Below are 57,128 nucleotides of genomic sequence, written 5' to 3' on the forward strand. Positions count from 1 at the left end.
GAGGAGGTCGGCGGCGTCGATCGCGACGTGACCCGGGGCGCGGACGACCTCGGTGATCGTGCCGTCCTCGGCCCACTCGCCCTCGACCGCCGCCAACGCCGCGATCGCGCCGTCCTGCACCGCGGCCGCGGCGTTGGCCACCGCCTGCGCGGCCGCGACGACGCAGGCCAGCTCCTCACGGGTCGCGGCGGTTCGCAGGGTCAGCTCGGCCAGTTCGGTGGACATCGACGCAAGGACGGCGGCCACGTCATGGTCGACGGCTGCGCCCATGACGTCGGCGCTCTGCCCGTGCTGGCTGTTCATGGCTCCCCCTTCCCCTGTGGGATCGAGCCTACCCGTTCAATACAGTTCGCACAAGTGTTCGAGTCTGCGAATGTCGCTGCATCACAGGCAAATTGGTGCGGTCCGTGCCTCGCGAGCACCGCGGTGAGGCACCTTCGGAGCGCAACCCCCTGCACTCCCATCCGCAGCGTCTAAGACGGGATCCCCCGAGAAGCCGGGCAGCCCGCGACACCGGCGCCGCGTCCTCGACCACGCATGAGCGCCGAACGGAGACGACCGGAGGAGGGTCAGCCCTTGAGGACGACCACCGTGTCGGCGACCTTGTCGTGCAGGGTCTGCCGCTTGGGGTCCCACAGCAGCCACGCGGGGTCGATGACGTTCAGCACCGTCGCCGCGACCCCGAGCAGCGGCACGAACGACATCGCGGACGCGAGCAGCGAGACGACCTGGCGCCGTAGCGCCGTGACGAGGCCGACCGGCTCGCCGTCACCCACCCGGCGCACCACCGTCCCGAGCAGCATCTTGCCCGGGGTCGCCGACTTCCAGGTGAGGAAGGCGACCTCGTAGACCAGGGTCACGACGAGGCTGACGACCGCCAGCGGGAGGATGGCCTCGGTGAAGTCGGTGACGAACGCACCCGCATCCGGCTGGGCGCCACCGCGAGCCGCGTTCGCGGCCTCGTCGACGTAGCGGTCGAGGACGCCCAGGGCGTCGCCCAGCCACGGGATCGCGACGATGACGCCGAGCGCACTGGCGATGACGGAGTCGAGGATCCGGGCGAGCAGCCGGCGCCACCACTCGGCGAGGACGGCGCCGTCGGGGAGGACGTCGGTGCGCGCGCCCATCGGACCCCCGTAGGGCGAGGCGCTGCCCCAGCCCTGCGGTGCGTTGCCGCCGGCCGGGGCGCGGCCACCCGGGGGCGTCCACCCGGACGAGCCGCCGGAACCGGCAGCCGGACCACCGGCGGCCCCACCACCGGTGACCGGCGGCTGGGGCTGGACGGCACGACCGATCGTCGACTGCTCCGCGGTCGGCGACCGTCGCGGGTTGGTGTGCGAGGTCCACACGATCCCGTCGAAGTACCGGAGCAGCTGGGGGTCGTCGGGGTCGTCGTACCAGCCCGGTCCGGTGGGGGTCTCGCTCATGGGGTCAGGGTCTCACGCACACCTGACCGCTCCGTGGCGCACCCCGTCTCCCGGTGTCGTGCCCGCTCGACGGACCCCTCGATGCCGCGGCCGCCGGGCCGTGGACGGCAGCGGCCGTTGACCCGTGCCCGGACGGGGCGGACGATCGACGGATGGCGCTGCGGCTCGGTCCCCACCTCATGTCCCTCACCGGCGAGCTGCGCTGGGAACCGGTGTCGCGTCGGGTCCGCGCCGACCTCGGCGGACTCCCTGTCCTCGACACCACCGACGCGGTGCTCGTGTGGGAGCCGCGCCGCGTCGTGCCGATGTACGCCGTCCCGCCGGAGGACGTCGCCGCCACCCTCGTCCCCCGTGACGCGACACCGCTGCCCGACCGCGCCCCGCCGGTCCTCGGGCCGGTCAACTTCGGCTGGCACACGACGCCCGGGCAGGCGTACGACGTCGTCGCCGGCGACCGGACCCTCGAGGACGCGGCGTTCGCCCCCGACGACCCGGACCTCGGGGGCCGCGTCGTCGTCGAGTGGGCGCCCTTCTCGTGGGTCGAGGAGGCCCACCCGGTGACCGGCCACCCGCACGACCCCTTCAAGCGGATCGACCTCCTGCCCAGCGACCGGCACGTCGTCATCCGGTTCGACGGGCGCGTCCTCGCCGACACGCGGCGTGCGGTCGCCCTCTGCGAGACCCACATCCCCACGCGGTGGTACCTCCACCACGACGACGTCGTCACCGACCTGCTCGTCGGGAGCGGTTCCACCTCCACGTGCGCCTACAAGGGCCACGCGTCGTACGTGTCCCTGGACCCCGCCGCGTTCCCCGACGCGGGCCCCGCGGGCGAGGACATCGCCTGGACCTACCGCCACCCTCTCGACGAGGTCGCCGCGATCCGCGGGATGCTCGCGTTCTGGAACGAGCGGGTCGACCTCGAGCTCGACGGCGTCGTCGTCCCGCGGCCGGTCACGCCGTGGTCGTCCCTGCGCGACGCACAACGCTTCTAGGAGGCCGCGCACGTCGCCGCGAGGGCGACCACCTCGTCGGCCACCTCCCCCGGCTCGAGCAGCAGGTGGAGGTGCAGCGCACCGGCCAGCACGTGGACCGGCCAGCCCCACGACCGTGCACGCCCGACCTCCTCGGCATAGGTCCCGCCGAACGCGAGGTAGCCACTGCGGCGCCCACGCCATCCCTCCGGGGCCCCGAGCCGGGAGCGCGCGTACGAGAGGGGGACCCGGGGCTCATCGGCACGGATCCGCTCCAGCAGAACGGGATCCGGCACGACGGGGGCGATGTCCTCCTCGTCCCACCAGCGCGTCCACGGTGGAAGGAAGGCATCGTCGTCGGCCATCGCGGCGAGGGCGTCGAGCAGGGCCGCGGGCGCGAGCGTGGCGTCGCCGGAGTCGGGAGGCAGCGCCGCATCGGCATAGAGGACGACGGCCCCGGGCGGCGCGACGGCCGCCGCGTACCGCCCGGCGTTGCTGTGGGCGACGACGACGTCGGGCGAGGCCCGGGCGGCGTCGGCACCGAACGCGTCCAGCACCGCCGCGGCATCCAGGGGCGCGGCGGGAGGTGACGAGACGGCGACGCCCCACCCGCGGCGCCCGAGGGCGTCCGCGAGCGGGGCGTACACGTGGGTCGGCAGGAACGGGCTGGGGAGGACGAGGGCGGACGTCACCGCCCCATCATCCGTCGCCGCGCGGCCCCCCGCCCGCGACGGGCGAGCTCAGAGGTTGCCGCGCTTGTCCTGCTCGCGCTCGATGGACTCGAAGAGCGCCTTGAAGTTGCCCTTGCCGAAGCCGAGCGAGCCGTGTCGCTCGATGACCTCGAAGAAGACGGTCGGGCGGTCGCCGAGCGGCTTGGTGAAGATCTGGAGCAGGTAGCCGTCCTCGTCGCGGTCGACGAGGATCCTGCGCGACTTCAGCTCCTCGATCGGCACGCGCACCTCACCGATGCGCGCGCGCAGCTCGGGGTCGTCGTAGTAGGCGTCGGGGGTGTCGAGGAACTCCACACCCTCCTTCCGCAGCTCGTCGACGGTGCGCAGGATGTCGTTGGTCGCCAGCGCGAGGTGCTGGGCGCCCGGGCCGCCGTAGAACTCGAGGTACTCGTCGATCTGGCTCTTGCGGGCCGCGATCGCCGGCTCGTTGAGGGGGAACTTCACGCGGTGGTTCCCGTTGGCGACGACCTTGCTCATCAGCGCCGAGTAGTCGGTGGCGATGTCGTCGCCGATGAACTCGGCCATGTTCACGAAGCCCATGACCCGGTTGTAGAACGAGACCCACTCGTCCATCTTCCCGAGCTCGACGTTGCCGACGATGTGGTCGAGCGCCTGGAACAGTCGCTTGGGGGCGCCCTCGCGCTTGGCGTAGGTCGAGGACGCGGCGACGTAGCCGGGGAGGTACGGACCGTCGTAGGTGACACCGTCGACCTGACGCTGCACCAGCGTGTGGCGGGTCTCGCCGTACGTGGCGATGGCCGCCACGCGAACCGTGCCGTGCTCGTCGGTGAGGTCCTCCGGCTCCTGGAGGACGCGGGCGCCGGCACGGCGGGCCTGCTCGATGCAGCGGTCGACGTCGGGGACCTCGAGGGAGATGTCGACGACGCCGTCACCGTGCTTGGCGTGGTGGGCGACGAGCGGGCTGTCGGCCGTGACCGCGCCCTTGACGACGAAGCGGATGGAGCCGGACTTGAGGACGAACGCCTTGTGGTCGCGCACGCCGTGCTCGGGTCCGGTGTAGCCGACGAGCTCCATGCCCCACGCGGACTGGTAGTAGTGCGCGGTCTGGGTGGCGTTGCCGACGACGAAGACGATGGCGTCCCAGCCGGTGACCGGGAACGGGTCCCGGGTCTCGTCGTAGTCGACGAGGCCGACGAGCTGCTTGAGCTGCTGGAGGTCCAGGCCCGCCTGGCGCTCCTGCTCGGTGAGGTCGAGGTGGCTGGGAGACGTCGTCGTCGTGTCGGTCATGCCGACACTGTGGGCGAGGCGGGCAGCCTGTGCAACGGGAGCGGTTTCGGTTGGTCAGGATGCCCAGACACTTGTCGGGCGGGGTGGGCATGACGAACAATGTGACCATGGCTCGCCAGACCGGCGTCGACGACCTCGACGCCCGCCTCATCGCCCTGTTCACCGCCGACCCGCACGTCGGCGTCCTCGGGGCGTCCCGCACGCTCGGCGTGGCGCGGGGCACCGTCCAGGCCCGGCTGGACCGACTCCAGGAGCGCGGCGTCATCAAGAGCTTCGCACCGCAGGTCGACACCGGCGCCCTCGGCTACCCGGTCACCGCCTTCTGCACGCTCGAGATCCGGCAGCGGCAGGGCCATGCGCCCGTCGTCGCCCACCTCTCGGCGATCCCCGAGGTGCTCGAGATCCACTCGATCACCGGCGTCGGCGACCTCGTCGTGCGGATCGTCGCCCGCGACAACGCCGACCTGGGCCGCGTCATCGACGAGATCATCGACGACACGCACGTCCTGCGGGCGAACACCGCGATCTGCCTCGTCACCCACCTCGACCACCGCACCGGACCCCTCGTCGACGCGGCGGCGAGGAGTGCGCCCGACACCCCCTGACCCCGACCGCGCGGCGTCAGGACTCGAGGGCCTGCATGAGGGCGAACGGCAGGTAGATCCCCGCGATGAGCAGCACCCACGCGAGGACGAGCACGCCGTAGCCCTTCGCCACGCTCGGGTCGCGCTCGCGGATGGCACGCAGCCGGCGACGGTGGCCGTGGACGGTGAGGGCGAACGAGGCGCCGAAGAACAGCAGCGCCAGCAGCGGCTCCCACCGCTCGCTGAGCACCGACACCCCGACGAACACCGCGGAGAAGCTCACCGCGGCGGCGTAGAGCAGCAGCGTGGGACGCAGCAGGGCCCACTTCTCGAGGTCGCGGGCGTCCTCGCGGGCCGCCGGCGCCGAGGCACCCTCGGGACGCACCGGATCGCTCACCAGGTGCCCCCGGTCGGCGGGGCGGGCCGCGTGGGCGGCGGCGGAGGGGGCGGCGCGGCACCCGGGCCGTCGACGTCGCTCCAGTCGCCGGGATCACCGTCGGCGTCGCGCAGGGTCGCGACCGAGCGGTAGGCCTCGCGGAACTCGGGGTCCTCCCGCTCGAGCCGGTCGACGGTCTCGCGCAGGGTGCCGGTGACCTCGGCGCGCACCGCCACGGCGCTCGGGTGCGAGTCGCGGCCGGAGACGACGTCACGCCAGGTCGTCTCGCCCCGGTCGAGGCGACGCTGCAGCTCCTGGCGCTCCGGCCCGAGCTCGCCGGAGCGCGCGGCCCGGTCGTACTCCTCGCGCGAGTTCTCGCTCTCGGCGGCGCGCACCTCGGTGCGGATGGTCTCGAGCGCGGCGTTCACCTCGTCGACCTGCTGCTCGATGCCGGCGAGGAGGTCCTCGAGCTCGCGCGCGCTCTGCTGCATCTCGATGAGGAGCTCGTCGGCCTCGCGCTCGACGCTGCCGCGGTGGCTGTCGGTCATCGGTCCCGTCCTGTCAGAAGCCCGCGTCTGCGGTGTCGTCGGCGTGGTTGCCCGCGGAGGCCTGCCGGGCCGCCACGACCGGCAGCATGAAGAAGGTGTTCATCACCTTCCACAAGGTGGCCATGACCGCGCACGCCTTGAAGATGGGTGGGAGGACGTCGCTGAGGCTGTCGATGAGCCGCACGGCGTGACGGATCGTCTCGACCGCCTTGCGCAGGCCACCGCCGAGGGTGATGAGCTCCTTGAGGAACTTGGCGACCGTCATCGACAGCAGGATCTCCTCGACGATCGACAGTGCCGACGCCACGGCCGCGACGATCGACTTGGTCGCCGCGAGCATGTTGCCGAGCTGGCGCTCCATGAGCCGCAGCGCCTGCGCCTGCTTGGCGTGACCGCGGGCCATCTCGCCGAGCTTGTCCTCGGCGCGGGTGGCGGCCGGGGCGACCCACGTCGAGGCGACCGAGCCCTTGAGCGTGCGGTAGTTCTCGGCGATGACGTCGATGCCGCTGGCGAGCCGGCCCCACGTGTTCTTCATGTCGTCGATCGAGTTGAAGTCGCCGGCGATGGGTTTCATGATCAGCTCGAGGAGGGAGAAGCCGAGCTTCTCGCACATCCACTCGATGCCCTGGAGGATCAGGCCGCAGTTGCCCTTGATCTCGTCGATCATCCGCCCGTAGGCGTCGCTGCCCTCCGACGCCCTGAGGAACGCGCTGGGGTCCTGGATCGCGATGGCGCTCACTTGCCGTACCGCCTCTCGAACTCCTCGTAGTCGTCGATGTCCTCGCTCGCGTCGGACGCGTCCTGGCCGGCCTGGTAGGTGTCCTGGAACTCACCGGCGAGCGCGACCGGCGCCGTGGGGTTCGCGGTGAGCCCGTGCATGTGGCCGGGGGTGGAGCCGGGGAGGTCGACGTCGGCCTGGTCGGCGATGTCGTCGGCCAGCCCGGCGAGGCCGGCGACGTTCTTGTCCTCGGTGGTGATGGGCGGGCCGCCGGGGGTCTGCAGCCCACCGCCCGGGCCCATCGAGGCCGTCGGGGCCATGTTGACGGTGACGTCGATGCCCGACAGGCGCGTGGAGGCCTCGAGGTCGCGGTCGCGGTAGGTGTCGCGGTTGGCGCGGATCGTCTCGGCGACCGACGCGGCACACAGGCGCGCGTCCTCGAGGCCGGCGAGGACGTGCCCGTGGGCCTCCTCGTACGTGCCCTGGAAGACCTCCATGAAGCCGCAGAAGGCGCCGAAGTCGCCACAGCCCTCGGCGACGAGCGAGCGGGCGCTGCTGACGAACTCCTCCTGCCGGTCGACGGCGCGCGCGAGCGCGCCCATGCCGGCGTAGTTGACCTCGATGTCGGTCATCGTTCTCCCCTCGTGTGTCGTCCGATCCTGCCGACTCCCCCGGCCACCGCGCGATGGGGAGCGCTCCCCGCCGCGGACGGCCAGCCTATCCGGGGAGGGGCCTGCCGATCAGCGACGCCCCACGAACCACTGCCGGATCTTCGCGACGCGCTCGGTGACCTGGTCGCTCGTCGCGGTCGCGAGCTCGGGTCCGCCGCAGGCGCGGCGGAGGTCGAGGTGGATGCTCGCGTGCGGGCTGCCGGTCTTGGCCGAGTAGGCCGCGACGAGCTTGTTCAGCTCCTTGCGCTGGGCGGCGAGCGCGCGGTGGGCGGCGACCGGGGTCGGTCCCGACGTCGCGGGCGCCGGGCGCCCTCCGGACCTCGCCTGCCTGGCCTGCCGCTCGCGCAGCAGCGTGGCGACCTGGTCGGGCTCGAGCAGGCCGGGGAGGCCCAGGTAGTCCTGCTCCTCCTCGGACCCGACCTCGGCGTGGAGCCCGAACTGGGTCTTGTCGAACAGCACGTGGTCGAAGTGCGCGTCCGACTCCAGCGCCTCGAAGCCCGTCTCCTCCAGCCCCACCGTCGGGTCGGCGCGGTTGGCGGCGGCGATCATCCCCTCCTCCTCGGCCCACAGCGAGGCCTCGGACTCGTCGGAGGTCGGGCGGTTCAGCGCGTGGTCGCGCTCCTCCTCCATCGTCGCGGCGTGGGTGAGGATGACGGGAACCGACGGGAGGAAGACCGACGCCGTCTCGCCGCGCCTGCGGGCCCGCACGAACCGTCCGACGGCCTGTGCGAAGAACAGCGGCGTCGAGGTGGAGGTCGCGTAGACGCCGACGCACAGGCGCGGCACGTCGACGCCCTCGGAGACCATCCGGACCGCGACCATCCAGCGCTGGGTCCCGGTCGCGAACTCCTCGATGCGCTCGCTGGCCCCGGCGTCGTCGGAGAGGACGACCGTCGTCGCCTCGCCGGTGATCTCGCGCAGGATCCTCGCGTACGCGCGGGCGCTGTTCTGGTTCGACGCGATGACGAGGCCGCCGGCGTCCGGCACGTGCCGGCGCACCTCGGTGAGGCGCACGTCGGCGGCCGCGAGCACCGAGGGCACCCACTCGCCCCTGGGGTCCAGTGCGGTGCGCCAGGCGTGGGCGGTCTGGTCCTTCGTCATCGGCTCGCCGAGGCGGGCGGCGATCTCGTCACCGGCCTTGGTGCGCCAGCGCATCGCACCGCCGTAGGCGAGGAAGATGACGGGCCGCACCACCCCGTCACGCAGGGCGGGTGCGTACCCGTAGGAGTAGTCGGAGGCCGAGCGCAGGATGCCGTCGTGGCCCATCTCGTAGCGGACGAACGGGATGGGGTTGGCGTCGGAGCGGAAGGGCGTCCCGGTCAGGGACAGGCGGCGCGTCGCGGGCTCGAAGGCCTCGCGGATGCCGTCGCCCCAGGACTTCGCGTCACCGCCGTGGTGGATCTCGTCGAGGATGACGAGCGTCGGTTCGCCCTCGGTGCGACGGCGGTGCAGCCCGGGGTTGACGCCGACCTGGGCGTAGGTGAGGGCCACGCCGTCGTACTCGGAGGACTGCACGCCGACCGAGTTCGAGAACGAGGGGTTGAGGTGGATGCCGACCCGTGCGGCGGCATCGGCCCACTGGGTCTTGAGGTGCTCGGTGGGCGCCACGACCGTGACGGCGCGGACCACGCCGCGGTCGAGCAGCTCGGTGGCGATGCGCAGGGCGTAGGTCGTCTTGCCGGCGCCCGGGGTCGCCACGGCGAGGAAGTCCTTGGCGTCCTTGTGCAGGTACAGCGCCAGGGCCTGCTCCTGCCACGCACGGAGCTTCCCGGCGGTGCCCCAGGCGGCGCGCTCGGGGAAGGCGGGAGAGAGGTGCTCGGCTGCAGAGGTACTCATGGGCGACGGCCACCCTAACCTCCGCCGGAGGCGACACACCGAAGGCCCCGGCGTTTCCGCGCCGGGGCCCTCGGTGTGCTATCCGGGACAGTGATCCTGCTGCCCCGCAACGGAACTGGTCAGGCGCGGTACGCCGTCCAGGCGGTCTGCATGCGGGCGTTCTGTCCGGCGGTGAAGTGGTCCATGCAGGAGTCGTAGGTGTAGTCCATGAAGTTGCGGATCGGGTCGAGCCCACCGCCCGCGCAGCTGTCGCGCCCGACGGGGCACTGGTAGGCGGGCGAGGCCTCGGGCGCGGTGTCGGCCACCTCGTCACCGGAGCCGGTGCAGCCGCCCTGGAACGTGTGGTAGAGGTTCAGCCAGTGCCCGACCTCGTGGGTCCCCGTGTCGCCCTGGTTGTAGTTCGTCGCCGAGCCGCCGGGCAGGGAGGCGTCGAGGAGCACGACGCCGTCGTAGCTGTCGTAGCTGGCCTTGGGGAAGGTCGCCCAGCCGAGCAGGCTGTTCGACAGCTTGGCCGTGTAGATGTTCAGGGCGCCCATGTCGCCCTGGCGCAGCGCCCTCTTCATGTCGCGCTCGTTCTTCGAGCCCGAGCGCAGGTTGGTGTACCAGCGCGAGTTGACCGTGGTCTCGGTGCCGGCGAGGTAGAAGTCGAAGCCGGCCGGGGCGAAGGCGGCGTCGAGCACGGCGATCTGCTGGTTGATCTGCGTCGCCGAGACCTTGCCGTTCGTGCCGTCGGTGATGACGTGGAAGTACACCGGCACCTGGACGGCGAAGGCCGTGGCCGCGGCGGCCCCGGTCGTCGCGTCGACGGCCTGGCCCTTCGCGTTCCTCGTCAGGCCCTTGGCGGCGAGCGCGCGGGTCAGCGCGGCCTCGTTGGCCTTGACCTGCTCGGCGGTGAGGTCGTTGGTGTCCTTGGCCTGACCGGTCCCGCGGGCTCCCTCGTGGGAGACGCACTCGGCCTCGACCGACGCCTCCCCGGCCATCGGCCGGGCCGAGGCGGAGGTGGCGGGAATCGTCGCGGCGCCGAGGACGAGTGCGGCGACGGCGGCCAGTGTTCGTGCAGTCATGGTGACCCTCCGGTGGGCCGCATCCCCTGTGGTGCGGGCTTCCGGCACCCTAGGCCCGCGGCGGTCGGGCGCGGGTCTGGTTCGGGTAAAAGGTCGGTCAGCGCGCCCGGCTCAGGCCCGGTAGGCCAGCCAGGCCAGCCTCATCCGCGAGCCCTGACCGCGCGTGAAGTGGTCCATGCACGTGTCGTACGTGTAGTCCATGAAGTTCCTGATGGGGTCCAGCCCTGCGGCAGCGCAGCTGTCCCGGCCCGTGGGGCACTGGTACGCGGGCGAGGCCTCGGCCGGGGTGTCGTCGACGTAGTCGCCGGGGGCGGAGCACCCGCCCTGGAACGTGTGATAGAGGTTCAGCCAGTGCCCGACCTCGTGCGTGCCGGTGTCGCCCTTGTTGTAGTTCGCCAGGCTGCCGCCGGGCACCGAGGTGTCGCGCAGGACGACGCCGTCGTTGACGTTGTAGCTCGAGGTCGGGAAGGTCGCCCAGCCGAGCAGCCCGGCCGAGAGGTCGGCGCTGTAGATGTTGAGGTCGCCCATGTCGCCCTGGCGCAGCGCGACCTTCATGTCCTGCTCCTCCTGCGAACCGCGGGCGAGGGCGGTGTACCAGGCGGAGCTGGTCGTGCGGGTCACGGCCTTGAGCGTGAACCGGAACCCGCTCGAGGCGAACGCGTCGTCGAGGACGTCGACCTGGTCGACCACCTGCTGCTGGGTCAGCTGGCCGTTGGTGCCGTCGGAGATGACGTGGAAGTAGACGTCGATCGTGGCGACCGGGAGCCGGCCGACCCCGATCTTGCGCTGGTGCGGCCCGGCGACCCAGGCCCGCTCCGCGGCGGTGAGGTCGGCACGGGCCACCGCCTGGGTGAGCTGGGTCTCGCGCAGGCGGGCCTGCCGGGCCGTGAGGGTGCTCGGGTCCTTGTGCCAGCCCCGACCGCGCGTGGTGCGGGCACCGACCTCGGGGTCCTCGCACTCCTGCTCCCCCGCGGAGTGCTCGGCGTGGTCGGCGTCCAGGGACACCGCTGCCGCGGTCGGCGCGAGGGCCGACACCGGTGCCGCGAACGGCACGGCGAGCGTGCCGACGACGAGTGCGGCGAACGACGCCGACAGACGCACGGACATGAGAGAACCCCCTGAACCCTTGGCCCCCGGCGAGGGCTCGCATCGGACGAGACGTGCAGGAGCCAACTCTACGGCCCCCCACGGCCCACGGTCAGCCGTTCGGGGGCAACCGGACCGACCTCACTCGCCGCCGTCCTCCGGCGGGCGCAGGCCCTCGTAGATCTCCTTGCAGGTCGGGCACACCGGGAAGCGGTTCGGGTCGCGCCCGGGGACCCAGACCTTTCCGCAGAGCGCCGTCACCGGCTCGCCGGAGAGTGCGCTCTCGAGGATCTTCTCCTTGCGCACGTAGTGGGCGAACCGCTCGTGGTCGCCCGGCTCGGCGACCTGGGGCACCGTCTCGGTGCGCTCGAGGACGGCCGTCTGCGTCTGCGGCTGCCCGCCGGGGGCGTTGGGGTCGTCCAGCGGGGGCATCGGCTCGCTCATCCCCCGAGTCTAGGCGCGCCGCGCCGGGGGTCGGCGGGGAGTGCCGTCGGGGTGATGGCACGGGCCGGGCTCCCCACGACGGACCGTGGCCCGTCGGGGTCAGTTCATCGCGGGGTCGCTGGGGAACCACGCGACCCAGCGCAGCGGGTCGCCCTGGCGCCGGAGCACCGAGCGCCACAGGTCGTCCGGCGCGCCGGTGAACGCGTCGGCGCTCTCGGAGTCGACGACGTACCAGGAGCCGGTGCGCACCTCGTCCTCGAGCTGGCCCGGCGACCACCCCGCGTACCCGGCGAAGATCCGCAGACCCGCGACCTCGGGGACGACGAGCAGCGGCGGGGTGTCGAGGTCGACGAGGGCGACCGACCCGAAGAGCCGGCGCACCCCCGTCGGCTCCGGCGAGTCACCGGGCACCGCGACGAGGCCGAGGGCGGAGTCGAGCTGGACGGGGCCGCCCTGGAAGACCTTCGCCGGCGCGGTGGCGTGCTCCTCCCATCCGGGCAGGACGGAGTCGACGTCGGCGTCGATGGGACGGTTGAGGACGAGACCCTGGGCGCCGTCGTCGTCGTGGTGCAGCACGAGGACGACCGAGCGCCGGAAGACGCCCTCCTCGATCTGCGGCGTCGCGACGAGGAGGCGACCGGTGTGGGTCTCGCTCACCCCTCCATTCTGCCCCGGCGGTCACCGGCGCGTCCGGCACCTGAGTCACGTCCCTCGCGGCGCGCAGCGCCCGCCGGGCGGCCGAACCTGCCACCGGGACGACCCCCGCGCGGACCACCCGGACGACCGCCACCGCGGCGCTTCGGGTTGCCCTCGAGGATCGGGCGCCAGACCTCGTCGGCGACCGGGATGCCGCTCGGTGCACGGCCACCCATGGCCTGCACCGTGGCGTCGCCCGGCGTGACCTTGGCGGTCTGCGCCTCGGCGCCGGCGCCCTCGATGATGCGGGTCACCATCTTGCGCTGGTGCGGCAGCGCGAGCATGACGACCGCACCCTCCTCACCGGCGCGCGCGGTGCGCCCGGCTCGATGGAGGTAGTCCTTGTGGTCGGTCGGCGGGTCGACCTGGACGACCATGCCGACGTCGTCGACGTGGATGCCGCGGGCCGCGACGTCGGTGGCGACGAGGACGTTCATCGACCCGTCGCGGAACGCGCCGAGCACGCGGTTGCGCACGGCCTGCGAGAGCCCACCGTGCAGCGACGCGGCGAGGACGCCGCGGTCACGCAGCTCCCCGGCGATGCGGTCCGAGCCGAGCTGGGTCCGCGCGAAGACGATGACGCGGCCGCCGCGGCCGGCGAGCTCGGCCGTCATGGCCTTCTTGTCCTGCGGGTCGATGAGGAGCACGTGGTGGCTCATCGTCGTGACGGCGGCCTGGGCCTCGTCGGTGGAGTGGGTGACCGGGTCGACGAGGTAGCGCTCGACGAGGGTGTCGATGCCCTTGTCGAGGGTCGCCGAGAACAGCAGGCGCTGGCCGCCGGCGGGGACCTCGTCGAGGATCGCGGTGACCTCGGGGAGGAAGCCCATGTCGGCCATGTGGTCGGCCTCGTCGAGGACGGCGATCTCCACGCCGCCGAGCTCGACCGCGCCGCGCTCCATGAGGTCCGCGAGGCGGCCCGGGGTCGCGACGAGGATGTCGAGGCCCTTGGCGAGCGCCTTGATCTGCGGTTCGTAGGACAGGCCGCCGGCGACGAGCTTGTGGCGCAGGCCGGAGACGTGGACGAACGGCTCGAGGGCGTCGCTCACCTGCATCGCGAGCTCACGGGTCGGCACGAGGACGAGCGAGCGCGGGCGCTTGCTCTCCGGGCGCGGGCCACCGCTGAGGTTGGCGATCATCGACAGGCCGAAGGCGAGGGTCTTGCCCGAGCCGGTACGGCCCCGGCCCAGGACGTCGCGCCCGGCGAGGGCGTCGGGGATCGTCGCGGCCTGGATCGGGAACGGGTCGGCGATGCCGTCGCGGGCGAGCCGCTCGACGAGGACCTGGGGCAGGCCCAGGGCGGCGAAGCCGTTGTCCGCGGTGACCTCCTTGGCGTCACCGGCGGTCGAGGTGTACGTGGTCCAGGTGTCGGCCTCGGCACGCTGCGCCTCGGCCTCCTCGAAGGTCAGGGGTCGCTCGTCGTCGGCGGGACGCGAGAAGCGGTCGTCGCGGCGGTCGAACCCGCGGTCGTCGCGACGCTGGTAGCCGCCACGGTCGTCGCGACGCTGGTAACCGCCACGGTCCGAGCCACGGTCGTCGCGACGCTGGTAGCCGCCACGGTCCGAGCCACGGTCGTCACGACGCTGGTACCCACCACGGTCCTCACGGGGCGGGAACCCGCCACGGTCGTCGCGACGCTGGTAGCCGCCACGGTCCGAGCCACGGTCGTCGCGACGCTGGTAGCCGCCACGGTCCGAGCCACGGTCGTCACGACGCTGGTACCCACCACGGTCCTCACGGGGCGGGAACCCGCCACGGTCGTCGCGCTGCTGGTAGCCGCCGCGGTCGAACCCGCGGTCGGTGTGCCGGCCCTCGTGACGGTCGCGGCGGACCGGGTCGGCCACGCGCGGTGCACGGTCGCGGACGGGGCGCTCGCCTCGCTCGCGGCGCGGGCGCTCGTCGTGGGGGCGGTGGACGTGGCGGTCGTCGCGGTCGGAGACCCAGCGCTTCGGGCGCTCCGTGCGGGAGTCGTCGCGGCGTGCGTCCTCGCGGCGGTCCTCGCGTGCGGGGCGGTCGCCGCGGCGCGGGTCCTCGCGGTCCCAGCGCGGCGAGCGCTCGGCACGGGGGCGCTTGGCGTAGCCCTCGCCGTCGCGGGAGTCGCCGCGGGCGGCGCGCTTCGGGGCGCTGCGGGGGCCGTCGGGCTGGCCGCGGTGGGTCTTCTTGGGACCCTTGCGGGCGTCCGACTTCTGGGCAGCGGTCCAACGGGCCTTCGGCCCGGATGCCTTCTTGGGCATGGGGAGGTTCACCTTACGTTTCGTCATCGATCGGTCGAGAGACAGACACGTCTCCGGCCGGTGGCGAAACAGCGAGCAAGACGAGCCTCGGACCCTGATGGTCCGTGTGGGCCGGTTCGACGGGTGTGTCACCGGCGCGACGAGGTGGGAGGTCGATCGGGGCCGCGCTCTGCGGCCGGATGGGGCGCGGCCATGCACCCGCCACCTCGTGGGATCCCGAGTCTACCAGCGGGCCGACCTCCTCCCGACCACGCCCCTTCCCTCGGTCGAGGTGTTCCGGCGGCTTCAGGGACCGGTCGAATACCTCGACCGCGGCGGGCTCCGGCGCAGGATCCCGGTCGCGACGAGGACGCCGAGCGCCACCCCGAGCGCGTCGGCCGCGGCGTCGAACGGGTCACCGGACCGCAGGGGCAGCAGCGTCCCCTGGACGACCTCGCTGAGGCCCGCGTGGGCGAGGAAGGCCCCGGCGACGAGCGACGGGCGGCCCGTGACGAGCACCGCGAGCGCGACGGGCACGAGAAAGACGAGGACGTGGGCAGCCTTGTCCGAGTGCGGGAACGGTGCCGCGCCCGCCCCCGCGGGGGCGTAGAGGACGACGAGCTGGACGAGGACCGCGACCGCGAGCGCGACCCGGGTCCCTCGAGTCGCCCGCGTCGTGCGGGGCGACCCCGACCCGGCCTCGGTCACGCCTCCACGCGCTGGGCGACCGCTGCCTTGACCGCCTCCGAGACGACGGTCGTGACGTCGGGGTGGAACACGCTCGGGATGATGTAGGTCGCGTTGCGCTCGTCGTCCTTGACGACCCCGGCGAGGGCGTCGGCGGCGGCGAGCATGACGTCGAGCGTGATGTGCGCCACCCCGGAGTCGATGAGCCCGCGGAACACCCCGGGGAACACGAGGACGTTGTTGATCTGGTTCGCGAAGTCGGACCGGCCGGTCGCGACGACCGCCGCGTGCCGCGCGGCGACGTCGGGGTCGATCTCGGGCGTCGGGTTCGCCATCGCGAAGACGACGCTGTCCGGCGCCATCGACGCCACGGCCTCCTCGCTGAGGATGTGCGGGGCCGAGACGCCGAGGAAGACGTCGGCGCCGACCATCGCCTCGGCCAGCGTGCCGCTGATGTCGTCGGGGTTGGTGTGCGCCGCGATCCACGCGTGGTTCGGGTGGTCGCCGGAGAGGACGTCGGCGCGGCCCCGGTGGACGATGCCGTCGACGTCGGTGACGACGACGTGCTGGGCGCCCGCGTGGAGGAAGAGCTTGAGGATGGCGGTGCCCGCGGCGCCGGCCCCGCTCATGACGAGGCGGACGTCCTCGAGACGCTTGCCGACGACCTTGAGGGCGTTGCGCAGGGCGGCGAGCGCGACGATGGCCGTGCCGTGCTGGTCGTCGTGGAAGACCGGGATGTCGAGCTCCTCGCGCAGGCGGGCCTCGATCTCGAAGCACCGGGGTGCCGAGATGTCCTCGAGGTTGATGCCGGCGAAGACCGGGGAGATCGCCTTGACGGTGCGGATGATCTCCTCGGTGTCGGTGGTGTCGAGGCAGATCGGGAACGCGTCGATGTCGGCGAACCGCTTGAACAGCGCCGCCTTGCCCTCCATCACCGGGAGCGCCGCGAGCGGGCCGATGTCACCCAGGCCGAGCACCGCCGTCCCGTCCGTGACGACCGCGACGGTGTTGCGCTTGATCGTCAGCCGGCGGGCGTCCTCCGGGTTCTCCGCGATCGCCATGCAGACCCGCGCGACACCCGGCGTGTAGATGAGCGAGAGGTCGTCACGGGTGCGGATCGGCACCTTGGACTCGACGCGCAGCTTGCCGCCGAGGTGCATGAGGAAGGTGCGGTCCGAGACCCGGCCGATCTCGGCGCCCTCGACCTGGCGCATCGCCTCGACGATCTCGTTCGCGTGGTCGACGTCGCGGGTGAGCATCGTGAGGTCGATGCGGACCTTCGTCGCGCCGGAGGCGGTGACGTCGAGCCCGGTGACGACTCCCCCGGCGGCCTCGATGACGCCCGTCAGCTCGCTCACCGCGGTCGCGCGCGCGGGGATGATGAGGCGGACGGTGACGGAGTTGGCGATCGACGGAGCGGACGGCATGGGGTCGATTCAACCGGCTACCGGCGCGTAGACCGAACCGGCGGCACCGCCGTGGACACCACCCCTGTGGCGCCGCGACGCGGGCCGCTACCGTGACGCGCATGTCCGACCACGTGGAAGTCACCGGCGGTGGCGCCGCGAGTGCCGTGCCCGACGTCGTCGTCGTCGACGCCCGCATCCAGGCGCACGCGGACGACGTCGCGACGGCCCTCGCCGACGCCTCCGGGCGCGTCTCGCGGGCCCTGCAGGCGGCCGCCGACCACGGGGTCGCCGGCCACGACCGCAGCACCCGGGGCATCGGCGTCAACCCCCGGTGGGACCCGCAGGGACAGGGCGTCGTCGGCTACACCGCTTTCCAGGCGCTGCGCCTCGTCGTCCGCGACCGGGACCGCGTCGGCGACCTCCTCGGCGCCCTCGCCGGTGCCGCCGGTGACGCCTTCGGGCTCGACGGCGTCACCCTCGAGGTGTCCGACCGCGGTCCGCTCCAGGTCCTCGCGCGCGAGGCGGCCTTCGAGGACGCCCGGGCCCGCGCGACCCAGTACGCCGAGCTCGCCGGACGCCGGCTGGGACCGGTGCTGCGGGTGCGCGAGGGCGGCGGCCTCGAGCCACCGGTCCCCCGCTTCGCCCGGGCCGCGCTGGACTCCACGGGCGGGATGCCCGTCGAGGCCGGCGAGTCGAGCGTGACCGCCTCGGTCACCGTCCGCTTCGGGCTGGCCTGACATGGGCTGGGTCGACGCCCTGGGCTGGTTCGGGTCGGCGCTGCTCGTCTTCTCCCTCCTCCAGGCCCGCATCCTGCGCCTGCGCGTCCTCAACACGGTCGCCTGCGTCATCCTCGTCGTCTTCAACGCGGTGCTCGACGTCTGGCCGATGGTCGCGATGAACGTCGTGCTCGCCGCCATCAACCTGTGGTTCATCGCGCGGATGCTCCGCGAGCGCGGCGACGAGCGGGCCTACACCGTGCTGCCGGTCGGCGCCGACGACGCCTACCTCCAGCACTTCCTCGGTGTCCACCGCGCCGACATCGCCCGGTTCTTCCCCGGGTTCTCGGGCGCGCAGGGCGCCGCACGCTCGGCCTACCTCGTCCAGCACGGCGACGAGACGGCCGGCGTCATCGTCGTCCACGACGCCGGCGACGGCACGGCCCAGGTCGACCTCGACTACGTGACGCCGCGGTTTCGCGACTTCGCTCCCGGGGAGTTCGTCTTCCGCCGCTCGGGCCTGTTCACCGACGCCGGCTTCCGACGCGTGGTCACCGCGCCCGGCATGGTCGCGCCCTACTACGACCGGCTGGGCTTCACCCGCACCGGCGACCACTTCACCCTCGAGCTGGCCTGAGCCACCCGGGCCCTCCCGGGGCCGAGGGCGGCCCCTCCCCACTCCTCCCGCAACGTACTACGCTACGTAGTATCCGCGTGAGGAGGCCCCGATGACCCAGCTGGTGCACGACTTCGAGACCGGTGGGATGGAGCAGAAGGACCTGCTCGGCGGGAAGGGTGCCAACCTCGCGGAGATGACGCGGCTCGGGCTGCCCGTGCCGCCCGGCTTCACGATCACGACCGACGCCTGCCGCGCCTACCTGGCGACCGGATCGGTGCCGGACGGGCTCTTCGCCGAGGTCGACGCCCACCTCGCCCGCCTCGAGGAGCGAGTGGGGCGCCGGCTCGGCGACCCCGACGACCCGCTGCTCGTCTCGGTGCGGTCCGGCGCGAAGTTCTCGATGCCCGGGATGATGGAGACCGTCCTCGACATCGGCCTCGGCGACGCCTCCGTCGAGGGCCTGGCGCGCCACACGGGCTCCCCGCGCTTCGCGTGGGACTCCTACCGGCGCCTCGTCCAGATGTACGGCAGGACCGTGCTCGGCGTCGAGGGCGACCGGTTCGAGGACGCCATCGAGGCCGCCAAGCGCGCCAAGGGGGTCGCGGCCGACGTCGACCTCGACGCGGACGACCTGCGCAACCTCGTCGCCGGCTTCAGGGCCGTCGTCGAGGAGGACGCCGGACGCCCGTTCCCCCAGGACCCGCGCGAGCAGCTGCGCGGGGCCGTCGTCGCCGTCTTCGACTCGTGGAACTCCGACCGTGCCGCCCTCTACCGACGCCGGGAGCGCATCCCCGCCGACCTCGGCACGGCGGTCAACGTCCAGGTGATGGTCTTCGGCAACCGCGGGCCGGACAGCGGGTCGGGCGTCGCGTTCACGCGTGACCCTGCCACCGGGGCGGCCGGCGGCTACGGCGACTACCTCGCCGACGCGCAGGGCGAGGACGTCGTCGCCGGGGTGCGCAACACGCTGTCCCTCGACGAGCTCGAGCGGCTCCACCCCGGCCCGCACGCCGAGCTGCTCGACATCATGCGGCGCCTCGAGTCGCACTACCGCGACATGTGCGACATCGAGTTCACCGTCGAACAGGGTCGGCTGTGGATGCTCCAGACCCGCGTCGGCAAGCGCACGGCGGAGGCCGCGTTCCGCATCGCCACCGACCTCGTCGACGAGGGCGTCATCTCCGAGGAGGAGGCCCTCGGCCGCGTCACCGGCGACCAGCTCGCCCAGCTGATGTTCCCCCACTTCGACCTCCACGCCGACCGCACCCTCCTGGCCACCGGCATGAGCGCCTCACCCGGCGCGGCGGTCGGCGAGGCCGTGTTCGACTCCGGGACGGCGGTCTCGCGAGCGGCGGCGGGCCGCCCCGTCATCCTCGTGCGCCGGGAGACGACCCCCGACGACCTGCACGGGATGGTCGCCGCGGCCGGCATTCTCACGAGCCGGGGTGGCAAGACCTCGCACGCGGCCGTCGTCGCCCGCGGCATGGGGCGGACCTGCGTCTGCGGCGCCGAGACCCTCGAGGTCGACGTGCGCGCCCGCCGGTTCACGACCCACGACGGGACGGTCATCGAGGAGGGCGACGTCCTCTCGATCGACGGCTCGACCGGCGAGGTGTTCGCGGGCGAGGTGCCGGTACGGCCCTCCCCCATCGTCCGCTGGTTCGAGGGGACGACAGCCGCCGAGGACGGCGGCCCCGTCGTCGCGGCGGTGGACCGGCTGATGCGGGTCGCCGACCGCCATCGCCGGATGTCGGTGCGCGCCAACGCCGACAACGCGGCCGACGCCGCGCGCGCTCGCCGGTTCGGCGCCGAGGGCATCGGGCTGTGTCGCACCGAGCACATGTTCCTCGGTGAGCGCCGAGAGCTCGTCGAGCGGCTCATCCTCACCGACACCCCGGAGGAGCGGCAGGAGGTGTTCGACGAGCTGCTCCCCCTCCAACGGGCCGACTTCGTCGAGATCCTCACGGCGATGGACGGCCTGCCCGTGACCGTGCGGCTGCTCGACCCACCGCTCCACGAGTTCCTCCCCGACCTCACCGACCTGTCGGTCAGGGTGGCCGTCGCCGAGGCCACCGGGCAGCCGCACGACAAGGAGTCGCGCCTCCTCCTCGCGGTGCAGCGGCTGCACGAGCAGAACCCGATGCTCGGCCTGCGCGGGGTGCGGCTCGGGATCGCCATCCCCGGCCTGTTCCAGATGCAGGCAAGGGCGATCCTCGAGGCGGCGGCGGTCGTCACCGGCCGCGGTGGGGCCGCCCTGCCCCAGATCATGGTCCCGCTCGTCGGGGCCGTCGAGGAGCTGCGCGCGATCCGCTCCGAGATCGACGCCGCCGCCCACGAGGCCCGGGTCGCGCACGGCGTCCACCTCGACCACCGCGTCGGGACCATGATCGAGCTCCCGCGGGCCGCCCTCACCGCCGGAGCCATCGCCGAGGCGGCGGACTTCTTCTCCTTCGGCACCAACGACCTCACCCAGACGACGTGGGGCTTCTCGCGCGACGACGTCGAGTCGAGCTTCTTCTCGCGGTACATGGAGGCCGGCATCCTCGGGGTGTCGCCGTTCGAGACGATCGACCGCGACGGCGTCGGGCGCCTCGTGCGGATCGGGACCGAGGAGGGACGCCGCACCCGCCCGGACCTGGAGGTCGGCGTCTGCGGCGAGCACGGCGGGGACCCCGAGTCGGTCTGCTGGTTCGACGAGTGCGGCCTGGACTACGTCTCGTGCTCGCCGTTCCGGGTGCCCGTCGCGCGGCTGGAGGCCGGGCGCGCCACGGTGCTGCGGGAGCGGGCCGGTCGAGGCCGCGGGCGGACGCACGACGGCCCGGGCCTGCCTGAGGCAGGACCCGGGCCGTCGTGATCGTGGGGGTGAGTCCGTTGGTGGAGGTGGCGGGAATCGAACCCGCGTCCACTGACGGGAAACCAGGGCTTCTCCGGGTGCAGTGCGCTACGGATTTTCTCGGCCCCAGCGCTCGCGCGCACACGTCCGCTGACAGGCCCAGTCGAGTGAGAGTCCCGCGCCGTCCCCCGACATGACGACGCAGCAAGATCTCTGGATGACGCTGGCTACCGGGGCGAGATCAGACCCGGGCCAACGGACTTCGGGCTCGCTCAGGCGGCGAGGGCGAAGTCGGTGCGCTTGGAATCGGCACCTGTTGGTTTGCACGGAGCGTTGACGAGATGACCGTGCGTCCTCGACCCGCTTCCCCATGGTCAGCCGACCAATGTCGAAACCGATCACCCCCCTGAGGGGGCTCACTCCCACGCTGTTCAGTTGTGCTCACCGGCGGTTCCCGCGGACGAGTCCGTCGGCGCTGCCAGTATGCCCGTCAACGTCCAGGGGACCCAAACGGATTCCCGTTCGCGGCACCCCGGCCCGAATGCTTTACGCCCCGAACCGCAAAGGTCTAATCTCAGGCCATTGTTCGAGGGTGCGACGCACCCCGGCCCCGTGAGGAGCACGATGAGCGAGTCCCGATCCGCCTCCCCCGCTGGACGCCGAGCCGCCGGCGTCAGCTACGAGCACGCCGACGCCAGCTACTTCGAGAAGCGCGGGCTCGCCCGCCACGCCGGCGCCTGGTCTCTCTGGGCCCTGGGCGTCGCGGCCGTCATCAGCGGCGACTTCAGTGGCTGGAACCTGGGCATCGGCGAGGCCGGCTGGGGCGGCATGTTCGTCGCCACGGTCGTCATCGGCCTCATGTACCTGCTGATGATCTACAGCATCGCCGAGATGTCCGCGCTCATGCCCCACACCGGTGGGGCCTACTCCTTCGCCCGATCGGCGATGGGCCCGTGGGGCGGGTACGTCACCGGACTCGCCGAGACGATCGAGTACGTCATCACGACGGCCGTCGTCGGGACGTTCGCCGGCCTGTACGCCGACGCCATCACCGACGACCTGTTCGGCTTCACGATGCCGCTGTGGTTGTGGGTCGTCGTCTTCTACGTGATCTTCGTCGGCCTGAACTCCGCCGGGGCCGCGGCCTCGTTCCGGTTCGCGGTGGCCATCGCCGTGATCTCGCTCGCGGTCCTCGGCGTCTTCTTCGTCCTCGCGATCTTCTCCGGCCGCTTCTCGTGGGACAACCTGTGGAACATCGCCCCCGAGGGCGGCAACAGCACCTTCCTGCCGTTCGGGATCGGCGGCGTGCTCGCCGCGCTGCCGTTCGCCATCTGGTTCTTCCTCGGCATCGAGGAGCTGCCGCTCGCCGCCGAGGAGACGCACACCCCGCAGGAGGACATCCCGCGGGGCTCGCTCATGGGCATGTGGACCCTGCTCGTCACCGCGTTCCTCGTGCTCGTCCTCAACCCCGGCGTCATCGGTGCGGAGGAGATCTCCGACAGCGGCGAGCCCATCCTCGACGGCTTCCGCGCGATCTTCCCGAACAGCAGCATCGCCTCGCTGCTGGCCCTCTTCGCGCTCGCCGGACTCGTGGCCTCGTTCCAGGGCATCATGTTCGCCGCCGGGCGGAACATGTACTCCCTGTCCCGCGCCGGGTACTACCCGAAGGTCCTCTCGCTCACGGGGAGCCGGAAGGTGCCGTGGGTCGCGCTGCTCACGAGCGCGGTCATCGGGGTGGTGCTCGTGTTCGGTCTGGGAGCCATCCGCAACGAGCCCGGCGAGTCCGCGACGGACGCCTCGGTCGTCGTCGCCGGACAGCTGCTCAACGTCGCGGTCTTCGGGGCCGTCATCGCCTACGTGCTGCAGATGGTGGCCTTCCTCATGCTGCGGCGGAAGTACGCCGACGTCACCCGCCCCTACCGCAGCCCGGTGGGCGTCGGCGGCGCCGTCGTGGCCGCGGTCATCTCCGCGCTCACCCTCCTCATCCTCCCGTTCAACGAGGCCTACCGGTCGGTGGTCGTCGGCGTCGCCATCTTCTTCGCCATCGGCCTGCTGTACTTCGCGCTCTACGGGCGGCACCGCCTGGTGTTCTCACCCGAGGAGGAGTTCGCGATGACGCACGGCCTGCACGGGCACCCGGAGTCCGAGGGGTACGACGCGACCGAGCGCCTCGCCGAGCGCGGCGAGGACCGGGCGCCGTAGCACCCGGCATCGGGACGGCCCGGACTCAGCCGACGAGCCCGGAGCGGTAGGCGGCCACCACGGCCTGGAGGCGGTCACGAACGCCGAGCTTCATGAGGATGCGGGCGACGTGGGTCTTCACGGTGCCCTCGACGATGAACAGGGCGGTGGCGATCTCCGCGTTCGAGCACCCCTCCGCCATCAGCCCGAGGACCTCGCGCTCGCGGGCCGTCAGGTCGGCCACGGGGCCCGGTGACGAGGGCGCCGGGCGGGCAGCGAGCTCGACGGCGACCCGCCGGGCCACCGACCGGGCGAGGACGGCGTCACCAGCGGCCGCGGCGCGCACGGCCCCGACGAGGCGCTCGGCCGGGGCGTCCTTGAGGAGGAAGCCCGCGGCCCCCCGGGCGAGCGCCTCGCGGACGTTGGCGTCGGTGTCGAAGGTCGTGAGGACGACGACCGCCGACCGCGAGCCGGCGAGGGCACGGAGCACGCCGAGACCGTCGAGCACGGGCATGCGGAGGTCGAGGAGGACGACGTCGGGGTCCGTGGACCGCACCAGGTCGAGGGCACGGCCCCCGTCGGCCGCCTCGCCGACGACCTGCACGTCGGCCTCGCCGGCGAGGATGAGGCGCAGACCGGTGCGGACGAGCTCCTCGTCGTCGACGAGCAGCACGCGGATCATGGCCGCTCCGTCGGCAGCACCGCGCGCACGGAGAAGCCTCCCGCCGGCATCGGGCCGGCCTCGAGGGTGCCGCCGAAGAGCCGCACCCGCTCGCGCATCCCGTCGAGCCCGTGGCCCGTCCCGCCGGCGGGGGCGGAGCCGTCGCCGTCGTCGACGACGCGCACCTCGACCTCGCCGGCCCGGTAGGTCACGCCCACACGGGCGCGGGCCCGACCGGCGTGCCGCAGCGCGTTGGTCAGCGCCTCCTGGGCGACGCGGTAGAGGGACAGGTCGACCGCGGCCGGCAGCGGACGCTCGGGGCCGTCGACGGCCAGCTCGACGGGGAGGCCGGCCCGGCCCACCCGGTCGACGAGCGCGGGCAGCTGCGCCAGCCCGGGCCTCGGGTCGAGGTCGTCGCGCGCCTCCTCGACGTGGAGGACGTCGAGGAGGCGGCGGAGCTCGGTCATCCCCTCGCGGCCCGTGGCCTCGATCGCGGCGAGCGCTCCCTCCGCCGCGGCCGGGTCGGTCGCGAGGACCCGTCGGCCTGCCTGGGCCTGGAGGACGATGACGGCCATGCTGTGCGCCACGAGGTCGTGGAGCTCACGGGCGATGGCGGCCCGCTCGTGGACGACCGCCTCACGCGCCGCGGCCTGCTGGTCGCGCTGGAGCGCCTCGGCCCGACCCTCGAGGTCGTCGACCTCCCGGCGCCGGGACCGCAGCCACCGCCCCAGGCCGAGGACGCCGGCGAGGATGGCCCACGCCGGGAGCACCTCGTCGAGGGGTGCTCCCGCCCGGAGCCGCGGGACGTCGACGGCCGCGACGAGAACGGCGACGAGCAGGACGCCCGCCGCGGCGGTCCGGGCACCCGCGTGCCGCCCGAGGGAGAACACGACGACGACGACGGCGAACCACTGGTAGCCACCCTCACCGCCCAGGACGTGGTCGGCGACCACCGCCGCGAGGACGGCCACCGTCACGGGCAGTGGCTGACGACGGGCGAGGAGCAGCGGCAGCGTGGCGGCGAGGGCGAGCAGCGCGTTGAGCCCGCGCCCACCGACCGGGTAGGCCGGTGGCGCGGTCCAGATCTGTGCCTGGGCCAGCACGGCGAGGGCGAGGACCATGACCGCGAGGGCGGCGCGGGCGAGCCCGGGGCGAGCCATGGGCCCACTGTAGGGAGGCCGCGCTCCCTGCGCGTCCCTCCTGCGACAGATGTCCCGGGCCGGACGACGGCGCCCCGTCCTGCTCCCTAGCGTCGTCGGAACCGACCCAGAAGGAGGACCCCATGTCCCGCACAGCCCGTTCCGCCGTCGCCGCCCTCGTCCTCGCCGTGCCCGTGGTCGCCGAGGTCGCCCGCCCCGATCTCTTCGGCTCCGTCGCAGGTCACCTGGTGGGCGCCGCATCGCAGGTGCTCGGCTGGGGGCTGCTCGCCTCCGTCGTCGCCGACGCCCCGGACGCGGCGCGGGTGGCGTCGCCGCGAGGGCGGCGCGTCGTCCTCGCCGCGTGCGCGCTCCAGGTGCTCTTCGGCCTGGCGTACGGGGCGACGGCGCTCGACGGCGAGCCGTTCGAGGGCGTGTTCGTCTTCTTCCTCCTCGGGTTCGTCGCCCTCCTCGTCGGCGGACCACTGTGGGCCGGGCGGCTCCGGCGCCTCCCCGGCGCCCGCGCCGCCGTGACCGGCCTGCTCAGCGTGGCGGTCCTCGGCACCCTCGCCGTGCTCGTCGAGCCCGACCCGTTCCACGACATCGCCCTCGTCGGCGCGTACCTCGCCTGGGTCCTCGTCGGGCACGGCCTCAGCCGGCTCGAGCACTCCACGTCGAGGCACCAGGGACAGGCCGCCGCGGACGAGACCGCTCCCGTACGGTCCGACGCCGGATGACCCGATCGGCCTCCGGTCCACGGGCAGGAACGGCAGGACGTCGTCGTGACGGTCCTCACTAGGCTGGCCCGCAGCCGGCTCGACCGCCGGAGCGCCGTGCCCCACCTCGACCGGGAGGTCCCACGTGTTCTCGAAGATCCTCGTCGCCAACCGCGGGGAGATCGCCGTCCGGGCGTTCCGCGCCGCCACCGAGCTCGGCGCCAAGACGGTCGCCGTGTTCCCGCACGAGGACCGCACGAGCGAGCACCGGCTCAAGGCCGACGAGTCGTACGAGATCGGCGAGAAGGGGCACCCGGTCCGGGCCTACCTCGACCACGCGAACATCGTCCGGGTGGCCGTCGAGTGCGGCGCCGACGCCGTGTACCCCGGCTACGGCTTCCTCTCCGAGAACCCGGACCTCGCCGAGGCGTGCCAGGCCAACGGCATCACCTTCATCGGCCCGCCGGCGTCCGCCCTCCACCTCGCCGGCAACAAGGCGCGCGCCATCGCCGCGGCTCGCGCGGCCGGGCTGCCCACCCTGGACAGCGCCGAGCCCACGACCGACCTCGACGCCCTCGCGGCGGCCGCCGAGGAGATCGGCTTCCCGGTCTTCGTCAAGGCGGTCTCCGGCGGCGGCGGGCGCGGCATGCGCCGGGTCGACGACCCCTCCACCCTGCGCGACTCCCTCGAGGCCGCCCAGCGCGAGGCCGACGCGGCGTTCGGCGACCCCACCCTCTACCTCGAGCAGGCCGTCGTGCGGCCCCGCCACATCGAGGTCCAGGTCCTCGCCGACGGCACCGGCACCGTGCTGCACCTCTTCGAGCGTGACTGCTCGGTGCAGCGCCGCCACCAGAAGGTCGTCGAGATCGCCCCGGCCCCGAACCTCGACCCCGCGATCCGCGACCGCATGTGCGCCGACGCCGTCCGCTTCGCCGAGTCGATCGGGTACGTCAACGCCGGCACCGTCGAGTTCCTCCTCGGTGAGGACGGCCGCTACGTCTTCATCGAGATGAACCCGCGGATCCAGGTCGAGCACACCGTCACCGAGGAGGTCACCGACGTCGACCTCGTCATCTCCCAGATGCGGATCGCCGCCGGTGAGACCTTCGAGGACCTCGGTATGCGGCAGGAGGACATCTACCTGCGCGGCGCCGCCCTCCAGTGCCGGATCACCACCGAGGACCCCGCGAACGGGTTCCGCCCGGACGCCGGCCTGATCACCGTCTACCGCTCGGCCGGAGGCGGCGGCGTCCGCCTCGACGGGGGCACCGTCTTCGTCGGCGCCCAGGTGAGCCCCCACTTCGACTCGATGCTCGTCAAGCTGACCTGTCGCGGCCGCACCTTCCCCATGGCCGTGCGGCGCGCGCGACGGGCGTTGGCGGAGTTCCGGATCCGTGGCGTCTCCACGAACATCCCGTTCCTCGAGGCGGTGCTCGCCGACCCGGTGTTCCAGCGCGGTGAGGCGACGACGAGCTTCATCGACGAGCGCCCCGAGCTCCTCGAGGCGCGGATGGGGGGAGACCGCGGCACCAAGCTGCTCACCTACCTCGCCGACGTCACGGTCAACCAGCCGCACGGCCCGGCCACGACGTTCCTCAAGCCCCGCACCAAGCTCCCCCCGATCGACCGCGACGCCCCCGTGCCGCCGGGCAGCCGCGACCTCCTCCTGCGCGTCGGCCCGGCCGAGTTCGCCCGGCAGCTGCGCGAACGCACCGACGTGCCCGTCACCGACACGACGTTCCGCGACGCCCACCAGAGCCTGCTCGCCACCCGGATGCGCACCCGCGACCTGCTGCACGTCGCCGGGCACGTCTCGCGCCTCACGCCCCAGCTGCTGTCGATGGAGGCGTGGGGCGGCGCCACGTACGACGTCGCGCTCCGCTTCCTCAGCGAGGACCCGTGGGAGCGGCTGGCCCTCCTGCGCGAGGCGATGCCCAACATCCCGCTCCAGATGCTGCTGCGCGGGCGCAACACCGTCGGCTACACGCCCTACCCGACGAAGGTCACCGACGCCTTCGTCCACGAGGCCGCCCGCACCGGGCTCGACATCTTCCGGATCTTCGACTCGCTCAACGACGTCGAGCAGATGCGGCCGGCCGTCGACGCCGTCCTCGACACCGGCACGGCCGTCGCCGAGGTCGCCCTGTGCTACACCGGCAACCTCCTCGACCCGCGCGAGGAGCTCTACACGCTCGACTACTACCTGCGCCTCGCCGAGCAGATCGTCGGCACCGGCGCCCACGTCCTCGCCATCAAGGACATGGCCGGGCTCCTGCGGGCACCGGCGGCGACGCGTCTGGTCACCGCCCTGCGGCAGAACTTCGACCTCCCGGTCCACCTGCACACGCACGACACCGCGGGCGGCCAGATCGGCACCCTGCTCGCCGCGATCGACGCCGGCGTCGACGCCGTCGACGCCGCGACCTCCTCGATGGCCGGCACGACGAGCCAGCCCAGCCTGTCGGCCCTCGTCGCCGCCACCGACGGCACCGAGCGCGAGACCGGCCTCGACATCGACGCCGTCTTCTCGCTCGAGCCGTACTGGGAGGCCGTGCGCCAGATCTACAAGCCGTTCGAGTCCGGGCTGGCCTCGCCCACCGGGCGGGTGTACTTCCACGAGATCCCCGGCGGCCAGCTGTCGAACCTGCGCCAGCAGGCCATCGCCCTCGGCCTCGGCGACCGGTTCGAGGACATCGAGGACATGTACGCCGCGGCGAACAAGATCCTCGGCAACGTCGTCAAGGTGACCCCGTCGAGCAAGGTCGTCGGGGACCTCGCCCTCGCCCTCGTGGGCGCCGGCGCCGACCCGGCCGACTTCGAGGCGAACCCCACGAAGTACGACATCCCCGACTCGGTCATCGGCTTCCTCGAGGGCGAGCTCGGCGACCCGCCCGGCGGCTGGCCCGAGCCGTTCCGGACCAAGGCACTCCAGGGACGCAAGGCCCGCCCGCGCACGACCGAGCTGACGCCCGAGCAGGAGGAGGCGCTGGCCACCGACCCGCGGCGCACCCTCAACCGGCTGCTGTTCCCCGGCCCGACGAGCGAGTTCGAGACGAGCCGCGAGCGCTACGGCAACCTGTCGGTCCTCAGCACCGTCGAGTTCCTCCACGGGCTCCGGCAGGGCAGCGAGTACGAGGCCGAGATCGAGGCCGGCAAGCGGCTGCTCCTCGGGATCACCTCGGTCGGGGAGGCCGACCGGCAGGGCATGCGCACCGTCATGTGCACCCTCAACGGCCAGTTCCGCCCCATCCAGGTGCGCGACCGCTCCGTCGCGGCCGACGTCAAGGCCGCGGAGAAGGCCGACCCGTCGAACACCGGGCACGTCCCGGCACCGTTCGCGGGGGTCGTGACACCGACGGTGGCCGAGGGCGAGACGGTCGAGGCCGGCGGCGTCGTCGCGACGATCGAGGCGATGAAGATGGAGGCCAACATCACCAGCCCGATCGGGGGCACCGTCGAACGACTCGCCATCAGCGGGCACCAGCAGGTGGAGGGCGGCGACCTCATCCTCGTCGTCTCCCCCGCCTGACCCGGCCGCCCACCCGTCGTCGGGACCTGCTCCGTCACGAAAGCCCCGCCCCGCCCGGCACGGGCCTAGCGTGGGGAGCTCCTCGCATCCGGTCGAGACGTGGCTTGGTGCTCCACCCCGCGAGAAGGAGAGCGACATGGGATTCGACGACAAGATCGAGAACGCCAAGGACGACCTGGTGGGCAAGGGCAAGGAAGCCACCGGGAAGGCCACCGACAACGAGCGCCTCGAGGCCGAGGGCCGCGTCGAGCAGGCCGAGGCCGACCTCGACCAGGCCGGCGAGAAGGTCAAGGACGCCTTCAAGCACTGAACCTCCGAGGATCCGGGCTCCCTGCCCCGGTCCGGACGGGCCGTTCCGCACCACGCGGGACGGCCCGTCCCACGTCCGGCGGGGGCGGCCCTACCAGCTGCCGCCCGAGGACCCTCCGCCGCCGCCACCGCTGAACCCACCGCCACCGCTGAACCCGCTCGACCCGGACGAGCCGGGGGTGGAGACGAAGGTGCCCGCGGCCACGGTGGAGAAGGAGTCCATGCTCGACGCGACGTCGGAGAAGCCGCCCGACCCCCAGCCGCCGACGTACCAGACCGGGCTCGCGACGGTGTGGCCCGCCGCGGCGGCCGCGGCCGCCACCTCCTCGAAGGTCTGTGCCCACCGGTCGGCGAGGCCGAAGACGATGGCGTACGGGAGGAAGCGGCTGAAGACGTCCTGGGCCTCCTCCCACCGGATCTGGTTCGCCTCGGCGGTCGCGATGTACCGCTCGAAACCCCTGGACTGCGCGAGGACGGCCGACCCGACCGCGGTGCGCGCCGCCATCCGGCGCCCGAGCGAGCGGACGAGGAGGCCCGCGACGGCCACCCCGCCGGCGAGGACCCACACGGGTGAGAGCGGGAAGCTCGCGTCGCCGAACAGTCCGGAGAGCCCACCGCCGCCGACGAAGGCGAGGACGGCGGCACCGACGACCATGACCGTGCCGAGGGCGACCCAGCCGGAGCGCTGCCGCTCGGGGCTGCGGCGGAACCAGCCGCGCTGGACGACCTCCTCGTACATGAGCCGCTCGACGGCGTCGAGGGTCGGCTTGAACCGGTTCTTCAGCTGCGAGAGGGCGACCCGGTCGCCCACCGCGAAGACGGAGTCGAGGAGCGTCTGCTCGTAGGGTGCGAGGGCGGCGGCGCCGGCGGGCGGTGCGGTGCGGGTCAGCACCCAGTCGTCGGGGCGGAAGAAGCCCTGGTCGTCGCGCGAGATCGTCAGGTGTCCGCGGACCGCGAGGTCGACGAGGGTCGCGGTGACGTCGACGAGGTTGACCTCCTCGTCGACGATCGTTCCGACCATCCCGGGCTGCACCCCGGCCGGCGGCGTGAACTGGACGGCCACCGTGGGGGCCGGGCCCCCGACGACGACCGGGGTGTCCTGCCCCAGCCCGGGCCGGAGGCCGGGGGTCAGGCCGGCGTACTGCTCGTCGCGGCCGCGGTTCCACACGAGCAGGCCCATGAGCGAGCCGGCGAGGAGTGGGAGGAGGATGCCGCCGCCGATGGCCAGCCAGCCGAGCGCGCGGGCCTGGCCGGGACTGAGCGCGCTGCCGATCTCGGCGTCCGCGGCCCCCTCGCGCAGGTCCGGCGTGAGGTCGCCGAACGCCTCGCGGGGGTAGGAGGTGATGACGCTCGCCCCCTCCTCCGGCCCGAGGTCGGGCACGGCGAAGGTCGAGGTGAGGCCGGCCTGTGCCTCGCACGGCGTCGTCGACCCGAGCTCGCCGTAGAAGCAGGCCGCCTTCGTGGCCGGCACACCGGCCGTGACGCTCGCCGACACCTGCCGCTGGGGGAAGGCGTTCGAGGTGTCGACGAGGTCGTAGTAGAACTCGGCCGTGCCGTCACCGATGTCGTTGACGACCTTCGCGAGTCGGAACCGGACGACGTAGTCCTCGACGGCGCCGACGGTCTGCGACGGGCTGCCGATCCGGATGCGGCGGAACGCCCCGAAGTCCTGCACCGCGATGTCCGTGGGCGCCCCGGACGGCGAGGTCGCCTCGACGCCGGTCAGCTCGTAGTACCGGTAGACGTCCTTGCGGTCCTGGTAGCCGGCTCGAACCTGGACGTTGCGCAGGATGCCGTGGCGCTCCTCACCGTCCGGGAAGCGCCAGCGGATGGTCTCGGTGACGATGACCGAGCCGTCCTGCTGGACCTGGAAGGTCGTCGAGAGCCGCTCGGCCTCCTCCTGCGCGGGGACGGCGGCGCCGGGGGCGGCCCAGGTCGCGAGGGCCGGGACGGCGTCGCTCCCGCTCGTCGGGGAGGCCGCGGAGGCGGACACGGGCGCGGGGGCGGCGACCGCCAGGGTGGTGAGGAGGGCGAGGGCGAGCAGCGTCGTCCGGGACCGGGCGACGAGGCGGGGGGCGCGCCGGACGGGGCCGGTCACTCAGTCCTCGCCGCGGCGGCGGGCCGACATCGCGCGCTCGGCCTCGCGGTTGTCCTGCCGCTCGCGCAGCGCGTGGCGCTTGTCGTAGGCCTTCTTGCCCTTGGCGATGGCGATCTCGACCTTGGCCCGCCCGTCCTTGAAGTACAGCGACAGGGGGACGATGGTGTGGCCGCTCTCGCGGGTCAGGTGCGAGATCTTCGTCAGCTCCTTGCGGTGCAGCAGGAGCTTGCGCTTGCGGCGCGGCGCGTGGTTGGTCCAGGTGCCGTTGGAGTACTCGGGGATGTGGACGCCCTCGAGGTAGAGCTCGTCGCCGTCGAAGCCGGCCCAGCCGTCGACGAGGGAGGCCCTGCCCATGCGCAGGGCCTTCACCTCGGTCCCCGTCAGGACGAGCCCCGCCTCGAACGTGTCCTCGATGAGGTAGTCGTGACGGGCCTTGCGGTTGCTCGCGACGAGCTTTCGTCCGGTCTCCTTGGCCACGAGGAGGAGGCTACCCGTCGGGGCGGTGCGGCTCAGAGCCACTTCCGCGGGTCGACGAAGTCTCCGTCCTCCAGCGTCTCGAAGTGCAGGTGGCAGCCGGTGGAGGTCCCGGTGGTGCCGACGTAGCCCACGACCTGCCCGCGCGAGACGTGCCCACTCCACTTCCGGATGCTCTGGAGGTGGTTGTAGGTGGTCGCGAGGCTGTCGCCGCTGACGATGCCGTGGTCGATGACGACGCGGTTGCCGTAGCCGCCGGCGCCGCCGGACATGATGACGGTGCCGCTGGCCGCCGCGCGGACGGCGGTGCCGCACGGAGCGGCGTAGTCGCGACCCGAGTGCAGCTTCCAGTAGTGGTAGACCGGGTGGAAGCGCATGCCGTACTCGGAGCTGACGCGGTACGGGCTGGGCCGGCTCAGGTAGCCGTCGCCTCCCCCACCCCCGCCTCCGCCACCGCCGCCGGAGGACTGGCCCTTCTTCCTCTTCTTGGCGGCGGCCGCGGCGGCCTTCTTCTTCGCCTCGGCGGCGCGCTTGGCGAGGATCGCCTTGAGCCGGGCCTGCTCGGACTGCAGCCCCTTGAGCTTGGCCTTGTCGCGGGCGAGCTTGGACTCGACGGTCTTGGCCTGGCTGGCCTGCCTGGCGGCCAGGGCGTCGAGGGAAGCCTTGGCGCGGGCCGCGGCGTCGCGGGCCTTCTTCGCCTTGGCGAGGGCGACCTCGGCCTGCTTCTTCTTCGCCGCCGAGTCGGCCCGCAGCGCGGAGAGGTGCTCCTCGAGGGCGGCGAGGCTGGCCCGCTCGCTCGCGAGCCGCTCCATCGCCTCGCTCTGGACGTCCATGACCGTGTCGACGAGGGCGATCCGGTCGGCGAACTGCTGCGGGTCGGAGCTCGTCAGGGCCATGTCGAGCTGCCCGAAGCCCTGCTCCTGGTAGATCTGCGCGGCGAACTGGGCGACCCGGGTGCGGCTCTCGGTGACCTCGGTCGTCGTCTCGGTCAGCTCGGCCTCGGTCTTCTTCTCGCTCGCGACCGCGGCGGCGAGCTCCTGCGCGGCGACGGCGTTGGCACGGTCCGCGGCGGCAGCGGCGCCTTCGGCCTTGGCGAGGCCGGCCTGCGCACCGGGGAGGGCGGCGCGGGTCTTCTGCAGGGCGACGTAGGCGGCGGCGAGGTCGGAGCTGGTGTCCTCGAGCTGCTCGCGCACCTTGTCGATCTGCGCGTCGACCTTCTTCTTGTCCTTGCCCGGGTCGGACCCCGTGGGCAGCGCCTGCGCGGACGTCGAGGCGAGGGCCGCGGCGGCGAGCACCGCGGTCCCGAGGGCGATCGCCCGGCGAGAGGTGCGCGTGGGCGCACGGTCAGGTCGTCCCATGGTCACCATTGGTAACACGTTTCACACCCGTTCGGGTACTCGACGGGCGGATTCGAGTGTCGCAGGACGGCAGACCGGTGTCAGGCGGTTCACAGGTTCTGCTCGCCGCGCGTGCGGGCGGGAGGTCAGACCCGCAGGTACCGGCGCAGGGTGACCAGGCTGGTCAGCACGGCGATCGAGAGGACCCCGAGGAACATCCACGGGGCGATGACCCACACGTCCGAGGTCCCGATGAACGCCTGGCTCAGCGCGATCTGGATGAACCCCTCGTTGAAGACGTACCGCGTGAGGGCGACGAGCAGCCCGACGGCGAGGCCCACCCCGAGGCCGGAGACGATGACCATCTCCAGGATGAACGGCATCCGGATGGTCCAGTTCGACGCCCCGACGAGGCGCATGATGCCGATCTCCCGGCGTCTGATGAAGGCCGCCTGCCGGATCGTCGTCGCCATGAGCAGGGCGGCACAGGCCGCCATGAGGGCCGCGAGGAAGACGGCGAACAGGGTGATCCACCGGATGATCGAGAAGAACTTGCTGAGGACCTTCTCCTGGTCCTGCACGGTCGCGACGCCCGGAGCACCCTCGAACTGGTCGGTGACCACGGCGTACTTCGTCGGGTCGTTCAGCTGCACCCGCAGGCTCTGGGGGATGTCGCCGACCTGGACGTTGCCGCTGATCGGGCTGTTGCGGAACTGCTCCTTGAAGCGGTCGTAGGCCTCCTGCTCGGACTCGAAGAACACGGCCTTGACCTCGGGCAGCGCCTCGAGCTGGCGCTCCAGCGACTCCTTCTCGCCCTCGGTGGCCGCCCGGTTCTCGCAGTTGGGCTGGAGGGAGTTCGCGGTGCACAGGTAGATGGAGACCTGGATGCGGTCGTACCAGTAGCCCTTCATCGTGTCGGCCTGCCGCTGGGCGAGCAGCCCGAGGCCGAGGAGGAACATCGACACCATCGTCACGAGGACGACCGAGACGGCCATCGAGACGTTGCGGCGCAGGCCGGAGCCGACCTCGGACGCCAGGAAGCGGGGCTGCACGGGTCAGTCCTCCGTGTCGGGGTGGTAGGCGGCGTCCTCCGCGTCCCGGACGACGTGTCCGTCGCTCAGCTGGATGACGCGGCGCCGGAGCGCGTTGACGATGTCGTGGTCGTGCGTCGCCATGACGATCGTCGTGCCGGTGCGGTTGATCCGCTCGAGGAGCCGGACGATGTCGAGGCTGATCGCCTGGTCCAGGTTTCCGGTCGGCTCGTCGCACAGCAGGATCTGGGGCCGGTTGACGACCGCGCGCGCGATCGCGACGCGCTGCTGCTCACCACCGGAGAGCTGGTGGGGGAAGCGCTTCTCCTTGCCGCCGAGGCCGACCATCTCGAGCGTCTCGGGCACGAGCTGGCGGATGGCGTGGCGCGGCTTGCCGATGACCTGGAGGGCGTAGGCGACGTTCTCGTGGACGGTCTTGTTCGGCAGCAGCCGGAAGTCCTGGAAGACCGCGCCCATCTCGCGCCGCAGCCGCGGGACCTGGCGCATCGGCATCTTCTGCAGGTCGTGACCGCCGACGAGGACGCTGCCCTCGGTGGCGGCCTCCTCGCGCAGCGCGAGCCGCAGGATCGTCGACTTGCCGGACCCGGACGGCCCGACGACGAAGACGAACTCCCCTCGCTCGATCGAGACGCTGACGCCGTCGACGGCAGGGCGTGTCGACCGGGGGTAGACCTTGGTGACGTTCTCGAAGCGGATCATGCGCGGGAGGAGCCCTCACGGGTCGGGAGCGGACGCGGACCGCACCCGGTGGGGCACGGCATCCGTTCGAGGATAGGTCGCCGACCTCCGGGTCGTGGTCAGCCCCCGGACTTTCGGCGGGTCACCGGCCGGGTCTGCACACTCGGCCGATGGCGCGCCGCCGTTCGTCCCTCGGGGACGCTGCCGTACCGGGCGGGCGGCGGCTCGGGGGTCAGCCGGTGGTGACGGTGGGCAGCCCGGGCGACCGGTCGTCCTCCGACGGCGCGGCGAGGACGGTGCGGAACGTCTCCTCGACCATCAGCACGGCGCGGCGTGCCTCGTCCTCGGGGAGGAACGGCGCCAGGGGGACGTCGTCCGGCCACCAGTGCGTGTAGTCGTGGCCCTCGAGGGGGGCGGGAGCACGCCAGCCGAGCCCGAGGAGCGCGTCGTGCTCCTGGCGCGAGAGGGGAAAGGTCCCCCCGACCACGTCGGACCCGATGCAGAACCCGCGAAGGTGGTGCTCCGAGCGTCTGAGCCGCACCCACGGCGCGACGTCCTCGTAGCGCCCGGGGACCAGCCCCCGCAGGCGCGGCCTGCGCAGCCGGGCCGGGCGGACGGCGGCGTCGGGCGCGGTGAGGGTCAGAGACCCGCCGTCGGTCAGCCCGGCGAGGGCGGCGAGCAGTCGCTCGCGCCAGTCGGCCCAGTCCCCCGCGCCCAGGCGCGTCGCGTCGGCAGCGGACACGTCTCAGCCCCCCGCGTTCGCCTTCTCCTGGGCGATCCGCCACCGGATGCCGGCCTCGATGAAGTCGTCGATGTCGCCGTCGAAGACCTTGTCGGGGTTGCCGACCTCGTGCTCGGTGCGCAGGTCCTTGACCATCTGGTAGGGCTGGAGGACGTAGGAACGCATCTGGTCACCCCAGCTCGCCTTGATGTCGCCCGCGAGCTCCTTGCGCTCGGCGGCCTCCTCGGCGCGCTTGAGCAGGAGCAGCCGCGACTGCATGACGCGCAGGGCCGCCGCGCGGTTCTGGATCTGGCTCTTCTCGTTCTGCATCGACACGACGGTGCCGGTGGGGATGTGCGTCATCCGGACCGCGGAGTCGGTGGTGTTGACCGACTGGCCGCCGGGCCCGCTGGAGCGGAACACGTCGATCTTGAGGTCGTTCTCGGGGATCTCGATCGAGTCGGTGCCCTCGATGAGGGGGATGACCTCGACCGCGGCGAAGCTCGTCTGGCGACGGCCCTGGTTGTCGAACGGGCTGATCCGCACGAGGCGGTGCGTCCCGCCCTCGACGGAGAGGTTGCCGTAGGCGTAGGGCACGTTGACCTCGAAGGTCGCCGACTTCAGGCCGGCCTCCTCGGCGTACGAGGTGTCCATGACCTGCGTCGGGTACCCGTGCCGCTCGGCCCAGCGCAGGTACATCCGCAGGAGCATCTCGGCGAAGTCGGCGGCGTCGACCCCGCCGGCCCCGGCGCGGATCGTCACGACCGCGGCCCGCTCGTCGTACTCACCGGAGAGCAGGGTGCGGACCTCCAGCTCACCGACGGCCTTCTTCAGCGCCGCGAGCTCGCGCTCGGCCTCGGCGAGGGTCTCGGCGTCGTCCTCCTCCTGGCCCATCTCGACGAGGACCTCGAGGTCGTCGACGCGCGCGGTCATCCCGGTGACCCGGTCGTACTCGGCCTTGGCGCGCGAGAGCCCGGAGGTGACGGCCTGCGCCTTCTCCTGGTCGTCCCAGAGGTTCGGGTCGGACGCCTGCCGCTCGAAGTCGGCGATGGTCGCCTCGAGGGCGGCGAGGTCGGTGACCTCCTGCACGGACGCCATGGTCGTGCGGAGGTCCTTGATCTCCTGGGAGAAGTCGACAGCCACGAGGGGCAAGCCTACGCGAGCGCGGCGGCCGCCCCGACCGCACGCGGCGGCCCTGCGGATCGGTGCCCGCCCGGCCGGGCGGGCGGGTTCGTACGGGGAAGTCCTGACTGCCCACGTGGGACGTCGGCCGGTTCCATGTCGGGATGGCCGACCGGCCATGTTCCGGCAGGGAGGAAGTCAGATGTCCATGAGAAGCAGGATCCGACGGGGTGCGTTCGTCGGGGTCGCGGCGGCCGGGGCCGTCGTGCTCGGCGCGGCCCCCGCGATGGCCCACCACTGTTACGTGCCGATGTACTCGCTCGGCGGCCCGACGTCGGCCAACTGGCTCGTCTTCAGCGCCGAGGACGGCGCGGCCATCGTCGCCGGGTACGAGGCGGGGTGCGACGAGGCGGTCGACGCGGGCTACGCGGCGCTGCGGGCCGCAGGCATGCCCGTCGGCATCAAGATCTTCGAGAAGATGACGATCGGCCACCCCAAGGAGTCCGGCGGCAGCCAGAACCCCAACGGTGCGAACGGCGTCGGGCTCGAGTACTTCGGCGCCGGCTCGACCCTCGCCGACGACATGGTCATGACGTGGATCGAGGGCGCGGAGTCGGTCGACTGCTGAGGGTGAGGCTAGGCGTCGGCCGCGGCGACAGGGGGTCACGGCCGACGCCTCCCCACCTGAGAGTTCCGTGAGGAGGGAGCCGGCGGGTTCGGCGAAACCGCTGGCCAGAGGCCTGCCGCCTCTCTACGGTCGGTCCATGGGGTCAGGGGACCACGTGATGGGGCTCGTCGTCGACGTCCTCCGCGGCATGGCACGGGCGGAGGGGGCGATGGCGCGCGTCGACGCGCTGCTCGAGGTGGTCGGCGAGGCCGTCGGCGCCGAGCTCGCCCTCCTCCTGCTCGTCGACTCCTGCAGCGGTGTGGTCCGGGTCGTGGGGCCGCGGCTGCCGGAGGGCATCGACGCGGCGCTGGGGCGCGAGATGGAGCTGACGGGGCAGGGCGACCCGCTGCTCGCCCCCGTGGGCCACGGCGACCTGTCCGCCCGGACCGCGTCCCGGGCGTTCGGCGCGCGAGCCTGGGAGACCTCGAGCCGCCGGGCGGCCTGCCTGCGGGTGTGCGGGGTCGACCAGGTGGCCACCTTGCCCGTGGCCGGTGGGGACGACATCGCCGTGGCGATGTTCGGCCGGCGCGGTGCCGACTTCACCGAGGGCGACCTCCGGCGCCTCGACGCGATCCGGCCCGTCGCCGCCGACCTCGTGATGCTCGCCGGCATCACCGCCCCGCGCGGCCAGGAGGAACGGCCGCACCTCACCGTGCGCGAGACCGAGGTCCTCGCCCTGCTGGCCAGGGGGTACACCTGCTCGCGGATCGCGCGGACGGTGGGGGCGTCGCCGCGCACGGTGGAGGTCCACCTCGGACGCATCTACGCCAAGCTCGGGGTCCGTGACCGCCTCTCGGCCGTCCTCGCCGCCTACGACCTCGCCCTCATCCCGCCGCGGGACAGCCGGGAGACCACGGCGGCCGGATGACGGCCCCGGCTCGCCGGTCGGGCTCAGACGACCAGGCCGAGGAGGAGGACGAACACCAGCCCCGAGACCGAGAGCAGGGTCTCCATCACCGACCAGGACTTGATCGTCTGGCCGACGCTGAGGCCGAAGTACTCCTTGACGAGCCAGAAGCCGGCGTCGTTGACGTGGCTGAAGAACACCGAGCCCGCACCGATCGCGAGCACGAGGAGCGAGACCTCGGTGGCCGGCATCCCGGCGGCGAGCGGGGCGAGGATCCCCGACGCGGTGACCGTGGCGACGGTCGCCGAGCCGGTGGCGAGCCGGATGAGCACCGCGACGATCCACGCGAGGAGCAGCACCGAGATGCCGCTGCTCTGCACCCAGTCGGCGACGAGCCTGCCGATCCCGGTGTCGACGAGGGTCTGCTTGAACCCGCCACCCGCGGCCACGATGAGGAGGATGCCGGCGATCGGCGGGAGCGAGGTCTCGAGGGACCTCGCGAGCTCCTTCATCCCCATGCCCGCGCCGCGGCCCAGGGTCGCCATGCCGACGAGGACGGCGATGAGGAGGGCCACGAGCGGGGTGCCGAGGAAGTCGAGCGCCGTGCGGACCGCGTTCTCCTCGGTCAGGAAGATGTCGGCGAGCGCCTTGCCCATCATGAGGACGACGGGGGTGAGGACGGCGAAGAGGGTGGTGCCGAACGAGGGTCGCTGCGCGCGGGCCTCACCGTGCTCGAGGTCGGTGGAGAACAGCTCGGGCGCGGGGACGTCGACCCAGCGCCCCGCGAACCTCGCGAACAGGGGACCCGAGACCGCGATGGTCGGCAGCGCGACGAGGACGCCGAGGCCGAGGGTGATGCCGAGGTTGGCCTTGAGGGCGTCGATGGCGACGAGCGGGCCGGGGTGCGGGGGCACCAGCCCGTGCATCGCCGAGAGGCCGGCGAGGGCGGGGATGCCGACCTTGACGATGGAGATGCCGCTGCGGCGGGAGACGAGGAAGATCACCGGCATCAGCAGGACGAGGCCGATCTCGAAGAACATCGGCAGTCCGATGAGCGCACCGACGACGGCCATCGCCCACGGCAGCGTCCGCTCCGAGGAGCGGCCGATGAGGGTGTCGACGATCTCGTCGGCGCCACCGGAGTCGGCGAGGAGCTTGCCGAACATCGCGCCGAGGGCGATGAGGGTGCCGACGCCGGCGGCGGTCGAGCCGAAGCCCTTGGTGAACGAGTCGACGACGTCGCCCATCGCGACGCCGGCGACGGCACCGACGGTCAGCGAGCCGAGGGTGAGGCCGAGGAAGGGGTGGATCTTGAAGCGCGTGATGAGGACGACGATGACGGCGATGCCGAGGAGGGCGGCGGGGATGAGGCGCGCCGCGGGGATGTCGGGGATCTCCGCGTCCGCGGCGCCGAGCGCCGGGAACAGCAGCGAGGAGATGTCAGTGGTCATGCGGGGGAACCGCCCTTCGTGACGAGGATCTGGAGGGACTGCTCGACGAGGTCGTCGACGGGGGCGCTGACGTCGAGGGCGGCGCCCTCCTCGTCGGCCTGGAGGTGCTCGAGCGTGGCGAACTGGCTGTCGATGAGGGCCGCGGGCATGAAGTGGCCGGGCCGGCCGGCGACGCGCGCGGCGAGGGTGTCGCGGTCCCCGTGGAGGTGGAGGAAGACCGTGTGCGTCGCGTGCTCGCGGAGCAGGTCGCGGTAGCTGCGCTTGAGGGCCGAGCAGGCGACGACTCCCCCGTGCCGGGCGTGCTCGCCCAGCCACGTGGCGATGGTCCGCAGCCAGGGCTCGCGGTCGTCGTCGGTGAGGGGGACGCCGGCCGACATCTTGGCGATGTTCTCCGGCGGGTGGAAGTCGTCGGCGTCGGCGAAGGGGACCCGGAGCCGCTGGGCGAGCGCAGCACCCACGGCGGTCTTGCCGGATCCGGACACCCCCATCATCACGACGAGGGGCGGGTGGTCAGTGGTGGGCATCTGCGCGACTCCTTTGTCGGCTTCGGTCTCGGCATCGAGAGGTCGGTCGCTGACCAGAGTGGAGCATTAAATCCGATTTATCAAGACCTTGTTACAAGAAAGTCTCATCATTGACTGCTGGGGCCCCGATACGTCCGCATCTGGCACGCTGGGCCCATGGCGACCACGGACCGGGCCGGGAGGCGCGCGGCCTCCCCCGCTGCCGACCGGCACGGCGAGGTCCTCGACGTGCTCGGGGCCGAGATCGTGTCCGGCGCCGTCCCGGAGGGGTCGGTGCTGCGGATCGACCGCCTCGACGAACGGTTCGGGGTGTCGCGCTCGGTGGTCCGCGAGGCCGTGCGGGTCCTGTCGTCGATGGGTCTGGTCGAGACGCGGCGCCGGGTGGGCGTCCTCGTGCGTCCGCGCGCGCAGTGGCACGTGTTCGACCCGCGGATCATCCGGTGGCGGCTGGACTCCCCCGGACGCGAGGAGCAGCTGCTCTCCCTCGGCGAGCTGCGGCAGGGCTTCGAGCCGGTGGCCGCCGGGCTCGCCGCGGGGCGCGCGACGCGTGAGCAGTGCGCCCGGATGGCCGCGGCGGTCATGGAGATGCAGGTCCACGCCAAGGCCCGGGACCTCGAGGCCTACCTCGAGGCGGACCAGGACTTCCACGCGACGATGCTCGAGGCGTCGGGCAACGAGATGCTCGCGGCGCTGGCCGGCGTCGTGGGCGAGGTGCTCGCGGGACGGACCCACCACGACCTCATGCCCTCACGGCCGAACCCGGAGGCGATCCGCCTGCACTCCGAGGTCGCCCAGGCCATCGGCGCGGGCGACGCCGCGGCGGCCACGGCCGCGATGGCGGCGATCATCGACGAGGCGAGCGCAGCCGTGCGCGAGGCTGGCTCGGGCAGCTGAACCTCGGACTTCCGCAGCGCCCTTCGCCTCCTCGGGGTCGGCTCAGGGGATGACGAGGTCGGCGCGGGCCTCGGAGCGCACCGAGATCGTGACGCTGACGCCGAGAGCGCGCAGCACCCCTCCGACGAGCGGCAGGCGAGCCTCGCCGGTGAGCCCGACGACGGCCGTGGCCCCGTCGGGCGTGCCCGTCTCCGGGCCCAGCCGCCATGCGGTCACACCGCCGGGACGCGGGCGGCTGCCGACGTACTCGGCCGCCCGCTCCCGGACCGAGTCGTTGCTGAGCGGGACCGACTGCCCGACCCCCTCGCGGTACGCGGAGGCGTCGAGCGCGTTCGCCGCGGTGAGCGCCGCCCCGTCGGCGACGTCGAGCAGCCGCATCCGCGCGAGGTGGGCCGACGTGATGGCGATCGTCCCGGCGACGAGCACGGCCGCAACCATCGTCAGCCCCAGGATGAGGACGCTGATCGACCCCCGCTCGTCCGGCGCTCCTTCCACGGGTCGACGGTCGGCCGCCCTCACGGGGCACCCCTGAACCGGTCGACCGTCGAGAGGTGGCTCGCGGACACGGGGATGGACAGCGGGACGACGTCACGGACGAAGGAGGGCACCAGCGGCAGGGGGACCCGGACGGTGGCCGTCGTCTCGACCAGGCCGTCAGGGCGCAGGCAGGGCGACCCGTCGCAGACGAGGTCCAGCGCTCCGACGTCCTCGAACGCGTGGTCGAGGAAGGCGACCCGGGCGGCCGCCTCGGCGCGGGTGGGCGCCCTCTCCGCGGACTCGCTCGTGACGAAGGCCCGTCCCGCCTCTCGTGCGGCGTGGCTGACGGCGTACGACCCCGCCTGGAGCCGCGCCATCGTCATCACGAGGTAGACGAGCGGGACGAGCATGAGGACGCCGAGGACGACGAACTCGACGAGGGCGCTTCCGGACTCGTCGCGGGTCAGGCGGTCCGGGCGGCCGGTCACTGGGACTCCAGGAAGGCCCGACCGACGACGTCGAGGCTCTCGTCGGGACCGAGGAGCCCGATGACCGGGATGGGCGCGACGACCCGGACCTCGAGGACGCGGACCCCGCCGACGAGGGCCTCCCGCGTCGTCACCGACCGCGCGTAGCGGGCCGAGAGCGACTCGGTGACGAGCGTCTGGGTGCGTGAGACCGCCTGTCCCGGAAGGGCATCGGCCCGGGCCCCGAGGCGGGCGCCCTCGGACGCGCACGAGATCAGGGTGTTGCGTGCGTGCAGGGCGAGCCCGAGCTGGACGACCATGAGGAACAGCACGAGGACGAGGACCGACACCATCGCGAAGTCCGCGATGGCCGCCCCCCGCTCGTCGCGCCGGCCCGACACGCGGGCCTCAGTTGCGCACGGAGGCGAGTGCCTCGCGGAACAGCGCCACCAGCTGGTCCTGGGCGACCACCCACAGGACGGACACCAGGCCCGCGGTCATCAGGGTGATGAGCACCCAGCCGGGAACGTCCCCGCGTTCCCGGCGCCGTCCTCCCTCGCCGGTGAGGCGGAGGACGGCGGCATGGAGCCTGAGCGCGAGTCGGGTGGTCATCGGTCGGTCCTTTCCTGCGATGTCAGAGCGTGAAGCGGAAGAAGGTGAAACCGGGGAAGACGGCGAAGAGGATCGTCACGGGGAGGATGAGGAACACGACCGGGACCATCATCGCGATCTCCTTCCTGCCCCCCGCCTCCATGAGGGCCCGGCGCCCCTCCTCGCGGACGTCCTGCGCCTGGGCCCGGAGCACGTCGGCCAGGGGCGTGCCGCGCTCGACGGCGATGACGACCCCGTCGACGAAGCGCCGCAGGCTCGGCAGGCCGGTGCGGTCGGCGAGGCCGGAGAGAGCGGTGGGGAGGTTGGCACCGGCGCGCGCGTCGGCGAGGCACCGGCGCAGCTCTCCAGCGAGCTCGCCCCTCGACAGCCGGCAGACCCGGTCGAGGGCGCCGACGGCTCCCTCCCCCGCACCGACGGCGAGAGCGAGCAGCTCGGCGATGGTGGGGAACTCGATGAGCATGCGCGCCTCCCGGCGAGCCGCGCGGCGGGACAGGAGGTAGTCGGCGCCGGTGACCCCCAGCCCCGCGCCGACGACCGTGAGGACGACGACCGGGAACGGCCCCGCTCCCCGGAGGACCACCGACGCCGTCCCGACGGCGGCCCCGGCGACCGCGCCGACGACGCCCCACACGACCTGCTCGGCGCGGAAGCGGTCGACGTCCGCGGGGAGCCCGGCGCGCAGCTGCCGGCGGCGGACCGAGTCGGCTCCACCGAGGACCCTCTCGACCACGGCCCCGAGGTCGCGCAGCACCGGCCCGGCGAGGAGCCCGATCGCCCCACCGACCGGGCGGTCGTCCTCGAGGAGCCGGGACGGGCGCGGGGTGTCGCGCAGGTAGGGCAGGACCCGACCGGCCAGGCGCTGGCGCCGGTGGCGCGGCAGGCCGGCCCAGGCGAGCGCGAGCCCCAGACCGAGGACGAAGCCGAGGATCGCCCCCTGACGGGCGAGCGAGGTCATCGCAGGACCCGTTCGTCCTCGGGCAGCCGCCCGATCCGCACCATGGCCCAGTACGCCGCGGCGGTCACGGCGGCACCCGCCGCGAGGACGACGACGCCCGGTCCCGTCGAGTACGCCCTGACCGACTCGGGGTTCGTCGAGAGCATGGCAAGGACGACCCAGGGGGCCGCGACCGCCAGCCGCGCCGCGTTGACCGTCCACGACTGCCGGGTCTCGAGCTCGGCTCGCGTGCGGGCGTCCTCGCGGAGGAAGCCGGACAGGGTCCGCAGGAGGTGGCCGAGGTCGGTGCCGCCGACCTCGCGGGCGATCCGCAGGCTCTCGACGAGGCGGTCGCCCACCGGGTCGCTGAGGCGTTCCTTCAGCCGGTCGAGCGAGTCGTGGAAGCGCCCCGTGAGCCGGTAGTCGTCGGCGAAGGCGACGAAGGGTTCGCGCAGCTCCTCCGGACCGCGGAGGCCGAGCTGCGCGAGGGCCTCCGGGAGGGCCATGCCGGCACGGACCCCGGACGTGATGTTGTCGACCGCGTCGGGCCAGAGGTCACGCAGGAGCGCCCGTCGCCGTCTGGCCCGACGTCGGACGAGCGCGACCGGCAGCGCGCCGGCCATCAGCGCGAAGCACGCCGCGATCGGGAGGACCCCGACCGTCGCCTGGACGACCGCCAGGACGAGCAGCACGGACACGACGCAGAGGACGAGCAGGGAGCGCACCGACAGCCCCGCGAACCCGGCCTGGACCAGCTCGTCCCTGAGGCGGTCGACCGGCCCGGCCCGGCGCGCCGGGTCCTGCGCCGCCGGCGTGGGGACCCAGCAGCTCCACCACAGGAGGAACAGGCCGGTGCCGAGGGTGAGCCCCAGACCGACGCCCGTCACGGCCCGCCCCCGTGGGCGAGGAGCGCCGACAGGTCGAAACCGGCTCGCACGAAGCGATCCTCGTGCGGGGGGAACCCGTCGGCACGCCGCAGCTCCCCCTCACGACGGACGAAGAGGTCGGCGATCTCGACGACGTCACCCTCGACCCGGCCGGGCACGGCGGCGATCTCGCGGACCACCCGCCGTCCGTCGCGTTCGAGGGAGGCGTGCACGACGAGGTCGATCGACGCCGCCACGGTCGGGACCACGAAGCGAGCCGACACGTTCTCACCCGCGAGCAGCGGCAGCGTGCACATCTTCGTCACGGCCTCGCGCGCACTGTTCGCGTGGATGGTGCACATCCCGGGCAGCCCGGAGTTCAGCGCGATGAGGAGGTCGAGGCTCTCGGCCTGGCGGACCTCGCCCACGATGATCCGGCTGGGGCGCATCCGCAGCGCCTCCTTGACGAGGCGGCGGAGCGGAACCTCACCGGTGCCCTCGAGCGACGGCTGGCGGCACTGCAGCGAGGCGACGTCGCGGTGCGGGATGCGCAGCTCGAAGACCTCCTCGCAGGTGACGATCCGCTCGCGGGGCGGTACCGATGCCGCGAGGCAATTGAGGAGGGTCGTCTTGCCCGCCTGGGTCCCTCCGGCCACGAGGACGTTCAGCCCTGCCGCGACGGCCGCCTCGAGGAAGCGGCCGGCCTGGCGGGTCAGGGTGCCGAGCCGGACGAGGTCGTCCATCGAGTCGGCACGCACGACGAACTTGCGGACGTTGACGTACCAGTGCTCGCGGGTGATGTCGGGGATGACGACGTGGAGGCGGCTGCCGTCGGGGAGGACGGCGTCGACGAACGGTGAGCTGAGGTCGACGCGACGACCCGACGACTTGAGCATGCGCTCGACGAGGTCGCGGACCTCGTCGTGGCTGAGCAGGGTGTTGGTGAGCTCGGCCACCCCGTTGCGGGCGACGAAGACACGGCTCGGCTCGTTGACCCAGATCTCCTCGATCGTCGGGTCGTCGAGGTACTGCTGCAGGGGCCCGAACCCGGCGACGGTGTCCCACACCGCGCGCGAGGCGGCATCGAGGTCGGACAGGACAGGCAGCCCGCCGTGCATCGAGCGCTCGTCGTAGTCGGTGACGGCGTCGCGGACGAGGGCGCGCACGGCCCCCTCGTCGCGTGCCGGGTCCAGCCCCGAGCGGCGGATGAGCTCGCGCACCTCCCCCTCCAGCGTGCGGACGGCGTCCACGAATGCCTCCTCCCCGACGACCGTGGCCCCCTGCCGCAGTCGCTCTGGTGCCCAGCGAACCGCAGCTCGCCGCGGCGCGCACGTCGAGCCACGGCACCTGTGGACAACCGGCGACCACTGGGTCGGGTGTGGATGACGAGGCGGTGTGCACGCCGCCCCTGTGGAAAACCGCGCGGTGGTGTCGCAGGACCTCCCTACGGTGTCGGTCCATGGAGCTCACCCTCACCGTCCACGTGCCGCGACGCCGGGCCCTGCCGGTCGACGTCGTCGTGCGCTGGGCGGGTGCGCAGACCGCGGCCGCGCTCGGTACCGCCCTGGGCGAGCACCTCGGTCACCCCGTGCCGACCCTGCTCTCGGGCGGGCGGGCCGTGCCGCCGGACGCGCTGGTCGGACATCCACCGCTCCTCCACGGCTCGTCGGTCGTGGTCGGGGCCGCCGGCGCGTCCTCGGTCGCACCCCCGGGGGCACGGCCCGACGGTCCGGTGCTCGAGCTCGTCGCGGTCGGCGGGCCGGATGCCGGCCGGTCGCGCGAGCTCGTCCCACCCGGTCTCGTCGTGGGCCGGTCCGTGCCGCACGGCTTCTCCCTCGACGACGACGCCCTCAGCCGCCGACACGCAGAGGTGCGGGTCGACGCATCCGGCGTCGTCGTGGCCGATGCCGGCTCGACGAACGGCGTGCTCGTCGACGGGCGACCCCTCGTCGAGCCGAGCCCCGTCGACTCCGGGTCGACCCTCGTCCTCGGCGCATCCACCCTGCGCCTCCGGCGGCGACCCGGCGCCGGTCTGCCGACGACGGTCACGGGCGACGGTCGCCTCGTCCTCCGGCCGGTCGCCGGCCGGGCGGAGGACGACTCCGAGGTCGTGGTCGAGGCGCCACGCCCGCCAGGCGAGCGCCACCGTCCGCGCATCCCGTGGCTCGCCGCGCTCCTCCCGGTCCCCGTCGCCGCGGTGATGGCGGTCGTGTTCGGTCCGCAGCTGCTGGCCTTCGCGCTGCTCGGGCCGGTGCTGATGCTGGGGACCGCCCTCGGTGACCGGCTCGGCTCCGGTCGCAGCCACCGGCGGGCGGTCGCCGAGCACGTGGTGGCGACGGCCGCGGCACGCGGACGGCTGGACCGGCTCGTGGCCGAGGAGGTCGTGCGGCTCGACCACGACCGCCCTGATGCGGCGGCCCTGCTGCGGCGTGCCGAGCTGCGCCTGCCGGGGCTGTGGGCCCGCTCCGACCTGCGCGTCCGCGTGGGGCACGGGGAGGTGGCGACCCGGGTGGTCTGGACCGACGGGACGACACGCGAACGCGGGCGCGCAGGGCGCGGACCCGTCGTCGTCGACGTGAGCGGTGGCCTGGCCGTGGTGGGGCCCCCTGAGATGACGCGTGGCGTCCTCGCATCGGTCGTCGGGCAGCTCGCCGTGCAGTGTCCGCCGTCACGGCTGCGGCTCGACGTCGCCGACGACGAGGACCCGGCGTGGCGGTGGGTCGCACGCCTGCCGCACGCCGGGCAGCCACCGGTGCCCGGGTCCCGGTGTACCGCGAGCGGGGCCGAGGGGCCCTCCGGGGCCCCACCCGGCGTCCACCCGCTCGGCGCCGGGGCCGATGACGAGGTGCGCCGCGTCCTCGTGGTGCCGTCGCTGGGCCCGGTCGCGACCGACCTGGTGTCCGCAGCAGCCGAGGCGGGCTGGGTCGTCCTCCTCGGGGCGGCGGATGCCGAGCTGGTCGGCGCCGTCGGGGTCGTCGTCGACGCCCAGCAGGGCACGGTCGGCGACCGCGCCGGACGCCGGCCCCTGGTCGTGGACCGGGTCGGTCCGTGGTGGGCCGAGCGGGTGTCCAGGGCGCTCGCGCCGCTCGTCGAGGACCGGGCCGATGACGACCGCGCCCTCCCCGGGCGCGTGGCGCTGTCCGCGCCGTTCGACGGGAGCGACCCGGGCCCGGACCTCGTCGCTGGGCGGTGGAGCCGTTCCGACGGACGCCCCCGGGCGGTCGTCGGTCGCACCGCCGACGGCCCGTTCTCCGTCGACCTCGTCACCGACGGGCCGCACGTCCTCGTCGGAGGGACGACCGGCTCCGGGAAGTCCGAGTTCCTCCGCACCCTCGTGGTGTCGCTCGCCGCGACCCTTCCGCCCGAGGACCTCGCGCTGGTCCTCGTCGACTTCAAGGGCGGAGCCGCGTTCGGCGCGTGCGCGGACCTGCCCCACGTCGTCGGGCTCGTCACCGACCTCGACGCACTCCTCGTCGAGCGGGCCCTGTCCTCCCTCGATGCCGAGCTCCGCCGCCGCGAGCGCCTCTTCGCCGTCGTGGGGGCCGCCGACCTCGAGGCCTACCGTCGGGCGTCCGGCCGACCCGAACCCCTGCCCCGGCTCGTCGTGGTCGTCGACGAGCTCAAGGCCCTCGTCGACGAGGTCCCTCGCTTCGTCGACGGGCTGGTCCGACTCGCGGCCCTCGGGCGGTCCCTCGGCATCCACCTCGTCCTCGCTACGCAGCGACCCTCCGGCGCGCTGTCGCCGGCGGTGCAGGCGAACGTCAACCTGCGCATCGCCTTCCGTGTCCGCGACCGTTCCGACTCGGTCGACGTCGTCGAGGACCCAGCCGCTGCGGCGATCCATCCGGGGGTGCCGGGGCGGGCGGTTGCCCGCGGGGGCGACGGAATCCTCGTCGCGTTCCAGGCCGCTCTCGTGGCCGACCCCGGTCAGGAGGTGCTCCCGTCCCTGCGAGTCGTCCCGAGCGGGGGCTGCCCCGGCACCGTCGACGTCGAGGTACCGCGGACCACGGAGGGGTCCCGGGACGCAGCCCTCGACCGCCTCGTCGCTGCCCTCGACGAGGCGGCGCGGGCGACGGGCCGGCCTCGTCCCCGCAGCCCGTGGCTCGCACCACTACCCGACGTCTTCGACCCCCATGACCCCGATGCCCCGTCCGGTGCCGACGGATGCCCGCCGGTCCGCGCCGGGCTCGTCGACGAGCCGGACCGGCAGCGGACGACGTCCCTCGGCCCGGAGGACGGCTCCGTGACCTGGCTCCTGTCCGGCGGCCCGGGGAGCGGACGAACCACCGCCACCCGGGCACTCGCCCTCGCCGCCGCCTCCCGTGCCGCGCCGGCCGACCTCCACCTCCACGTCATCGCGGCCGGCGGCGCGCTCGCCGACCTCGCGGGCCTCCCGCACTGCGGCTGCGCGATGGCCCTGACCGATCGGAGGGCCGTGCGGGCACTCATCGGGTACCTGTCCACCCTCGTCGCGCGGCGCCGGTCGTCGGCCTCGCCCGACGGCGCGAACGGACACGGGGGGCCGACGGTGTTCGTCCTCGTCGACGGCTGGGAACAGCTCGTCGAGGCCACGGCGGGGCCGTGGGGCGACAGCGACGCCGACGCCCTGCTCACGGTGCTGCGGGACGGCGCCTCGGTCGGGGTCCGCGGCATCGTCACCGGAGGACGCGCCCTCCTCCAGCCCAACTGGTCGGCCCTCGGGGCGACGACGGTCGTGCTGGGGCGGGTCGACCCCCTCGACGCCGCCCTCACCGGGCTCCGTGCCGGCCCCCTCCCGGTCGACCCACCGCGAGGACGCGGCGTGAGGGTGGGCGACTCCAGGCAGGTCCACTTCGCCCACGCCACCGCGGCCACGACCGCTCAGGTCGCCGCAGCCCGGCCCGCCCAGGCGGACACCACCGGCGGACGGGCGCCCTGGCGGTACCTCCCGCTCCCCGAGTCGGTGACCCGCCCGGCTCGCCGTCGGCCGTCCAGCGAGGGGAACGGCGACACTGCCGTCACGGGCAGGTCGCTCGGCCTCGGGCTGCGCGCCGTTGCGGACGGGGGCGCCGCCTCGTGGCGGTGGGTGCCCGAGCGCGACGGGCCCCGGCTCCTCGTCGCCGGCCCTCCCCGGTCCGGACGGACGACGACCCTCCGCAGTCTCGCCGAGGCGGTGCTCGACTCCGGCCACCCGGCCGTCCTCGTGTCGCGCGCCACGCGCGGGCAGGCCGACGACGTGACCGCGAGACTCCGGGTCGTGACTCCGGACGAGGTCGAGGAGTTCGTCGCGCTGCGCCGCGGCCACCCCGACCTCGCGGTCCTCGTCGACGACGCGGAGCTCCTCGACGACGCGCCCCTGCTCCCCCTGCTCCGCGAGCACGCCACGCTCCTCGGCCGCGACCCCGGGCTGCTCGTCGTCGCCACGAGCAGCGACGGCCTCGCGTCACGCTTCCGTGGCCTCGACGTCGAGGTCGCGCGGCACCGGTTCGCCCTGCTGCTCATGCCCTCGGCGAGCGACGGAGCGGCCCTCGGTCAGCCACGACTGCCGGACGTGCTGCCGGTTCCCGGCCGAGGGCTGGTCGTCGGGGGCGGAACCCCTCCGAGGGAGGTGCAGGTCTACCAGCCGCGCGGGTCGGTGGCCTCAGGCACCGTCGACCTCGGGGCCCCGGTCGGCGACCCCCTTCGCGGAGAGCGCGACGAGCGCGGTCGTCAGGGCGAGGGCGATGAGGCCCCAGCCCAGGAGGCGCAGCCCGCCCTGGATCATGCCGCCACCGACCGGGAAGAGCAGGACACTCCACACGATCGTCGGGGTCTTCGGCCAGGCACCGTCGCCCAGCCAGCCGCGGGCCAGCACCCCGAGGGCGACGCCGAACGCGGCGATGAGGAGGGCCGACATCGCGACCCGGGTCGGGTCGCTGCCCTCCCCCACGGCGAGCTCGTAGAGGTAGAAGGCTGCGAACCCGAGGAGGGTCAGCGCCTGAGCCCCGACGAGGACGGCGGCGACGCGGCGGGGGCCGCGTGAGATCTCCTCGGACACGCGGTCAGCCTAACGACGGGGGAGGTCGGAGCGCCGCGAGGGCCTGTCGTCGGGCACCGGGCGGGTCCATGTCGACCGTCCCGGCGTGTCGCGTCTCACGCCGCGTCCGAACGGCACCCGACAAGCGCGGGCCGGCCATCCTGCCTGACGGCCTGCACGCCGTCCCGGCACCCCGTGGGGTCGGCGTCGTCGCAGGTCAGGGACCTGGTGACGCGCGGGGAACAGAAGGGACCGGCGCGACCGTTGAGCGGGGGTGGCGTCACCGCCGCAGGTCCGGCTGCCGGGACCGCCCTGACCGCGTCCTTCACGGATTGGGTGGGCACCGGTAGTGTGGATGCACGGACGTCTGTGCTTGAGACGTCCGTTCAGGCTGCAGTGACGCAACCAGCGAGTACCTGCGGCCACCCCCTCGCAGGCGCTCGACACGACCGCATGACCCCCGCGACAAGGAGCACCCTTCATGGACTGGCGCGACCGCGCTGCCTGCCTCGACGAGGACCCCGAGCTGTTCTTCCCCATCGGGAACACCGGCCCGGCGATCGCTCAGATCGAGGAGGCCAAGCTCGTCTGCCGCCGCTGCGAGGTCATCGACACCTGTCTGAAGTGGGCCATCGAGTCCGGCCAGGACGCCGGCGTCTGGGGCGGCATGAGCGAGGACGAGCGCCGCGCCCTCAAGCGCCGCAACGCCCGAGCCCGCCGCGCCGGCTGACAGGACTCGTCCACCGACCTCCAGCACCGCAGCACCCCGGCGCCCGGTTCCCCCGGGCGCCGACCCGTGTCCGGGCCGGTGACCCGACCGCGGTCAGCGACCGAGCGGACGCAGCCGCGCGACGAACACCACGCGCGTCCCCGTCGGGTGGTTGGCCTCCCAGCGGATCCGACCGCGCAGGTCGGCCGCCAGCGAGGTGACGATCCGCGTCCCCAGGCCGGCGAGCACCGGGCGGAAACCCGCTGGCAGCCCCACCCCGTCGTCGGTGATGACGACCGTCAGCTGGTCCTCCCCCGTCTCCAGCGTGACCCGTTCGACCTCGACGTCGACTCGTCCGTCGCGGTCGGCGAGCCCGTGCTCGACGGCGTTCTGCACGAGCTCTGAGACGATCATCGCGAGCGCGGTGGCGTCCTCCGCCCGCATCCGGCCGAACCGTCCCGTGAAGCCGTGCTCGACCCGGTGCTCGCGCATCGCGACCTCGACAACGGCCCGCAGCCCGCGCCGGGCGATCTCGTCGAAGTCGACGGTCTCGTCGAACCCCTGGCTCAGTGTCTCGTGGACGAGCGCGATCGTGCCCACCCGCCGCACCGCCTCCTCCAGCGCCCCGCGCGCGTCGCCGTCGGGGACGCGGCGGGCCTGGAGGCGCAGCAGCGCCGCCACGGTCTGGAGGTTGTTCTTGACCCGGTGGTGGATCTCGCGGATCGTCGCGTCCTTGGTCAGCAGCTCCTGCTCGCGACGCCGCAGCTCCGAGACGTCGCGGAGCAGCAGGAGGGCTCCCGAGCGCATCCCGCCGATGATGATCGGGATGGCGCGCATCGTCACGGTCGCGCTGGCGGTCTCGACCTCGGTCCGCCAGGACGCACGACCCGTCGCGACCACGGCCAGCGCCTCGTCGACGGCCATCCCCCCACGTGACACCTGGTCGGCGACGACCTGCGCGAGGACCTCGCCCGTGACGTTGCCGACGTGCCCCATGCGGTGGATCGCCGAGACCGCGTTCGGGCTGGCGTAGCGGACCATGCCGTCGACGTCGAGGTGGATGACGCCGTCGCCGACGCGGGGTGCGCCGCGGCGCATCCCGGTCGGGGCCGAGACCGACGGGAAGTCGCCACTGGCCACCATCCGCATGAGGGAGTCGGCGAGGTCGCGGTAGGTCAGCTCGAGACGGCTCGGGGTCCGGGCGCCGGTGAGGTTCTGGTGGCGCGTCACGACGGCGATGACGCGCCCCTCCCGGCAGACCGGCACCGCGTCCTCCCGGATCGAGATGTCCTCGCGCTGGGTCGGCTCGGGCTTGGCGAACATCTGCTGGGTGCGAGCCGCGTGGTCGAGCATGGCTGCGCGTGACCGGCTCGAGCTGCGCCCGACGATGTCGTCGTAGAACACCATCGGCCCGGTGTTGGGGCGTACGTGGGCGACGGCGCGCCATCCGTCGAGCCCCCCGCGCACCCACAGGACGAGGTCGGCGAACGACAGGTCGGCGATCAGCTGCCAGTCGCCGACCAGCAGGTGCAGCCACTCCGACTCCGACGCCTCGAGGGTCGTCGTGTCGCGCAGCATCTCGGCCAGCGTGCTCACGCCGACGAGCCTAGGCGACCCCTCTCGAGCACCCGATGGCAGACCGGCACGGGAGACGTCCGGCCACGCGGAGCATTCAAGGCATCGGAACCTTCGGTGGGGCACCCCGAACTTCGGGGTGCCCCACCGAAGGTTCCGGCATCAGGCGGGAAAGTTGGGACTCCCGATCAGGTGGTGGAGGAGCCGCCCACGCGGATCACCGAGCGCAGGGTCCGCAGGGCGACCGAGAGGGCCGCGATGTTCGGGTGGTCGAGCCGCCGGATCGCCGCGAGGGCGGTCCTGCTGCGCTGGATCGACTCGCTGTTCGCGCTCGACCAGGCCTCCCAGGCGGCTGCTGGGTCCTCGGACCCACCGACCTCGATGACCGAGCGCGTCAGCGACTCGAGCACGGCGTAGAGGTCGTCGCGCAGGGCACCACGGGCGAGGGCGTCCCACCGGTCGTCACGCGGCAGGCGGGTGACCTTGGTGAGCATCGCGTCGATGCCGAACCGCTCGGAAACCAGGTAGTACAGCGGCGCGACCTCGGTGGGCGCGCGGCCGGTGTCGGTGGCGATGTCGACGATGTCGAGCAGGCTGAACCAGTCGAGCAGCATCGCGGCCCGGGCCGCCAGCGCGTCGGGCACGCCGGCCTTGACGAGCTCGCTCGTGCGCTTGTCGAGGCGGCGCTTCTCGTCGCCGCGCAGCAGCCCCGGCACCTGGGGCCCGAGCTCCTTGACGACGCCGGCGAACCGGTCGACCTCGGCGCTGATGTCGAGGCGTGCCGGGCGTGAGGTGAGGAACCAGCGCACCGCCCGGTCGAGGAGCCGGCGGAACTCGAGGTAGAGCATGGTCTGGGCCGCGGTCGGCACGACGTTGTCGAGCGCCTCCACCTCCCGCACGTAGCCGGCGAGGCCGAACACCTCCCGGCAGACGACGAACGCGCGCGTCACCTGCTCGGGCGTGGCGCCGGCCTCCTCCTGCGCCCGGAACGCGAAGGTGATGCCGCCGCGGTTGACCATCGAGTTGACGACCGAGTTCGTGACGATCTCGCGGCGGAGCGGGTGGTCGGCGAGCTCTCCGGCGTAGCGCTCCTGGATCGCCGGCGGGAAGTACTCCGCGAGCGTTCTCGCGAAGTACGGGTCGTCCGGGATCGAGCTCGCGAGGATGTCCTCCTTGAGCGCGAGCTTGGCGTAGGCGACGAGCACCGAGAACTCGGGCGACTTCAGCCCCAGCCCGTCGTGCGCCCGCTTCTCGATCTCGGCATCGGTCGGGAGGAACTCGAGCCCACGGTCGAGGTCACCGCGGTCCTCGAGCCAGTGGATGAGCCGCTGGTGCACGCTCGCCATCGAGTGCTCCTGCGCCCGGGCGTTGCCGAGCAGGACGTTCTGCTCGTAGTTGTCGCGCAGCACGTGGTCGGCGACGTCGTCGGTCATCGACGCGAGGAGCTCGTTGCGGTCCTCGGTGGTGAGGCCTCCGGCGCGGACGACCTCGCCCAGGAGGATCTTGATGTTGACCTCGTGGTCGGAGGTGTCGACGCCCGCGGAGTTGTCGATCGCGTCGGTGTTGACCCGGACCCCGCACAGGGCCGCCTCGATGCGGCCGAGCTGGGAGAGGCCGAGGTTGCCACCCTCGCCGACCACCTTGGCGCGCAGCTCGTTGCCGTTGACGCGGATCGCGTCGTTGGCGCGGTCGCCGACGGACAGGTGGTCCTCGCTCGAGGCCTTGACGTAGGTGCCGATGCCGCCGTTCCAGAGCAGGTCGACCGGCGCGAGGAGGATGGCGTGGATCAGCTCGGCGGGCGTCATCGCCGTCGTGTTCTTCGGGAGGGCGAGCGCCTCGACCATCTGCGGCGTGACCGGGATGGACTTCAGCGACCGGGCGAACACGCCGCCACCCTCGGACACCAGCGACCGGTCGTAGTCGTCCCACGACGAGCGCGGAAGCTCGAAGAGCCGCTTGCGCTCGGCGAACGACTGCGCCGCAACGGGATTCGGGTCGACGAAGACGTGGCGGTGGTCGAAAGCCGCCACCAGGCGGATGTGCTCGGACAGGAGCATCCCGTTGCCGAAGACGTCGCCGCTCATGTCGCCGACCCCGACGACGGTGAACTCCTGCGTCTGGGTGTCGACGCCCATCTCACGGAAGTGGCGCTTGACCGACTCCCAGGCGCCGCGGGCCGTGATGCCCATCGCCTTGTGGTCGTAGCCCGCCGAGCCACCCGACGCGAAGGCGTCGTCGAGCCAGAAGCCGTACGACTGCGAGACGCCGTTCGCGATGTCGGAGAAGGTCGCGGTGCCCTTGTCCGCGGCGACGACGAGGTAGGGGTCGTCGCCGTCGTGGCGGACCACCCGCTCCGGCGGCACGATCTCGCCTCCGACGCGGTTGTCGGTGACGTCGAGCAGGCCCGAGATGAACATCCGGTACGCCGCCTTGCCCTCCTCGAGCCATGCCTCGCGGTCGACCGCCATGTCGGGCAGCTGCTTGGGGTAGAAGCCACCCTTGGAGCCGGTGGGCACGATGACGGCGTTCTTCACCATCTGCGCCTTGACGAGACCGAGGACCTCGGTGCGGAAGTCCTCGCGCCGGTCGGACCAGCGCAGCCCGCCGCGGGCGACCGGGCCGAAGCGCAGGTGCACGCCCTCGACCCGAGGGCTGTAGACCCAGATCTCGAACTGCGGCCGCGGGGCCGGGAGGTCGGGCACGGCCTTGGGGTTGAGCTTGAGCGAGACGTACGGCTTGTGCGCCGCCCCGTTGGCGCCGGCCTGGTAGAAGTTCGTCCGCAGCCCCGCCCGCATCACCCCGAGGAAGGCGCGGATGATCCGGTCGTGGTCGAGCGAGGACACCCCGTCGAGGGCGTCGACGACGCGCTGGGCGATCGCCTCCTCGGCGGCGTCACGCCCACCGTCCGGGGCGGCGTCCGGGTCGAACCGGTTCTCCCACACCGACACCAGGTCGCGGGCGATGGCCGGGTGCGAGACGAGGGCGTCCTCGAGGTAGTCCTGCGAGTACGTCGCGCGCGCCTGCCGCAGGTACTTGGCGACGGTGCGCAGGATGACGACCTGTCGCCACGTGAGCTGGGCGGCGAGGACGAGCTTGTTGAACCCGTCGGACTCGGCGCGCCCGTCCCACACCGCCGAGACGGCGCCCTCGAACAGGTCGCGGAGCTGCTCGTGCGGACAGGCCTCCCACACTCGCGCGTCGTGGACCCGAAGGCCGAAGTCGTACACGTGCAGGGTCGTGCCGTCCGCACGCTCGACCTCGTAGGGCTGCTCGTCGACGACCTCGACCCCCATGTGGGTGAAGATCGGGAGGATGTCGGTGAGCGACAGCGGGTCGACCCGGAACAGCTTGAAGCGCCGCACGTCGTCGGAGCCTTCGGCCGGCCGGTACAGCGCCACGCTCGTGCCCTGCCCGGTGCCGAGCCGGTCGAGGTGCTGGAGGTCGGCGAGCCCCTGGTTGACCGTGAAGGTCTCCTCGTACCCGACGGGGAAGGCCCGCCCGAACCGGTCCATGAGCCGGTCGCCCTCCTCCTCCCCGTGCTCGTGCCGCAGCGCGTCGCCGAGGCGGTCGGACCAGGTGCGGCTGACCTCGACGAGTCGCTGCTCGAGGGCGTCGGCCTCGGCGCGGTCGAGGGTGCGGACGCGTCGCCCGCGCGGCACCCGGACGACGAACTGCAGTCGGGACAGGGCGGACTCGCTCACGCGGGCCGCGAACTCGACCGACTCGCCGCCGAAGGTCTCCTTGAGGATGTCGGCCATCCGCAGACGCACCCCGGTGTTGTAGCGGTCGCGCGGGATGTAGACGAGGCAGGACACGAAGCGGCCGAAGTCGTCCTCGCGGATGAACAGCTTGGTGCGGCGGCGCTCCTGCAGCTGGGTGACCGCCATCGCCGTCTCGTAGAGGTTCTCGATGCTCGCCTGGAACAGCTCGTCGCGCGGGTAGCTCTCGAGGACCTCGAGGAGGTCCTTCCCGGTGTGGCTGTCGGGGGCGACCCCGGAGCGGTCGAGGACGGCACGCACCTTCTCGGCGACGAGCGGCACCCGCAGCACCGACTCGGTGTACGCCGTGGAGGCGTAGAGGCCGAGGAAACGCCGCTCCCCCACGACGGTGCCGTCGTCGGCGTAGCGCTTGACCCCGACGTAGTCCAGGTGCGCGACCCGGTGCACGGTGGAGCGCGAGTTGGCCTTGGTGAGGACGAGGATGTTCGGCTCGTGCGCCT

50 protein-coding genes and 1 other RNA gene (1 of these 51 running past the window's edge) are annotated in these 57,128 nt (G+C 73.0%); 14 read left to right on the forward strand and 37 right to left on the reverse strand.

Annotation, left to right across the window (positions count from 1 at the left end):
* Together ACK8HX_RS14215 and ACK8HX_RS14220 are read right to left on the reverse strand one after the other, a co-directional pair.
* Positions 1-303 (reverse strand): hypothetical protein (locus ACK8HX_RS14215; protein ID WP_411941376.1); only part of this gene is annotated, 303 nt, incomplete at its 3' end.
* 266 nt (positions 304-569) lie between these two features.
* Complete coding sequence (locus ACK8HX_RS14220) at positions 570-1,427, reverse strand: RDD family protein (protein ID WP_411941377.1); 858 nt, start codon at positions 1,425-1,427, stop codon at positions 570-572.
* A gap of 152 nt (positions 1,428-1,579) precedes the next feature.
* Between ACK8HX_RS14220 and ACK8HX_RS14225 the strand changes: the two genes are divergently transcribed.
* On the forward strand, positions 1,580-2,422 hold the full coding sequence (locus tag ACK8HX_RS14225; RefSeq protein WP_411941378.1) for a DUF427 domain-containing protein: 843 nt from the start codon (positions 1,580-1,582) through the stop codon (positions 2,420-2,422).
* Here ACK8HX_RS14225 and ACK8HX_RS14230 read toward each other — a convergent pair.
* Together ACK8HX_RS14230 and hppD are read right to left on the reverse strand one after the other, a co-directional pair.
* On the reverse strand, positions 2,419-3,093 hold the full coding sequence (locus tag ACK8HX_RS14230; RefSeq protein ID WP_411941379.1) for a hypothetical protein: 675 nt from the start codon (positions 3,091-3,093) through the stop codon (positions 2,419-2,421). The genes ACK8HX_RS14225 and ACK8HX_RS14230 overlap by 4 nt on opposite strands.
* Positions 3,094-3,141: 48 nt before the next feature.
* A complete protein-coding gene (gene hppD, locus ACK8HX_RS14235; RefSeq protein WP_411941380.1) occupies positions 3,142-4,380 on the reverse strand; it encodes a 4-hydroxyphenylpyruvate dioxygenase in 1,239 nt (412 codons plus the stop codon).
* Between the two features lie 107 nt (positions 4,381-4,487).
* Here hppD and ACK8HX_RS14240 point away from each other — a divergent pair, with 107 nt between their 5' ends.
* A complete protein-coding gene (locus ACK8HX_RS14240) occupies positions 4,488-4,985 on the forward strand; it encodes an Lrp/AsnC family transcriptional regulator (protein ID WP_411941381.1) in 498 nt (165 codons plus the stop codon).
* Between the two features lie 16 nt (positions 4,986-5,001).
* On the opposite strand, the gene ACK8HX_RS14245 is transcribed toward ACK8HX_RS14240, so the two are convergent.
* From ACK8HX_RS14245 to ACK8HX_RS14300, 12 genes are all read right to left on the reverse strand, one after another.
* Positions 5,002-5,361, reverse strand: a complete 360-nt coding sequence (locus ACK8HX_RS14245) for a hypothetical protein (protein WP_411941382.1) — start codon at positions 5,359-5,361, stop codon at positions 5,002-5,004.
* Positions 5,358-5,888: a hypothetical protein gene (locus ACK8HX_RS14250; RefSeq protein WP_411941383.1), complete on the reverse strand. Its 531-nt coding sequence runs from the start codon at positions 5,886-5,888 to the stop codon at positions 5,358-5,360. Before ACK8HX_RS14250 ends, ACK8HX_RS14245 begins: the two co-directional genes overlap by 4 nt.
* Before the next feature lie 13 nt (positions 5,889-5,901).
* Positions 5,902-6,627 carry a hypothetical protein gene (locus ACK8HX_RS14255; RefSeq protein WP_411941384.1) on the reverse strand — a complete coding sequence of 242 codons (726 nt, stop codon included), beginning with the start codon at positions 6,625-6,627 and terminating at the stop codon, positions 5,902-5,904.
* Positions 6,624-7,238 carry a hypothetical protein gene (locus ACK8HX_RS14260; RefSeq protein ID WP_411941385.1) on the reverse strand — a complete coding sequence of 205 codons (615 nt, stop codon included), beginning with the start codon at positions 7,236-7,238 and terminating at the stop codon, positions 6,624-6,626. Before ACK8HX_RS14260 ends, ACK8HX_RS14255 begins: the two co-directional genes overlap by 4 nt.
* A 108-nt stretch (positions 7,239-7,346) precedes the next feature.
* Complete coding sequence (locus tag ACK8HX_RS14265; protein ID WP_411941386.1) at positions 7,347-9,113, reverse strand: DEAD/DEAH box helicase; 1,767 nt, start codon at positions 9,111-9,113, stop codon at positions 7,347-7,349.
* A 119-nt stretch (positions 9,114-9,232) separates the two neighbouring features.
* A complete protein-coding gene (locus tag ACK8HX_RS14270) occupies positions 9,233-10,177 on the reverse strand; it encodes a zinc metalloprotease (protein ID WP_411941387.1) in 945 nt (314 codons plus the stop codon).
* Between the two features lie 111 nt (positions 10,178-10,288).
* The gene (locus tag ACK8HX_RS14275; RefSeq protein WP_411941388.1) at positions 10,289-11,284 is read right to left on the reverse strand and encodes a zinc metalloprotease; all 996 of its coding nucleotides are present in this window, start codon (positions 11,282-11,284) and stop codon (positions 10,289-10,291) included.
* Positions 11,285-11,404: 120 nt separating this feature from the next.
* Positions 11,405-11,707, reverse strand: coding sequence for a DUF3039 domain-containing protein (locus ACK8HX_RS14280; protein ID WP_411941389.1), 303 nt, complete (start codon positions 11,705-11,707; stop codon positions 11,405-11,407).
* Between the two features lie 99 nt (positions 11,708-11,806).
* Positions 11,807-12,364 (reverse strand): YqgE/AlgH family protein, encoded by a 558-nt coding sequence (locus ACK8HX_RS14285; RefSeq protein WP_411941390.1) that lies wholly within the window; start codon positions 12,362-12,364, stop codon positions 11,807-11,809.
* Positions 12,361-14,634 (reverse strand): DEAD/DEAH box helicase, encoded by a 2,274-nt coding sequence (locus ACK8HX_RS14290; RefSeq protein WP_411941391.1) that lies wholly within the window; start codon positions 14,632-14,634, stop codon positions 12,361-12,363. Before ACK8HX_RS14290 ends, ACK8HX_RS14285 begins: the two co-directional genes overlap by 4 nt.
* Before the next feature lie 285 nt (positions 14,635-14,919).
* Entirely contained in the window at positions 14,920-15,321 is a 402-nt protein-coding gene (locus ACK8HX_RS14295; RefSeq protein ID WP_411941392.1) for a VanZ family protein, read from the reverse strand.
* Entirely contained in the window at positions 15,318-16,727 is a 1,410-nt protein-coding gene (locus ACK8HX_RS14300; RefSeq protein WP_411941393.1) for an NAD-dependent malic enzyme, read from the reverse strand. The genes ACK8HX_RS14295 and ACK8HX_RS14300 overlap by 4 nt, the downstream gene beginning before the upstream one ends.
* A gap of 101 nt (positions 16,728-16,828) precedes the next feature.
* Between ACK8HX_RS14300 and ACK8HX_RS14305 the strand changes: the two genes are divergently transcribed.
* The 3 genes from ACK8HX_RS14305 (at position 16,829) to ppdK (ending at position 20,898) form a co-directional block, all read left to right on the forward strand.
* Positions 16,829-17,446, forward strand: a complete 618-nt coding sequence (locus tag ACK8HX_RS14305; protein WP_411941394.1) for an SIMPL domain-containing protein — start codon at positions 16,829-16,831, stop codon at positions 17,444-17,446.
* Between the two features lies 1 nt (position 17,447).
* Positions 17,448-18,062 (forward strand): hypothetical protein, encoded by a 615-nt coding sequence (locus ACK8HX_RS14310; RefSeq protein ID WP_411941395.1) that lies wholly within the window; start codon positions 17,448-17,450, stop codon positions 18,060-18,062.
* 91 nt (positions 18,063-18,153) lie between these two features.
* The gene (gene ppdK / locus ACK8HX_RS14315) at positions 18,154-20,898 is read left to right on the forward strand and encodes a pyruvate, phosphate dikinase (RefSeq protein WP_411941396.1); all 2,745 of its coding nucleotides are present in this window, start codon (positions 18,154-18,156) and stop codon (positions 20,896-20,898) included.
* Positions 20,899-20,916: 18 nt separating this feature from the next.
* On the opposite strand, the gene ssrA is transcribed toward ppdK, so the two are convergent.
* Positions 20,917-21,283: a transfer-messenger RNA gene (ssrA, locus tag ACK8HX_RS14320) on the reverse strand.
* A 218-nt stretch (positions 21,284-21,501) separates the two neighbouring features.
* Between ssrA and ACK8HX_RS14325 the strand changes: the two genes are divergently transcribed.
* Positions 21,502-23,079: an amino acid permease gene (locus ACK8HX_RS14325; RefSeq protein ID WP_411941397.1), complete on the forward strand. Its 1,578-nt coding sequence runs from the start codon at positions 21,502-21,504 to the stop codon at positions 23,077-23,079.
* A 25-nt stretch (positions 23,080-23,104) separates the two neighbouring features.
* Here ACK8HX_RS14325 and ACK8HX_RS14330 read toward each other — a convergent pair whose 3' ends face one another.
* Positions 23,105-23,740 (reverse strand): response regulator, encoded by a 636-nt coding sequence (locus ACK8HX_RS14330; RefSeq protein WP_411941398.1) that lies wholly within the window; start codon positions 23,738-23,740, stop codon positions 23,105-23,107.
* The gene (locus ACK8HX_RS14335; RefSeq protein WP_411941399.1) at positions 23,737-24,879 is read right to left on the reverse strand and encodes a sensor histidine kinase; all 1,143 of its coding nucleotides are present in this window, start codon (positions 24,877-24,879) and stop codon (positions 23,737-23,739) included. The genes ACK8HX_RS14330 and ACK8HX_RS14335 overlap by 4 nt, the downstream gene beginning before the upstream one ends.
* Positions 24,880-25,001: 122 nt before the next feature.
* Here ACK8HX_RS14335 and ACK8HX_RS14340 point away from each other — a divergent pair, with 122 nt between their 5' ends.
* The 3 genes from ACK8HX_RS14340 to ACK8HX_RS14350 all read left to right on the forward strand — a co-directional run bounded on the left by ACK8HX_RS14340 (position 25,002) and on the right by ACK8HX_RS14350 (position 29,410).
* Positions 25,002-25,592 carry a hypothetical protein gene (locus ACK8HX_RS14340; protein ID WP_411941400.1) on the forward strand — a complete coding sequence of 197 codons (591 nt, stop codon included), beginning with the start codon at positions 25,002-25,004 and terminating at the stop codon, positions 25,590-25,592.
* A 124-nt stretch (positions 25,593-25,716) separates the two neighbouring features.
* On the forward strand, positions 25,717-29,100 hold the full coding sequence (locus ACK8HX_RS14345) for a pyruvate carboxylase (RefSeq protein ID WP_411941401.1): 3,384 nt from the start codon (positions 25,717-25,719) through the stop codon (positions 29,098-29,100).
* 136 nt (positions 29,101-29,236) lie between these two features.
* Positions 29,237-29,410, forward strand: coding sequence for a CsbD family protein (locus tag ACK8HX_RS14350; protein ID WP_411941402.1), 174 nt, complete (start codon positions 29,237-29,239; stop codon positions 29,408-29,410).
* Between the two features lie 90 nt (positions 29,411-29,500).
* Here the strand turns inward: ACK8HX_RS14350 and ACK8HX_RS14355 are convergent, their stop codons facing one another.
* The 7 genes from ACK8HX_RS14355 to prfB all read right to left on the reverse strand — a co-directional run bounded on the left by ACK8HX_RS14355 (position 29,501) and on the right by prfB (position 36,912).
* On the reverse strand, positions 29,501-31,507 hold the full coding sequence (locus tag ACK8HX_RS14355) for a DUF2207 domain-containing protein (protein ID WP_411941403.1): 2,007 nt from the start codon (positions 31,505-31,507) through the stop codon (positions 29,501-29,503).
* Positions 31,508-31,984, reverse strand: a complete 477-nt coding sequence (smpB, locus tag ACK8HX_RS14360; RefSeq protein WP_411941404.1) for an SsrA-binding protein SmpB — start codon at positions 31,982-31,984, stop codon at positions 31,508-31,510. It lies immediately after the preceding gene.
* A gap of 32 nt (positions 31,985-32,016) precedes the next feature.
* A complete protein-coding gene (locus tag ACK8HX_RS14365) occupies positions 32,017-33,339 on the reverse strand; it encodes a M23 family metallopeptidase (RefSeq protein WP_411941405.1) in 1,323 nt (440 codons plus the stop codon).
* A gap of 125 nt (positions 33,340-33,464) precedes the next feature.
* Positions 33,465-34,370 carry a permease-like cell division protein FtsX gene (gene ftsX / locus ACK8HX_RS14370; RefSeq protein ID WP_411941406.1) on the reverse strand — a complete coding sequence of 302 codons (906 nt, stop codon included), beginning with the start codon at positions 34,368-34,370 and terminating at the stop codon, positions 33,465-33,467.
* Positions 34,371-34,373: 3 nt separating this feature from the next.
* Positions 34,374-35,069, reverse strand: a complete 696-nt coding sequence (gene ftsE, locus ACK8HX_RS14375; protein ID WP_411941407.1) for a cell division ATP-binding protein FtsE — start codon at positions 35,067-35,069, stop codon at positions 34,374-34,376.
* A 211-nt stretch (positions 35,070-35,280) separates the two neighbouring features.
* On the reverse strand, positions 35,281-35,790 hold the full coding sequence (locus ACK8HX_RS14380; RefSeq protein ID WP_411941408.1) for a TY-Chap domain-containing protein: 510 nt from the start codon (positions 35,788-35,790) through the stop codon (positions 35,281-35,283).
* 3 nt (positions 35,791-35,793) lie between these two features.
* Positions 35,794-36,912, reverse strand: a complete 1,119-nt coding sequence (gene prfB / locus ACK8HX_RS14385) for a peptide chain release factor 2 (protein ID WP_411941409.1) — start codon at positions 36,910-36,912, stop codon at positions 35,794-35,796.
* A gap of 181 nt (positions 36,913-37,093) precedes the next feature.
* Between prfB and ACK8HX_RS14390 the strand changes: the two genes are divergently transcribed.
* Together ACK8HX_RS14390 and ACK8HX_RS14395 are read left to right on the forward strand one after the other, a co-directional pair.
* Positions 37,094-37,519 carry a hypothetical protein gene (locus tag ACK8HX_RS14390; protein WP_411941410.1) on the forward strand — a complete coding sequence of 142 codons (426 nt, stop codon included), beginning with the start codon at positions 37,094-37,096 and terminating at the stop codon, positions 37,517-37,519.
* Positions 37,520-37,655: 136 nt separating this feature from the next.
* Positions 37,656-38,426, forward strand: a complete 771-nt coding sequence (locus ACK8HX_RS14395) for a helix-turn-helix transcriptional regulator (protein ID WP_411941411.1) — start codon at positions 37,656-37,658, stop codon at positions 38,424-38,426.
* Positions 38,427-38,449: 23 nt separating this feature from the next.
* Here the strand turns inward: ACK8HX_RS14395 and ACK8HX_RS14400 are convergent, their stop codons facing one another.
* Both ACK8HX_RS14400 and ACK8HX_RS14405 read right to left on the reverse strand, forming a co-directional pair.
* On the reverse strand, positions 38,450-39,856 hold the full coding sequence (locus ACK8HX_RS14400; protein WP_411941412.1) for a GntP family permease: 1,407 nt from the start codon (positions 39,854-39,856) through the stop codon (positions 38,450-38,452).
* Positions 39,853-40,380, reverse strand: coding sequence for a gluconokinase (locus ACK8HX_RS14405; protein ID WP_411941413.1), 528 nt, complete (start codon positions 40,378-40,380; stop codon positions 39,853-39,855). Before ACK8HX_RS14405 ends, ACK8HX_RS14400 begins: the two co-directional genes overlap by 4 nt.
* A 156-nt stretch (positions 40,381-40,536) precedes the next feature.
* Here ACK8HX_RS14405 and ACK8HX_RS14410 point away from each other — a divergent pair, with 156 nt between their 5' ends.
* Complete coding sequence (locus ACK8HX_RS14410; RefSeq protein WP_411941414.1) at positions 40,537-41,274, forward strand: FadR/GntR family transcriptional regulator; 738 nt, start codon at positions 40,537-40,539, stop codon at positions 41,272-41,274.
* 42 nt (positions 41,275-41,316) lie between these two features.
* Here ACK8HX_RS14410 and ACK8HX_RS14415 read toward each other — a convergent pair whose 3' ends face one another.
* From ACK8HX_RS14415 to ACK8HX_RS14445, 7 genes are read right to left on the reverse strand one after another with little or no spacing between them, the layout of a single operon-like run.
* Positions 41,317-41,769: a pilus assembly protein TadG-related protein gene (locus ACK8HX_RS14415; protein WP_411941415.1), complete on the reverse strand. Its 453-nt coding sequence runs from the start codon at positions 41,767-41,769 to the stop codon at positions 41,317-41,319.
* Between the two features lie 20 nt (positions 41,770-41,789).
* Positions 41,790-42,239: a TadE/TadG family type IV pilus assembly protein gene (locus tag ACK8HX_RS14420; RefSeq protein WP_411941416.1), complete on the reverse strand. Its 450-nt coding sequence runs from the start codon at positions 42,237-42,239 to the stop codon at positions 41,790-41,792.
* Positions 42,236-42,619 (reverse strand): TadE/TadG family type IV pilus assembly protein, encoded by a 384-nt coding sequence (locus tag ACK8HX_RS14425; protein ID WP_411941417.1) that lies wholly within the window; start codon positions 42,617-42,619, stop codon positions 42,236-42,238. Before ACK8HX_RS14425 ends, ACK8HX_RS14420 begins: the two co-directional genes overlap by 4 nt.
* Before the next feature lie 7 nt (positions 42,620-42,626).
* A complete protein-coding gene (locus ACK8HX_RS14430) occupies positions 42,627-42,830 on the reverse strand; it encodes a hypothetical protein (RefSeq protein WP_411941418.1) in 204 nt (67 codons plus the stop codon).
* A gap of 22 nt (positions 42,831-42,852) precedes the next feature.
* The gene (locus ACK8HX_RS14435; protein ID WP_411941419.1) at positions 42,853-43,785 is read right to left on the reverse strand and encodes a type II secretion system F family protein; all 933 of its coding nucleotides are present in this window, start codon (positions 43,783-43,785) and stop codon (positions 42,853-42,855) included.
* Positions 43,782-44,651 carry a type II secretion system F family protein gene (locus tag ACK8HX_RS14440; RefSeq protein WP_411941420.1) on the reverse strand — a complete coding sequence of 290 codons (870 nt, stop codon included), beginning with the start codon at positions 44,649-44,651 and terminating at the stop codon, positions 43,782-43,784. Before ACK8HX_RS14440 ends, ACK8HX_RS14435 begins: the two co-directional genes overlap by 4 nt.
* A complete protein-coding gene (locus ACK8HX_RS14445) occupies positions 44,648-45,880 on the reverse strand; it encodes a CpaF family protein (protein ID WP_411941421.1) in 1,233 nt (410 codons plus the stop codon). The genes ACK8HX_RS14440 and ACK8HX_RS14445 overlap by 4 nt, the downstream gene beginning before the upstream one ends.
* Before the next feature lie 209 nt (positions 45,881-46,089).
* Here ACK8HX_RS14445 and ACK8HX_RS14450 point away from each other — a divergent pair, with 209 nt between their 5' ends.
* Both ACK8HX_RS14450 and ACK8HX_RS14455 read left to right on the forward strand, forming a co-directional pair.
* Complete coding sequence (locus ACK8HX_RS14450) at positions 46,090-50,631, forward strand: FtsK/SpoIIIE domain-containing protein (protein ID WP_411941422.1); 4,542 nt, start codon at positions 46,090-46,092, stop codon at positions 50,629-50,631.
* A 475-nt stretch (positions 50,632-51,106) separates the two neighbouring features.
* A complete protein-coding gene (locus ACK8HX_RS14455) occupies positions 51,107-51,355 on the forward strand; it encodes a WhiB family transcriptional regulator (protein WP_411941423.1) in 249 nt (82 codons plus the stop codon).
* Positions 51,356-51,448: 93 nt separating this feature from the next.
* Here the strand turns inward: ACK8HX_RS14455 and ACK8HX_RS14460 are convergent, their stop codons facing one another.
* On the reverse strand, positions 51,449-52,930 hold the full coding sequence (locus ACK8HX_RS14460; RefSeq protein WP_411941424.1) for a sensor histidine kinase: 1,482 nt from the start codon (positions 52,928-52,930) through the stop codon (positions 51,449-51,451).
* 167 nt (positions 52,931-53,097) lie between these two features.
* Positions 53,098-57,128, reverse strand: partial view of an NAD-glutamate dehydrogenase gene (locus ACK8HX_RS14465; protein WP_411941425.1) — the 3' portion only. 859 nt of this gene lie beyond the right edge of the window; only the last 4,031 of its 4,890 coding nucleotides appear in the window; its start codon lies beyond the right edge, outside the window; it ends in the stop codon at positions 53,098-53,100.

Source organism: Oryzobacter faecalis (genome assembly GCF_046764005.1).
In the GTDB taxonomy this organism is placed as follows: Bacteria; Actinomycetota; Actinomycetes; order Actinomycetales; family Dermatophilaceae; genus Oryzobacter; species Oryzobacter faecalis.

Bases quoted from the DNA above. Each gene is read 5' to 3' on its own strand.
- ACK8HX_RS14340 (WP_411941400.1), top strand. From the start codon at position 25,002: ATGTCCCGCACAGCCCGTTCCGCCGTCGCCGCCCTCGTCCTCGCCGTG.
- ACK8HX_RS14290 (WP_411941391.1), bottom strand. From the start codon at position 14,634: ATGCCCAAGAAGGCATCCGGGCCGAAGGCCCGTTGGACCGCTGCCCAG.
- ACK8HX_RS14310 (WP_411941395.1), top strand. From the start codon at position 17,448: ATGGGCTGGGTCGACGCCCTGGGCTGGTTCGGGTCGGCGCTGCTCGTC.
- ACK8HX_RS14325 (WP_411941397.1), top strand. From the start codon at position 21,502: ATGAGCGAGTCCCGATCCGCCTCCCCCGCTGGACGCCGAGCCGCCGGC.
- hppD (WP_411941380.1), bottom strand. From the start codon at position 4,380: ATGACCGACACGACGACGACGTCTCCCAGCCACCTCGACCTCACCGAG.
- ACK8HX_RS14270 (WP_411941387.1), bottom strand. From the start codon at position 10,177: ATGACTGCACGAACACTGGCCGCCGTCGCCGCACTCGTCCTCGGCGCC.
- ACK8HX_RS14225 (WP_411941378.1), top strand. From the start codon at position 1,580: ATGGCGCTGCGGCTCGGTCCCCACCTCATGTCCCTCACCGGCGAGCTG.
- ACK8HX_RS14265 (WP_411941386.1), bottom strand. From the start codon at position 9,113: ATGAGTACCTCTGCAGCCGAGCACCTCTCTCCCGCCTTCCCCGAGCGC.
- ACK8HX_RS14350 (WP_411941402.1), top strand. From the start codon at position 29,237: ATGGGATTCGACGACAAGATCGAGAACGCCAAGGACGACCTGGTGGGC.
- ACK8HX_RS14220 (WP_411941377.1), bottom strand. From the start codon at position 1,427: ATGAGCGAGACCCCCACCGGACCGGGCTGGTACGACGACCCCGACGAC.
- ACK8HX_RS14390 (WP_411941410.1), top strand. From the start codon at position 37,094: ATGTCCATGAGAAGCAGGATCCGACGGGGTGCGTTCGTCGGGGTCGCG.
- ACK8HX_RS14240 (WP_411941381.1), top strand. From the start codon at position 4,488: ATGGCTCGCCAGACCGGCGTCGACGACCTCGACGCCCGCCTCATCGCC.
- ppdK (WP_411941396.1), top strand. From the start codon at position 18,154: ATGACCCAGCTGGTGCACGACTTCGAGACCGGTGGGATGGAGCAGAAG.
- ACK8HX_RS14250 (WP_411941383.1), bottom strand. From the start codon at position 5,888: ATGACCGACAGCCACCGCGGCAGCGTCGAGCGCGAGGCCGACGAGCTC.
- ACK8HX_RS14330 (WP_411941398.1), bottom strand. From the start codon at position 23,740: ATGATCCGCGTGCTGCTCGTCGACGACGAGGAGCTCGTCCGCACCGGT.
- ACK8HX_RS14280 (WP_411941389.1), bottom strand. From the start codon at position 11,707: ATGAGCGAGCCGATGCCCCCGCTGGACGACCCCAACGCCCCCGGCGGG.
- ACK8HX_RS14450 (WP_411941422.1), top strand. From the start codon at position 46,090: ATGGAGCTCACCCTCACCGTCCACGTGCCGCGACGCCGGGCCCTGCCG.
- ACK8HX_RS14335 (WP_411941399.1), bottom strand. From the start codon at position 24,879: ATGGCTCGCCCCGGGCTCGCCCGCGCCGCCCTCGCGGTCATGGTCCTC.
- ftsE (WP_411941407.1), bottom strand. From the start codon at position 35,069: ATGATCCGCTTCGAGAACGTCACCAAGGTCTACCCCCGGTCGACACGC.
- ACK8HX_RS14365 (WP_411941405.1), bottom strand. From the start codon at position 33,339: ATGGGACGACCTGACCGTGCGCCCACGCGCACCTCTCGCCGGGCGATC.
- ACK8HX_RS14300 (WP_411941393.1), bottom strand. From the start codon at position 16,727: ATGCCGTCCGCTCCGTCGATCGCCAACTCCGTCACCGTCCGCCTCATC.
- ACK8HX_RS14395 (WP_411941411.1), top strand. From the start codon at position 37,656: ATGGGGTCAGGGGACCACGTGATGGGGCTCGTCGTCGACGTCCTCCGC.
- ACK8HX_RS14430 (WP_411941418.1), bottom strand. From the start codon at position 42,830: ATGACCACCCGACTCGCGCTCAGGCTCCATGCCGCCGTCCTCCGCCTC.
- ACK8HX_RS14305 (WP_411941394.1), top strand. From the start codon at position 16,829: ATGTCCGACCACGTGGAAGTCACCGGCGGTGGCGCCGCGAGTGCCGTG.
- ACK8HX_RS14400 (WP_411941412.1), bottom strand. From the start codon at position 39,856: ATGACCACTGACATCTCCTCGCTGCTGTTCCCGGCGCTCGGCGCCGCG.
- ACK8HX_RS14275 (WP_411941388.1), bottom strand. From the start codon at position 11,284: ATGTCCGTGCGTCTGTCGGCGTCGTTCGCCGCACTCGTCGTCGGCACG.
- ACK8HX_RS14405 (WP_411941413.1), bottom strand. From the start codon at position 40,380: ATGCCCACCACTGACCACCCGCCCCTCGTCGTGATGATGGGGGTGTCC.
- ACK8HX_RS14410 (WP_411941414.1), top strand. From the start codon at position 40,537: ATGGCGACCACGGACCGGGCCGGGAGGCGCGCGGCCTCCCCCGCTGCC.
- ACK8HX_RS14455 (WP_411941423.1), top strand. From the start codon at position 51,107: ATGGACTGGCGCGACCGCGCTGCCTGCCTCGACGAGGACCCCGAGCTG.
- ACK8HX_RS14435 (WP_411941419.1), bottom strand. From the start codon at position 43,785: ATGACCTCGCTCGCCCGTCAGGGGGCGATCCTCGGCTTCGTCCTCGGT.
- ACK8HX_RS14260 (WP_411941385.1), bottom strand. From the start codon at position 7,238: ATGACCGACATCGAGGTCAACTACGCCGGCATGGGCGCGCTCGCGCGC.